The 55,466-nt window shown below is 63.7% G+C and carries 58 protein-coding genes and 2 pseudogenes (2 of these 60 only partly in view); 37 read left to right on the forward strand and 23 right to left on the reverse strand.

Features of this window, described 5'->3' with window-relative positions; all coding sequences use genetic code 11:
- A protein-coding gene (locus AABA84_RS31455) for a nuclear transport factor 2 family protein (RefSeq protein ID WP_212250919.1) crosses the window boundary here: on the forward strand, positions 1 to 105 show its end. 282 nt of this gene lie to the left of the window's left edge; the window shows 105 of its 387 coding nt (coding positions 283-387); its start codon lies off the left edge, out of view; its stop codon occupies positions 103 to 105.
- Here the strand turns inward: AABA84_RS31455 and AABA84_RS31460 are convergent.
- Positions 68 to 829, reverse strand: coding sequence for a hypothetical protein (locus tag AABA84_RS31460; protein WP_212250920.1), 762 nt, complete (start codon positions 827 to 829; stop codon positions 68 to 70). The genes AABA84_RS31455 and AABA84_RS31460 overlap by 38 nt on opposite strands.
- Before the next feature lie 86 nt (positions 830 to 915).
- Here AABA84_RS31460 and AABA84_RS31465 point away from each other — a divergent pair, with 86 nt between their 5' ends.
- The 15 genes and pseudogenes from AABA84_RS31465 (at position 916) to AABA84_RS31535 (ending at position 10,572) form a co-directional block, all read left to right on the forward strand.
- Positions 916 to 1,149: a DUF2171 domain-containing protein gene (locus AABA84_RS31465; protein ID WP_212250921.1), complete on the forward strand. Its 234-nt coding sequence runs from the start codon at positions 916 to 918 to the stop codon at positions 1,147 to 1,149.
- A 96-nt stretch (positions 1,150 to 1,245) separates the two neighbouring features.
- Positions 1,246 to 2,157: pseudogene (locus tag AABA84_RS31470) on the forward strand (ComEC/Rec2 family competence protein); the annotation flags it as partial.
- Positions 2,158 to 2,318: 161 nt separating this feature from the next.
- The gene (locus AABA84_RS31475; RefSeq protein ID WP_338314057.1) at positions 2,319 to 3,524 is read left to right on the forward strand and encodes a tyrosine-type recombinase/integrase; all 1,206 of its coding nucleotides are present in this window, start codon (positions 2,319 to 2,321) and stop codon (positions 3,522 to 3,524) included.
- Positions 3,524 to 3,841 (forward strand): hypothetical protein, encoded by a 318-nt coding sequence (locus tag AABA84_RS31480; RefSeq protein ID WP_338314058.1) that lies wholly within the window; start codon positions 3,524 to 3,526, stop codon positions 3,839 to 3,841. Before AABA84_RS31475 ends, AABA84_RS31480 begins: the two co-directional genes overlap by 1 nt.
- Positions 3,842 to 3,912: 71 nt before the next feature.
- Positions 3,913 to 4,104: a helix-turn-helix transcriptional regulator gene (locus AABA84_RS31485; RefSeq protein WP_140479925.1), complete on the forward strand. Its 192-nt coding sequence runs from the start codon at positions 3,913 to 3,915 to the stop codon at positions 4,102 to 4,104.
- A 2-nt stretch (positions 4,105 to 4,106) separates the two neighbouring features.
- Complete coding sequence (locus AABA84_RS31490) at positions 4,107 to 4,382, forward strand: transcriptional coactivator p15/PC4 family protein (protein ID WP_338314105.1); 276 nt, start codon at positions 4,107 to 4,109, stop codon at positions 4,380 to 4,382.
- Positions 4,379 to 4,825, forward strand: coding sequence for a hypothetical protein (locus AABA84_RS31495; protein WP_338314059.1), 447 nt, complete (start codon positions 4,379 to 4,381; stop codon positions 4,823 to 4,825). The genes AABA84_RS31490 and AABA84_RS31495 overlap by 4 nt, the downstream gene beginning before the upstream one ends.
- Entirely contained in the window at positions 4,825 to 6,060 is a 1,236-nt protein-coding gene (locus AABA84_RS31500; protein ID WP_338314060.1) for an AAA family ATPase, read from the forward strand. The genes AABA84_RS31495 and AABA84_RS31500 overlap by 1 nt, the downstream gene beginning before the upstream one ends.
- A gap of 711 nt (positions 6,061 to 6,771) precedes the next feature.
- Positions 6,772 to 7,401: a hypothetical protein gene (locus AABA84_RS31505; RefSeq protein WP_338314061.1), complete on the forward strand. Its 630-nt coding sequence runs from the start codon at positions 6,772 to 6,774 to the stop codon at positions 7,399 to 7,401.
- Entirely contained in the window at positions 7,364 to 7,528 is a 165-nt protein-coding gene (locus tag AABA84_RS31510; protein WP_338314062.1) for a hypothetical protein, read from the forward strand. The genes AABA84_RS31505 and AABA84_RS31510 overlap by 38 nt, the downstream gene beginning before the upstream one ends.
- An 11-nt stretch (positions 7,529 to 7,539) precedes the next feature.
- On the forward strand, positions 7,540 to 8,277 hold the full coding sequence (locus tag AABA84_RS31515) for a hypothetical protein (RefSeq protein WP_338314063.1): 738 nt from the start codon (positions 7,540 to 7,542) through the stop codon (positions 8,275 to 8,277).
- Positions 8,274 to 8,750: a hypothetical protein gene (locus AABA84_RS31520; RefSeq protein ID WP_338314064.1), complete on the forward strand. Its 477-nt coding sequence runs from the start codon at positions 8,274 to 8,276 to the stop codon at positions 8,748 to 8,750. The genes AABA84_RS31515 and AABA84_RS31520 overlap by 4 nt, the downstream gene beginning before the upstream one ends.
- Before the next feature lie 2 nt (positions 8,751 to 8,752).
- Entirely contained in the window at positions 8,753 to 8,947 is a 195-nt protein-coding gene (locus tag AABA84_RS31525) for a hypothetical protein (RefSeq protein WP_338314065.1), read from the forward strand.
- Between the two features lie 15 nt (positions 8,948 to 8,962).
- On the forward strand, positions 8,963 to 9,184 hold the full coding sequence (locus AABA84_RS31530) for a hypothetical protein (protein ID WP_338314066.1): 222 nt from the start codon (positions 8,963 to 8,965) through the stop codon (positions 9,182 to 9,184).
- A 134-nt stretch (positions 9,185 to 9,318) separates the two neighbouring features.
- Positions 9,319 to 10,572, forward strand: a complete 1,254-nt coding sequence (locus AABA84_RS31535) for a hypothetical protein (protein WP_338314067.1) — start codon at positions 9,319 to 9,321, stop codon at positions 10,570 to 10,572.
- Positions 10,573 to 10,830: 258 nt separating this feature from the next.
- On the opposite strand, the gene AABA84_RS31540 is transcribed toward AABA84_RS31535, so the two are convergent.
- Complete coding sequence (locus AABA84_RS31540; protein WP_338314068.1) at positions 10,831 to 11,559, reverse strand: DUF3800 domain-containing protein; 729 nt, start codon at positions 11,557 to 11,559, stop codon at positions 10,831 to 10,833.
- A 5-nt stretch (positions 11,560 to 11,564) separates the two neighbouring features.
- On the opposite strand from AABA84_RS31540, the gene AABA84_RS31545 reads away from it, so the two are divergent.
- Together AABA84_RS31545 and AABA84_RS31550 are read left to right on the forward strand one after the other, a co-directional pair.
- A complete protein-coding gene (locus AABA84_RS31545; protein ID WP_338314069.1) occupies positions 11,565 to 12,854 on the forward strand; it encodes a hypothetical protein in 1,290 nt (429 codons plus the stop codon).
- Positions 12,855 to 13,633: 779 nt separating this feature from the next.
- Positions 13,634 to 14,164, forward strand: a complete 531-nt coding sequence (locus AABA84_RS31550; protein WP_338314070.1) for a hypothetical protein — start codon at positions 13,634 to 13,636, stop codon at positions 14,162 to 14,164.
- A gap of 205 nt (positions 14,165 to 14,369) precedes the next feature.
- On the opposite strand, the gene AABA84_RS31555 is transcribed toward AABA84_RS31550, so the two are convergent.
- The gene (locus AABA84_RS31555) at positions 14,370 to 14,615 is read right to left on the reverse strand and encodes a hypothetical protein (protein ID WP_338314071.1); all 246 of its coding nucleotides are present in this window, start codon (positions 14,613 to 14,615) and stop codon (positions 14,370 to 14,372) included.
- A gap of 196 nt (positions 14,616 to 14,811) precedes the next feature.
- Here AABA84_RS31555 and AABA84_RS31560 point away from each other — a divergent pair, with 196 nt between their 5' ends.
- A complete protein-coding gene (locus tag AABA84_RS31560) occupies positions 14,812 to 15,039 on the forward strand; it encodes a hypothetical protein (protein WP_338314072.1) in 228 nt (75 codons plus the stop codon).
- A gap of 31 nt (positions 15,040 to 15,070) precedes the next feature.
- The gene (locus tag AABA84_RS31565; protein ID WP_338314073.1) at positions 15,071 to 16,639 is read left to right on the forward strand and encodes a recombinase family protein; all 1,569 of its coding nucleotides are present in this window, start codon (positions 15,071 to 15,073) and stop codon (positions 16,637 to 16,639) included.
- A 49-nt stretch (positions 16,640 to 16,688) separates the two neighbouring features.
- On the opposite strand, the gene AABA84_RS31570 is transcribed toward AABA84_RS31565, so the two are convergent.
- Positions 16,689 to 17,390: a methyltransferase gene (locus AABA84_RS31570; protein WP_338314074.1), complete on the reverse strand. Its 702-nt coding sequence runs from the start codon at positions 17,388 to 17,390 to the stop codon at positions 16,689 to 16,691.
- A gap of 864 nt (positions 17,391 to 18,254) precedes the next feature.
- Positions 18,255 to 18,578: a hypothetical protein gene (locus AABA84_RS31575; RefSeq protein ID WP_338314075.1), complete on the reverse strand. Its 324-nt coding sequence runs from the start codon at positions 18,576 to 18,578 to the stop codon at positions 18,255 to 18,257.
- Positions 18,579 to 19,019: 441 nt separating this feature from the next.
- On the opposite strand from AABA84_RS31575, the pseudogene AABA84_RS31580 reads away from it, so the two are divergent.
- A pseudogene (locus tag AABA84_RS31580) lies at positions 19,020 to 20,393 on the forward strand (ComEC/Rec2 family competence protein); the annotation flags it as partial.
- 9 nt (positions 20,394 to 20,402) lie between these two features.
- On the opposite strand, the gene AABA84_RS31585 reads toward AABA84_RS31580, so the two are convergent.
- The 7 genes from AABA84_RS31585 to AABA84_RS31615 all read right to left on the reverse strand — a co-directional run bounded on the left by AABA84_RS31585 (position 20,403) and on the right by AABA84_RS31615 (position 27,056).
- On the reverse strand, positions 20,403 to 21,344 hold the full coding sequence (locus AABA84_RS31585; RefSeq protein WP_338314076.1) for a GAF domain-containing protein: 942 nt from the start codon (positions 21,342 to 21,344) through the stop codon (positions 20,403 to 20,405).
- A 222-nt stretch (positions 21,345 to 21,566) separates the two neighbouring features.
- Positions 21,567 to 22,001: a hypothetical protein gene (locus AABA84_RS31590; protein ID WP_212250925.1), complete on the reverse strand. Its 435-nt coding sequence runs from the start codon at positions 21,999 to 22,001 to the stop codon at positions 21,567 to 21,569.
- Between the two features lie 592 nt (positions 22,002 to 22,593).
- On the reverse strand, positions 22,594 to 23,295 hold the full coding sequence (gene lexA, locus AABA84_RS31595) for a transcriptional repressor LexA (protein WP_091965799.1): 702 nt from the start codon (positions 23,293 to 23,295) through the stop codon (positions 22,594 to 22,596).
- 176 nt (positions 23,296 to 23,471) lie between these two features.
- Positions 23,472 to 24,683, reverse strand: coding sequence for a molybdopterin molybdotransferase MoeA (locus AABA84_RS31600; protein WP_212250927.1), 1,212 nt, complete (start codon positions 24,681 to 24,683; stop codon positions 23,472 to 23,474).
- A 227-nt stretch (positions 24,684 to 24,910) separates the two neighbouring features.
- Positions 24,911 to 25,117, reverse strand: a complete 207-nt coding sequence (locus AABA84_RS31605) for a hypothetical protein (RefSeq protein WP_212250929.1) — start codon at positions 25,115 to 25,117, stop codon at positions 24,911 to 24,913.
- A 168-nt stretch (positions 25,118 to 25,285) separates the two neighbouring features.
- A complete protein-coding gene (locus AABA84_RS31610; RefSeq protein ID WP_338314077.1) occupies positions 25,286 to 25,909 on the reverse strand; it encodes an HAD-IA family hydrolase in 624 nt (207 codons plus the stop codon).
- Between the two features lie 13 nt (positions 25,910 to 25,922).
- Positions 25,923 to 27,056, reverse strand: a complete 1,134-nt coding sequence (locus tag AABA84_RS31615; protein WP_338314078.1) for an alpha-hydroxy acid oxidase — start codon at positions 27,054 to 27,056, stop codon at positions 25,923 to 25,925.
- A gap of 330 nt (positions 27,057 to 27,386) precedes the next feature.
- Between AABA84_RS31615 and AABA84_RS31620 the strand changes: the two genes are divergently transcribed.
- A complete protein-coding gene (locus AABA84_RS31620; protein WP_212250933.1) occupies positions 27,387 to 28,724 on the forward strand; it encodes a S41 family peptidase in 1,338 nt (445 codons plus the stop codon).
- A 99-nt stretch (positions 28,725 to 28,823) separates the two neighbouring features.
- On the opposite strand, the gene AABA84_RS31625 is transcribed toward AABA84_RS31620, so the two are convergent.
- Positions 28,824 to 29,078: a hypothetical protein gene (locus tag AABA84_RS31625; protein WP_212250934.1), complete on the reverse strand. Its 255-nt coding sequence runs from the start codon at positions 29,076 to 29,078 to the stop codon at positions 28,824 to 28,826.
- Positions 29,079 to 29,540: 462 nt separating this feature from the next.
- On the opposite strand from AABA84_RS31625, the gene AABA84_RS31630 reads away from it, so the two are divergent.
- The 7 genes from AABA84_RS31630 to AABA84_RS31660 all read left to right on the forward strand — a co-directional run bounded on the left by AABA84_RS31630 (position 29,541) and on the right by AABA84_RS31660 (position 36,696).
- Entirely contained in the window at positions 29,541 to 30,770 is a 1,230-nt protein-coding gene (locus AABA84_RS31630) for an OpgC domain-containing protein (RefSeq protein ID WP_246550705.1), read from the forward strand.
- A complete protein-coding gene (locus AABA84_RS31635; protein WP_338314079.1) occupies positions 30,767 to 31,630 on the forward strand; it encodes a Spy/CpxP family protein refolding chaperone in 864 nt (287 codons plus the stop codon). Before AABA84_RS31630 ends, AABA84_RS31635 begins: the two co-directional genes overlap by 4 nt.
- A 23-nt stretch (positions 31,631 to 31,653) precedes the next feature.
- Positions 31,654 to 33,603 carry an FAD-binding oxidoreductase gene (locus tag AABA84_RS31640; protein WP_338314080.1) on the forward strand — a complete coding sequence of 650 codons (1,950 nt, stop codon included), beginning with the start codon at positions 31,654 to 31,656 and terminating at the stop codon, positions 33,601 to 33,603.
- Between the two features lies 1 nt (position 33,604).
- Positions 33,605 to 34,312: an iron reductase gene (locus tag AABA84_RS31645; protein WP_338314081.1), complete on the forward strand. Its 708-nt coding sequence runs from the start codon at positions 33,605 to 33,607 to the stop codon at positions 34,310 to 34,312.
- A complete protein-coding gene (locus AABA84_RS31650) occupies positions 34,309 to 35,088 on the forward strand; it encodes a cytochrome c3 family protein (RefSeq protein WP_338314082.1) in 780 nt (259 codons plus the stop codon). Before AABA84_RS31645 ends, AABA84_RS31650 begins: the two co-directional genes overlap by 4 nt.
- Before the next feature lie 166 nt (positions 35,089 to 35,254).
- Positions 35,255 to 35,728, forward strand: coding sequence for a hypothetical protein (locus AABA84_RS31655; RefSeq protein ID WP_338314083.1), 474 nt, complete (start codon positions 35,255 to 35,257; stop codon positions 35,726 to 35,728).
- A 356-nt stretch (positions 35,729 to 36,084) separates the two neighbouring features.
- Positions 36,085 to 36,696 carry an RNA polymerase sigma factor gene (locus tag AABA84_RS31660; protein ID WP_338314084.1) on the forward strand — a complete coding sequence of 204 codons (612 nt, stop codon included), beginning with the start codon at positions 36,085 to 36,087 and terminating at the stop codon, positions 36,694 to 36,696.
- Here the strand turns inward: AABA84_RS31660 and AABA84_RS31665 are convergent.
- Complete coding sequence (locus AABA84_RS31665) at positions 36,693 to 39,425, reverse strand: bifunctional diguanylate cyclase/phosphodiesterase (protein ID WP_338314085.1); 2,733 nt, start codon at positions 39,423 to 39,425, stop codon at positions 36,693 to 36,695. The two genes, AABA84_RS31660 and AABA84_RS31665, sit on opposite strands and share 4 nt — an antisense overlap.
- A gap of 311 nt (positions 39,426 to 39,736) precedes the next feature.
- On the opposite strand from AABA84_RS31665, the gene AABA84_RS31670 reads away from it, so the two are divergent.
- Positions 39,737 to 39,901 (forward strand): Flp family type IVb pilin, encoded by a 165-nt coding sequence (locus AABA84_RS31670; RefSeq protein WP_212250941.1) that lies wholly within the window; start codon positions 39,737 to 39,739, stop codon positions 39,899 to 39,901.
- Here the strand turns inward: AABA84_RS31670 and AABA84_RS31675 are convergent.
- Positions 39,882 to 41,138: an MFS transporter gene (locus tag AABA84_RS31675; protein ID WP_212250943.1), complete on the reverse strand. Its 1,257-nt coding sequence runs from the start codon at positions 41,136 to 41,138 to the stop codon at positions 39,882 to 39,884. The two genes, AABA84_RS31670 and AABA84_RS31675, sit on opposite strands and share 20 nt — an antisense overlap.
- The gene (locus AABA84_RS31680) at positions 41,135 to 42,550 is read right to left on the reverse strand and encodes an amidase (protein ID WP_338314086.1); all 1,416 of its coding nucleotides are present in this window, start codon (positions 42,548 to 42,550) and stop codon (positions 41,135 to 41,137) included. Before AABA84_RS31680 ends, AABA84_RS31675 begins: the two co-directional genes overlap by 4 nt.
- A gap of 140 nt (positions 42,551 to 42,690) precedes the next feature.
- On the opposite strand from AABA84_RS31680, the gene AABA84_RS31685 reads away from it, so the two are divergent.
- Complete coding sequence (locus tag AABA84_RS31685) at positions 42,691 to 43,284, forward strand: CGNR zinc finger domain-containing protein (RefSeq protein WP_338314087.1); 594 nt, start codon at positions 42,691 to 42,693, stop codon at positions 43,282 to 43,284.
- Positions 43,285 to 43,298: 14 nt separating this feature from the next.
- Here the strand turns inward: AABA84_RS31685 and moaC are convergent, their stop codons facing one another.
- From moaC to AABA84_RS31705, 4 genes are read right to left on the reverse strand one after another with little or no spacing between them, the layout of a single operon-like run.
- Positions 43,299 to 43,814: a cyclic pyranopterin monophosphate synthase MoaC gene (moaC, locus tag AABA84_RS31690; protein WP_338314088.1), complete on the reverse strand. Its 516-nt coding sequence runs from the start codon at positions 43,812 to 43,814 to the stop codon at positions 43,299 to 43,301.
- A 1-nt stretch (position 43,815) separates the two neighbouring features.
- The gene (trpC, locus tag AABA84_RS31695) at positions 43,816 to 44,634 is read right to left on the reverse strand and encodes an indole-3-glycerol phosphate synthase TrpC (RefSeq protein ID WP_212250948.1); all 819 of its coding nucleotides are present in this window, start codon (positions 44,632 to 44,634) and stop codon (positions 43,816 to 43,818) included.
- Positions 44,635 to 44,641: 7 nt separating this feature from the next.
- Complete coding sequence (trpD, locus tag AABA84_RS31700; RefSeq protein WP_212250949.1) at positions 44,642 to 45,655, reverse strand: anthranilate phosphoribosyltransferase; 1,014 nt, start codon at positions 45,653 to 45,655, stop codon at positions 44,642 to 44,644.
- A 14-nt stretch (positions 45,656 to 45,669) separates the two neighbouring features.
- Positions 45,670 to 47,571, reverse strand: a complete 1,902-nt coding sequence (locus AABA84_RS31705) for a peptidylprolyl isomerase (RefSeq protein WP_212250950.1) — start codon at positions 47,569 to 47,571, stop codon at positions 45,670 to 45,672.
- 278 nt (positions 47,572 to 47,849) lie between these two features.
- Here AABA84_RS31705 and tpiA point away from each other — a divergent pair, with 278 nt between their 5' ends.
- The 3 genes from tpiA (at position 47,850) to AABA84_RS31720 (ending at position 50,927) form a co-directional block, all read left to right on the forward strand.
- The gene (gene tpiA, locus AABA84_RS31710; RefSeq protein WP_212250951.1) at positions 47,850 to 48,605 is read left to right on the forward strand and encodes a triose-phosphate isomerase; all 756 of its coding nucleotides are present in this window, start codon (positions 47,850 to 47,852) and stop codon (positions 48,603 to 48,605) included.
- A 137-nt stretch (positions 48,606 to 48,742) separates the two neighbouring features.
- Positions 48,743 to 49,129 (forward strand): preprotein translocase subunit SecG, encoded by a 387-nt coding sequence (secG, locus tag AABA84_RS31715; protein ID WP_018320274.1) that lies wholly within the window; start codon positions 48,743 to 48,745, stop codon positions 49,127 to 49,129.
- A 166-nt stretch (positions 49,130 to 49,295) separates the two neighbouring features.
- A complete protein-coding gene (locus AABA84_RS31720) occupies positions 49,296 to 50,927 on the forward strand; it encodes a CTP synthase (protein WP_212250952.1) in 1,632 nt (543 codons plus the stop codon).
- Between the two features lie 4 nt (positions 50,928 to 50,931).
- Here AABA84_RS31720 and AABA84_RS31725 read toward each other — a convergent pair whose 3' ends face one another.
- The 3 genes from AABA84_RS31725 to AABA84_RS31735 all read right to left on the reverse strand — a co-directional run bounded on the left by AABA84_RS31725 (position 50,932) and on the right by AABA84_RS31735 (position 53,765).
- A complete protein-coding gene (locus tag AABA84_RS31725; protein ID WP_212250954.1) occupies positions 50,932 to 51,594 on the reverse strand; it encodes a class I SAM-dependent methyltransferase in 663 nt (220 codons plus the stop codon).
- A gap of 106 nt (positions 51,595 to 51,700) precedes the next feature.
- A complete protein-coding gene (locus AABA84_RS31730) occupies positions 51,701 to 53,077 on the reverse strand; it encodes a sensor histidine kinase (RefSeq protein WP_338308008.1) in 1,377 nt (458 codons plus the stop codon).
- Positions 53,078 to 53,087: 10 nt separating this feature from the next.
- On the reverse strand, positions 53,088 to 53,765 hold the full coding sequence (locus tag AABA84_RS31735; protein WP_338314089.1) for a response regulator transcription factor: 678 nt from the start codon (positions 53,763 to 53,765) through the stop codon (positions 53,088 to 53,090).
- Positions 53,766 to 53,962: 197 nt separating this feature from the next.
- Between AABA84_RS31735 and AABA84_RS31740 the strand changes: the two genes are divergently transcribed.
- From AABA84_RS31740 to AABA84_RS31750, 3 genes are all read left to right on the forward strand, one after another.
- Positions 53,963 to 54,289, forward strand: coding sequence for an NIPSNAP family protein (locus tag AABA84_RS31740; RefSeq protein WP_028141584.1), 327 nt, complete (start codon positions 53,963 to 53,965; stop codon positions 54,287 to 54,289).
- Between the two features lie 127 nt (positions 54,290 to 54,416).
- The gene (gene kdsA, locus AABA84_RS31745) at positions 54,417 to 55,265 is read left to right on the forward strand and encodes a 3-deoxy-8-phosphooctulonate synthase (protein WP_212250962.1); all 849 of its coding nucleotides are present in this window, start codon (positions 54,417 to 54,419) and stop codon (positions 55,263 to 55,265) included.
- Positions 55,265 to 55,466, forward strand: the beginning of a protein-coding gene (locus AABA84_RS31750) for an MFS transporter (protein WP_338314090.1). 1,007 nt of this gene lie beyond the right edge of the window; only the first 202 of its 1,209 coding nucleotides appear in the window; it begins with the start codon at positions 55,265 to 55,267; its stop codon lies beyond the right edge, outside the window. Before kdsA ends, AABA84_RS31750 begins: the two co-directional genes overlap by 1 nt.

The raw sequence follows: 55,466 nt of genomic DNA on the forward strand, positions 1-55,466 counted from the left end.
GAACGCCCCGATCTCGTCGTTAAGATGAGCTGGGTGATCATCCCTGAGGATGGCGACTGGAAGATCGTCAATCACCACGCTTCGGCGAAGGCGCCGCTGATCTAGCAGGCTGTCCGGTAGAGGGGGCGGCGTTGTTTCCGGATGTAGCCGGATTCGGTGTCATATACCGCGTTATGGCCTTTGGAAAAGTAACGTGCAGGCGTTCCGCGAGGTTGGTCCTGGCCTCGTTACTCAAGGGCTCCACTTTGGTCCGGGCATTAAATGTGCGCCTTCCAAAGAGTGGTGTCGGGACGAAGTTATAGTCGATGAAGAAGGACCCGATATTGACGATCTCGTTGCTTCCAATCCGAAATCGGGCAAAATCCCCCTTGAGTTCGATACCGGCGCTTGGCTGTGTGCAACCCACTTTTTGCAAGGTGTATGTCCCGGGGGCCAGCACAGCTACCGCTCCATATGACGCGCCGCTAAGAATACGACCGAACAGCCTCGGCGTTTTCTCGACCTCGAACGTATTACTTTCGCCCTTGTCGGAAACCACCGTGACCCAGATGTCCTGACACATCGGCACGCGTGAACTCTCTTCGATCAGGCGTGCGTGCATGAAGACGAGAGAAGTGCCTGGAGTTCGCTCTTGAGCCCTCTTCAGTCTATCCGAGAGTCTCTCTTCGGTCTGTGTGTCAGCACGCGCGATCGTAACACTCACAAATGAAAGAATGAGACTGAGGAAAATGTAACGCTTCGTCATATGGTCATGAGGATCAAGATGGAGGGGAAATGCGCGGACTTTTGTTGCAATTTTTAGTTGCGCATGAAGTGCATCCTGCGTCAAGCATGCAACTGGAATTAGGCCGAGCTGCCGCTTATGAACGAAAGATCGTCTCCCGCGTTGTGGAAGCTCCATTGAAGGAGTTCACCATGCAAGACATCGCAGAGCATATGGAAGTCATCGGCGCCGACGGCGTCCATGTGGGCACCGTCGACAAGGTCGAGGGCAACCGCATCAAGCTGACCAAGAAGGACAGCGGCGAGGGCAGCCACAAGGGCCATCATCATTTCATCGACAAGGGGCTCGTCGCCGGTGTCGAGGGAAACAAGGTTCGGCTGTCGGCCAAGGCGGATGTCGCTGTGACCATGGAAGAGGAAAAGTAGGGGGAGGCTCCCTTCGTTCTCGATTTGTGCCGCTATTCGCGCGGCCGCACGTTCCGGTAGCCTTGGCGGCAATCGCGTCGCGTAGGGTGCAGGGATATGGCGGAGCCGGGCCGGCCAGCACGGTCCCAGGGGATAGCCGGGACGTGGCCGGTCGGTCGCGCTGCGCCAGCCGGCGGCTTCGCGCCGGCGGGCTTTGGAGCCTGGCCGGCCATCGTCGAGACGCTGCGCGAATGGGCCCGCGCCGAAGCCGGCGCCGGGCGACTGTTGCCGTGGGTGCCTGTCGCCTTTGGCGGTGGCATCGCACTCTATTTTGCCGCCGATCATGAGCCGGTGCTGTGGGTCGTTGCCGCGACGGCGATCGCGCTCACGTTTGGCGCGATCCTGTTGCGGCGGAGCCGGCTGTTTGCGCCGGCGATCATGATCGCGGCGGTCGCTTCCGGCTTTGCCGTGGCGACCTGGAAGACGGCGCGCATCGCCCACCCCGTGCTGGCAAAACCGCTCTATTCGGTGTCGCTGTCGGGTTTCGTCGAGGCCCGCGACATCCGCGAGCGCACCGATCGTTTCGTGCTGCGCGTCACGGCGATGGAAGCGCAGCGCAGCGAGGTCAAGCTCGAGCGCGTCCGCCTGTCGGTGCGCAAGGGCACTGCGCCCGAGGTCGGCAGCTTCGTTCAAATGAAGGCCCGGCTGATGCCGCCGCTCTCGCCGGTGCGCCCCGGCAGCTATGACTTTTCGCGCGACATGTTCTTTCAGGGCATCGGCGCCTCCGGCTTCGTGATGGGCACGATCACGGCTTCAATCCCGCCCGATGCCGGCGGCCTGCGGCTGCGCTATGCGGCCTTCATGCAAGGCCTGCGCGATGCGATCGACGCCCGCATCCGCGCCACGCTCGAAGGTGACAACCGTGCGATCGCCACAGCGCTGCTCACCGGGCGGCGCGATGCGATTACGACGCCCGTCAATGACGCGATGTTCATCTCGGGGCTCGGCCATGTGTTGTCGATCTCCGGCTAACAGATAGCCTCACCGGTCAGAAGCGTTCACGACGCTTCAAAATCCACAGTTTTCAACGGCTTAGGCCAAGAAGCACGTGGCGGCTTCCTTCACACGCGGTCACTATTGGTCATCGGTTTGCGTCCCCCGTGCTTCCCAAAAAGGATGGACTGCTTCCCATGCTCAAGATTGCCGACGATCGCATCCGCTTTACCGACACCTACGTCCGGCGCCTCAGCCTGCCGGCCGGCAAGGCCGACCACATTGCATGGGACCCGGACCTGCCGGGCTTTGGCGTGCGTCTCAGGACCGGCAAGGCGTCCTACGTGGTGCAATACCGCGTCGGGATTGAGCAGCGCCGCAAGAGCCTTGGGGACGTTCGAAAGGTCACCCTGGAGGACGCCCGCGGCATCGCCCGGAAGCGTTTCGCGCAGATCGAGCTCGGCATCGACCCTGACGCGGAGGAGGAGAAGCGGCGGGTCGACCAAGCCGCCGATGCCCAGACCTTCGAAAAAGCTGTGGAACTGTACCTGGAAGCGCAGAAGCCGCGAGTGAGGCCGAACACCTACATCGCCGAGGAGCGCTACCTGCGGCGGCACTGCCAGCCCATCCAACGGAAGCCGGTCAGCAAGGTCAGCTTCGAGGAGGTCGCCATCCTTCTGCGCGCCCTGGTTCGGGACCACGGGCCGACGTCAGCCGCACGGGCGCGCGGCGCGCTCCTTGCATTTTTCTCGTGGTGCATGCGCCAAGGGCTGGCTAAGGCCAACCCGGTGATTGGGACGGAGAACCCGATCCGCGGCAAGGAGCCTCGAGATCGCGTTTTGAACGACGACGAGATCCGCATCATCTGGCGCAATTGTCTGGACGACGATTTCGGGAAGATCGTCCGGCTTCTATTGCTGACCGCCTGTCGTCGTGACGAAATCGGCGGCCTGCGGTGGGATGAACTAGATCTCGCCGACTGCAAGCTTGTGCTGCCAAGGGAGAGAACCAAAGCAAAGCGGGCGCACGAACTCCCGTTGGTGCCGACCGCGCTTGAGATCGTCCAGTCGATCGCACGGCGTAACAGCCGCGATACGCTATTCGGAGGCGGCGCAAACGGCTTCAACGCGTGGTCCTACAACACGCTCGCACTCAGCGGGCGCATCACCGCGGCCGAAGGCAGGGCTTTGGCGCCTTGGCGGCTGCACGATCTCCGCCGGACCGTCCGCACCCGCATGGGGAAGCTCGGCGTCCTCCCGCATGTGGCCGAGCTGGTGCTGAACCATGCCGGTCACAAGTCCGGAATCGGCGGCGTCTATGACCATCACGATTACGGCCCAGAGATCGCGGAAGCGCTTCAGAAGTGGGAGGCGCACCTGCTGGAAATCGTGGGCGCCGCGTGATGGGCAGGCCGCCTTCAAAGCTGGTCACTACACCGCCAAAGGCTGCGCAGGCGAAGCCGGGAGGGAAGAAGGCATCGATCCGATCAGATTACTTTACGCGCGCGGAACTAGTTGCCCTCGAGCAGTCCTGGCATCTCGGCAATCCGGACGCGGGGAGGGAGGCGTTTTACCGCTGGTATGCCGAACACTACTTTGGCCTTTCACCAGAAAAGATCGAACGCGCCGAGCTGGAGAGGGTTAGGCAGCTTTTTCGTGACGCGAAAGTCAGGGCTCGAGAGGCGGGCTGGCTTGACGACGAGGATAAGACCGAGGGCTGAGTTATTTTACGGTGAACGCCGGGCTTCTGACGAATACCCCTGACGCATCGAAGCACTCAGGGAGGTTCATCGTGGACGACGATCGCGTAATGTCTTTCGAAGAGTGGTGCCTGCTTAATGGTTTTTCTCGCAGCACCGGACAGCGCCTTGTTGCCAGCGGCAAGGGACCGGCATTCATTCGTTTGTCGACCCGCCGGGTAGGGGTGACAGTGGCAGAGAACCGCCGCTGGCAGGCTTCGCGTCGTATCGAGACGGCGGCTTGATCATGGTGAAGCGCCCCGAGCTCGCCGAACCGGTCGAGATCTTCAAGGGTTGGATTAACCGCAGGCACGACGCGCTCATCGTGAATTTGCAGACCTTCAACGGTACCAATCTCGTCGACCTCCGCAAATATGTGATGCACCGCGACGGATGCTTGAAGCCTTCCGCGAAGGGCATCGCCGTGAGCGTGCGGCGGCTCCGCGAATTGCACAACGCAATTGGCAAGGCCGTGGTGAGAGCGGAGGAACTGGGCCTCATCGATAAGGATGGCGTCGAGTGAGTGCCGCTGAAGAATTTGCAAGATGCTGCGCCTCGCAGCGGTGGTTCGTCGACGAGGGCTGGGTCGAGAAGCAGGTCGCGGTGGACATTCTGCAAATCTTTGCGGAAGCCGCCGGCTACCTTGACGATCTGGGACAGGACGAAGTGCAGCGGCGGATGGGCGAGGCCTTTGCGCCGATCGAGGACCTGCCGTCCGACTATGCATCGCAATTGTTGATGCAGTGGGAGCTTGCCGATCCGCGCGACCGCTGGCGCTGGACGGGCGAAATGCCGCCAGTGCTGCAGGTCACAGCCATCGAGAAGCCGCAGCGCCGTACATCCCAGGCAACTGTCGATGCCTTCCGCTACGTGGCGAGCCTGGGCGATGCTGACCGGCTGGCCGGATGGCTCCGCAATCACCCTGATGACGCCGCGTCGCTGCTCGAGACGGTGGAGGCCGCATAATGCTCACCGCCGCAAATCGGGCGATGGCCCTCCAGGTTTTCGAGGACCTTGGCTTCAGGGGTGAAGCCGCATCACACGACGAGGCGCCACCCGTAGATTCCTTCGAAGCTTTCGGTGATGGTGAGCCGACGGGGCCGGAGGTGACGTCGGTTGACGCGCGCAGGCCTGCCTACCCTGGGGTCGCACCGGCGTCGCTGGCACTTGTCAGTCCGTCGGCGTGGCGCGGCGTCGCGCTGCTGCGCATGCGCTGGCTCGCCACAAGCCGGATCCCTGCGAGTGACGCCACGATCCTCTCGGGCGACGGCGGCGGCGGCAAGACCACGGTGGCGCTGCAACTTGCCGTTTCCGTCGCCTGTGGCCTCGGTGACTGGCTCGGCACCACCGTAGAGGCTGGGCCCGTGATCTTTTTCAGCGCCGAAGAGCCGGACCACGAAATGCGTCGGCGGCTGGTCCGCGTCGCCGAGAAGCGCGGCCTCAATCCGGACGAGATCGAGGGGCTGCACTTCCACTTCGCCAGCCCGGAAAACTGCCTGCTAGCTGTGTCACGGCCCGACGGGGTCATGGTCCCCACGCCACTGTTCGAGGCGCTAGCGACTGCTGCAGGACAAATCCGGCCGGTTTTGATCGTGGTCGACAGCATCGCCGCGACATTCGGCGGCAATCAAAACGACCGCGTCAGCGCTCGCACCTTTGTCAGCCTCTTTCGGCGGCTGGCCCAGAACTGCGCTTGCTCGGTACTGCTCCTCGACCATCCCAGCTTGTCCGGCATCACCAGCGGCACCGGCCGCGGCGGCAGCATGGATTGGCAGAACGCGACCCGGGCGCGCCTGCATCTCGAGACTGTGCAGACAGACGGCGGCAGCACCGGCCGCGTGCTCGAGGTGAAGAAATCGAACTACGGGCCCACCGGCGAGAAGGTGAAGCTGCAGTGGGAGGATGGTTGCTTCGTCATGGAGGGCACGGCCAGCGCCCCGCACCAGGCCGCGGCGCACGCCAGCGCCGAGCAGCGCTACCTTGAATGCCTGGACGCCATCACCGCGCAGGGCCGCCACGTCTGCCACGCTCCAGGCCGCGGCTACGCGCCCAAGACATTCGCAGAGATGCCCCAGGCTGGCGGGATGACGTGGCGCGCATTCCAGGCCGCACAGGAACGCCTCTTTGCGACCGGCGCTATCGAGAACGTCGCCTATGGTCCGAAGTCTAAGGGCACCAAATGCATCGCGAGGAAGGCCTGACCATGCCTGCGATCCCCCTGCGATCCGTTCGGAACACCCTGCGATCCCCCTGCGATCCCCATACCGATCAACCTTCTATCCGCCTGCGATCCGCTGCGATCCCCCTGCTTCTTTCTCCCCTTATACCCCGGGCGGATCGCAGCCCCGCCTTGGGCCGGTGGGCCCGTCGGTCCGGCGACCCGAAAAAGGGAAGGGACGCAAGAAGGGGAAAAGCAGCTCGTTGTTGGCACGCGTGCCGTAACGCCAAGGTTGGCGCCGGCCGGCGGTGCATTAGGCACCAGCCTGGTCGACGGCATAACCGGTTACGGTCGTGCTCGCGACCGGCTGGGGCGCTTCCCATGCGCTTCCCGATATCGCGGTATGCATCGCAGTTGTTCGCCAACGCATTGATTGCGCTGTCCGACCGCAATTGCCGTCCGATTTGTCCCAATCATGTGGCGTCGATCGGGAAGGGGTTTTCGCGCGCGCTCTCTCATGAACTTCAGCACTCTTGGAAGCTGACGCGCGCGCGAGAGAGCCGGCGGATCGCCTGTCAGATGCCATGGTTTGGCCTGGTGAATTCCAGGATCGAGGGGGGTAGGGGGGAAATCCCGCGCGCGCTCCATAATCGACGTGTCATCCCAATTTCGCGGCGGCCTCCGAAAATTGGCGGCGTCCTCTCCGAAACCTTTCGTCGACAGATGCGCCGATTGCAGACGGGGAGTGTTCGCGGTGAGTGAGCATCTGGACCTTCTCGAAGAGATCGAGGAACAGACCACGCTCTCGACCAACGTCGGCAGCCGGGAGAGAAAGCGCTGGCGCGCTGGGTGCCTCAGTCTTTCCCCGCAGTTTGAGCGTGCGAAGGTCGCCCGTGCGGCGCGTGTTGATCTGGCATCAGAGCAACCTCCGGCGCCGGCCACCGAGTCTGAGGCGGCCCGAGAGCCTCCTAACGGCTCTGCTGCGGTGCCCCGGATCATCACCACCCGCGAAGAGCTCGTCGACATGCTGCGCCGGCGACGCGACGAGCTCGGCCTGACACATCAGACAATCGACGGCATAGCCGGCTTGCAGGATGGCTACACCAGCAAGCTGCTCGCGCCAAAGCCCATCAAGAACCTGGGCCCCATGTCGCTGGAAGCGATGCTCGGCGCGCTGGCCTTGGGCATCGCACGGATCGAGTTTGTGGAGGATCCCGAGTTGGCGGCGCGAATGCGCTCGCGCTGGACCAGGCGCGCCCGTCCCAAGTTTCGGACAAAGCGGACACTCGGTGCGTTGCTGGCCGAACGTCCTCAGGAGATGGTGACGTCCACAACGGAGAATACCAATGTCGAAACCCCATCTGAGCTTCCGGCCGAAGGCTGAGCTTGCGGACGCAATCCGCGCCGCTGCAACGGAGGAGCGCCGGCCGGTATCGCAGTTTCTGGCGAACCTGATCGAAGACGCGCTCGCTGCCAAGCAACCGAACCAGCACCGCAACGAAGCAGCGTGAGGATCATCAGCATGTTTCGCAGGAAGTCCGGCGAGCAAGCCGCAGAGAACCCGTTGCCGCAAGTCGAAGCGTCGGCCCGGCGCGCGCCAGCCGTCCAGGAGAAACTGGATTGCGCCTTGGGCGCGTTGAATGAGCTCGAGCAGGAGGTCGCCGAGTTCGCGCTCGATGCTGCCGAGCGCAAGCTAGGCGCGGCGGACAAGCTGGCCGGCCACCGATCCAGGATCGAGGCAGCCAGAACAGCTGTGGCCGAGCTGCAAGCGGCATTGCGACTGGCGCTGCGACAGGACGCCGAGGCTGAGCTCGCCGAGCACGCGGCGGTGCGCGACCGGCAGTTGCGAGAATTTGCAGCAACGGCGGAGGAGTGGACCCGCGTCGGCGTGGAGCTATCCGGCCTAATCGAGAAGGCGGCTAAGCTGCGCGTCGAGCTCGGCACCCTGGCCGAGGAACTGCAACACAAATTCCCGACCGGCATCGTTCCGCACCCGATCGACTTCAAGTCGGTGGACATCATGGTCGGCGGCATCGCGAACCCGGTGGCGATCGATGCACTCCTGGCCGGCGAGATGTTCAAGCACGGTCTGCCGAACGCCTTTCTGCCTGGCGCACGACCACCCCACGCATCGCTGGCATACGACCGGCCCAGCATCGAAGCCGCGCCCGTCGTCTTTCGGCGGGCCGGCGCGTACTTCGTCGGGCTCCTGCGCGATCGGTTTGACGCGATCAAATCACACACTTCGGAGGCCGCATGACTGACCAAGCCCAAGCGCCGGTCACCGCGGCGGATGCGCGCGCGCAGATCGATGCACTCACCACCAACGCGGAGTTCGGCTCAAAGCTGCTTTCCGGCGACGTCGCAGCGACGCAGCAGTGGAACGATCTGCACAGCGTCCTGGGGAAGGGCGGTGACGAGATCGAGAACGCCATGAACGGCGTGGTCCTCGGTGCCGACTCGATCCCCGACGGTCAATCAAAGCTGCTCGCCGAAGGCGCATCATGGATGCGGAGCCTGGGCCTCTCGGATGACGTAGTCCGCGAGGCGCTGGAAGGCGCCGGCGTCAGCAAGGAGGAATACCGGATGGTCACCGACTGGCGCAATCGCCAGATTAACGATCCGGCGTTTGCGAAGCGTTTTCTGGCGAACGAGGCTGAGGCAGTCCGCCTGATGATGACAGCATCCGTGGTGATCGCGGGCGGCATCAAGGGCGAAGCAAAGGGATTTTGAAGATGATCAAATATCAGATCGACGTCGTCGACCCCAAGAGCAACGAAGAGCGGCAGGTCACCGTGTCTGTTACGCCTCTGCAGAGCGCGCGTGCGAAGCGCAGCAGTGACTGGATGCGCGCAATCCAGGATATCGCGCGACCGCTGATCCCGGCCGGCTTTCTGCCGATCGGCAATCGCGTCCGGGCTCTTCACTGAACAGGAGCAACGGTCATGGCTGATCATTTTGTGGCGATGAATCGCGGCGTTCAAGGAACAAAGCAGACCGACTTCACCACCGGAACGACGTCGAGCGCCGCGTCTGGGATCGAGTTGCGAATTCTCGATGGCGCGGGCTGGACGAAGAAGGAGGCAGCTTTGGCGTTGAAGGCGTTCGAGCGCTTCGTTGAGACGGCGCCCTGGGTCGCGGCCGCGGGCGTCGACGTGAAGCTTTAGAGCTCCAAGGGGCCGGATGCCCCGTTCATCCGCGGCGGCCGGGACGCGGGGAGATCCCCGGCCACAGATTGTGTTTCGCGTAAAGAGGCGGCCACCCATGAGAGGCGCCAAACATCGAGCGGGGTCTAAAACGCATGAACGGCATCAAGGCATCACTGATCGTTACGCTTGCCCTCGCTTCGCTATCTTTCGCGCAGGCGCAGCAATACAACGCCGTCGGCGACAACACCGTAATCGGGCGCATCGGGACCGGCAGTGGCTCGGGCCCCTCGCAATCAATCACGTTCGATCAGCTCTCCGCACAGCTTGCGTTAAAGGGCTCCGTATCCGCGCCCCTCGCGCGCGTCGCCACCGCTGCGGTGGCGGTGGGTGGAAGCTGCGCGTCGAACGGCGACTTCACAGCCACCACCACCGGCGGGGCGGGAACGCAAGCGACAATCTCGCTTCACGCCACCGGCGGGCAGATCACATCGGTCAACTCGATCGTCTCTCCGGGTGGATGGTATCAAAATCCGTCCTCGCCGAACGCGGTGACAATCGCGGGCTGCAACGGTGTCACGCTGAATTTGACGTTCACCGGCGCCACTGCCGGCGACGCCATCGTCATCGGTGCCGCACAAGGCACGCTCGCGGATGCTGGTGCGCCGCCGGCCTTGACTACCACCTCGATCAATACCGCGTCACCGCTTTCCGGCGGCGGCACGCTTGCCAGTTCGCGCACCATTGGCCTTGCCGCCGGCACGCTCGACACCGTCCTAGGCTATTGGGGTTCGACCACCGCGTCGGCGACGGCCATCAACAACTGCACGAATTCGCTGACCTACTCGACGTCGACGCATACCTTCGGCTGCAACACCGGCGCCGGCACCGGCAACGTCGTCGTCTCGGGCACGCCGTCGGCAAACCAGATCGCGCAGTGGACGAGCTCGACGCAGATCCAGGGCGTTGGTTTCGGCACTCTCCAGCTCACAAGTGCTCACCAAAGTGCGACCCCTGCAAACCCGGGCGGCACGGCCAACACAACCGGCGTGATGATGGGCCTCGGAGCAACGTGCAAGGTGACGCCGGCAACAACTGGCCGCATCAGGTTCACAATCATCGGCAACGTCACGAACAACAACATCAGCAAAAACACGACGGTACTTGGCCGCTATGGAACGGGATCGGCTCCAAGCAACGCCGCCGCGCTGACAGGGACAGTATTCGATAGTGGCAGGACCTATTCGACCGCGGCGGCGGGAAGCCCGCTTATGTTATTCGCCGTAGAGGGTATCATCAGCGGCCTCACTCTCAGCACGCAGGTTTGGTACGACGCATCGGTCGCGACCAACGACTCCGGCACGACATCGTCGATATCGAGCATCCAGTGCTTGGCCGCTGAGTTTTAAGCCCGCCACGCCAGAGGACTTGGCCCGGCAACAAGTTCCAATGCCGGTGATCGCCGGGCGAATCATCGTGATCGATTTGCTGATCGTTAACGCCCGAGGAACATTGGTGAAAAAAATAGTTTTCCCACTAATTCACAGGGCGCCCGGGAATCACTATGTTCTTGTCAACTCCTTAGCCTGACGCCACCGCCTAGGCGGTGGCACCCACCCAAAGGTGGGGATTGGCTCGCTGATCTAGAGGCTAGGGACCACCTTCCTTCATTTTCGTAGCTTACGCGGCCAGACTGAGAATTTGGCAACGCGCGCAGTTCCGTTCGCGATATTGCCAATGCCGGCGCGTGCCATGATGTACTTGCCCAGTTCCACCTTTGCGGGATTGGCATCCTCCGCCCTGTCGTGACCGTTCAGTTGGTAAGCAATCGCGCCGATGAGGATGTCGACGAGCTGGAGCGGCATGGTCCTTTTGGAGTCCCGAAATTGACAGCGACGAACGAACCAGTCTCTCGGATCGCCGCGTTTCCGCGCACCATGACATAGGATTTGCCGCAACTCTTCAGGCGTACTCTTGGTATCTCGATAATCGGGATAGAGGTGGAAGTAGGCCTTCGAATACAATTGGCCCACCTTGTTCGCGAGCTGATACAGCTCCTTGTTGAAGCCAATCTCGTTGTCGCCGTCGTTGAACTTTTTGTGGTTCTGCTGCGTCGTGTCCACAAACAGCGAGTGAAAGTGCCACCGCTCCTGATTGTCGAAAAACACATCGGTTATTCGCTTGTAGGCGGCCAGCTTGGCCTGCGACACTTTGGTCCACTTGGCCTCGCCTTGGGGTAACTCCGGTAACCTGGCTTTATTAATAGCCTCGATCAGATCAGGAGTGTCGAGCATCGGAATGACGATTGCGCCGAGCACCAGATAGCGGTGCTTGTTCTGGCTGCTTTCATCAGCGTAGATCTCAACGATGTCATCTGCTTTCGCCGGAATACGCATGGCCGATGCCGCTCGAGGTTGATCCTTTGAAAATAGGAAGTGATGCACCGAGAATCAGGCTGATCACGTTTGCCATAAAGGACACCCGGGTGCCGACGCGACGCAACGCGCATCGTAGGCACTCTGCGAGTTACGAACAGGCCCGCCTGTTCTGTGTGCAGGCCATCCTTTGGTCATTGACCCGCCGCGACTCAGGAGCCGCTTTTACTGGCGCAATCACGCGCTCGATGGAGCTGTGTATGCCTGCCTCCGCATTGATGAACTGCGCCGCGTGTCCACACCAGACCGATTGTCGGGAAATCGGATCCTGTCTCGACGAAATTAACGCCGCACAGCTGGCGGCACGGAGAAGCTGTCCGTATCCGACGCTGATGACGTCCTCTCAGGTTGCGGAGTGCATGGAGGCGCTTCGGAACGGGCTGACGCTGCGGCGTATCACTGGCGGCGGAAAGTTTGGCAAGATGATCGTGTCTTTGACAAAGTTCAAAGCTCACTGCGCTGCCTATCCGGCGTGGGGAGCCGAGGCGATGAAGCTAGCGCGGGCGAATGCAAAGGCGGCAGACTTCGGTAAGGGTCACAAGCGAAATTTGACTCATTGCAAGCAAGGTCACCCTCTCTCCGGCGACAACCTCTACATCGCGCCCGGTCGGCGAGAGCGAAAATGCATGACCTGCACGAAGCTACGTTACTCTACTCCTCGGCCGCCGACTGCAGGGCAAATTGAGCGCGCCACGGAGCTGCTCAATGGTGGCAGCTCGCTCAACCTGGTATGCACGGGCAAGATTGCCGGCAAGTTAGTTCAGGAGCCTCTGTTTAGTTACCGCAAGCTCAGGTTCTACCGTGCGCAACATCCCGCGTTTGATCTTTTGGTAAAGTCGGCGACGGCCGGCAGCAACAGCAGAGCCCAGCTTCGCCGTTGGGCTATAGACCCTACCGGTGGTAGACGCATCATTACCCCACGAAAACTTCTAACGCGGGAGCCTGCGCTTACAGGTGTCATTGCGGGGCCGTCTCACGAGGTGTTCACAGTGGTCGATCGCGCCGTCCCGCGAAATCTCGACTTCGAGACCCGTAAGGAGGTGATGAGCGAGATGATGCTTTCAATTCTAGAGGGCAAACTCACGCTCGACGATGCGCCGCTTCGGTGGCGAGAATTTCTACGGATCACGAACCGCATGTTCCCGACCCAGTACGCAAAGTTCGGCAACAGCCTGCTCTTGTCACTGGACGAAGCCATGTTCGACGACGGCGGCGGCAGAAGGGGCGACAGCGTGACCCACAACCTGTGGACTTAGGCACGCGCGATGCTTTCGGCCCCAGCCCTGGGGGAATCCCCAGGGCAACCGCCGCGCGCCGAAGCTTTCCCGAAAGGGGATGGAACTTTCCACGTGGGCCTAGTGCAACACGCGGGCGGCCTCGGCAAGTCGGACCCTTTCTCTAAGCTCATCGAGCTCCTCGATCGCGTCCAGCAACCTCACCATCTCGCGCGCGATATGTGTCAAACTGGCCTTTGGCTGCTTTGAAATCCGAAGTCGCTGTGCCATCGGTGCACGCCTCCATGCTGGGGAACGTCCGACTGGCAAGCAGCGTGCCACCCCATTGGGGGTGGATTTTTTGAGCAAATCAGCTGATGGTGTCCGTGGGTGTGACAACCCGGACCTGGAATATGGGCGACCCTTGGCGGGGTGAGCCCTAGATGCGCGTAGGAGACCTTGGCGGGTTTCCTCAGGCGCTCATCGGTAGCGCTTGGCGGCGCTCCAACTCTGGCTTTATGGCCGGGGACGGGGTGCTATGTCCAGAGGGGCAACCCTTAAAAGCGCTCTGAGCAGTCTTCCAGGCTGTTTGTCACCCCCCGGCTGCCGGCCCGACGCCGGTGACGGCTGTGACAAGCCAAATCCTGGAAGCAACCACCCATGACCATCGATAGACCCATGTTTCCGCCACGAGCGGAGTCTGTGGATTCGTTTTCAGCCCGCCCGGCTGTCCGACACCGGGGACGAGCAAGGCCGTTCAGCGACTTCGCCCGACTCAGGGAAGAGGCATCGGCCCAGATCTGGCAGCAGGGAGCGATGGCATGAGCAACATCCTCACGTTCCCATCGCGCGCCTCGTCTTACGCGCCGAACAATCCCTTGCCGACCGAAAATGTGGTCGAACTGATGATGCCAGGCGATGCGCGCCGACTGCGTCGGCTTCAATCGGAGCCGACCACCGAGACGGCCAGGAATGCAAAGCTGCGTCTGCAGCGCCGTGAGGCGTGGTGGAAGGCTGAGCGGAAGGTCGAGTACTGGAAAGCCTGCATGAAGATGCATACCGCCATCAGCAGCGTGCAGCGTGCCGGCCTGCCTGAGGGGGACAACCACCAAAAGACCGAGAACTCACATTGGCATCCGATCGCGGCGAACTATCGAAAGGCAATCGCCGAGCTGTTCCTAACTCCCGCTCATCGGCTCACGGATATCACGTGGAAGCAGAAAGCGCTGGCGGCGGAAGAGCACAAGTATACCGACCTGTCGCGTGACCGGATCGAGGCCGCCATTGCTCAGGATATCGATTTTCTAGCGGCTCATCCGACGCGCCGCAAGCGCGAGGAGCAATCCGCATGAAGCGCCGGCGCAGGATCCATCGAAAGCGCGATCGGCAGCAGCTGATGACGCATCTCCGACGGCTTAAGCGGTAGAGGAAGGGCGCGGGGCTTCGGCCCCGCGTCCTTCAAATTAGCGCGAAATTTCCCTCGTTGCGAGCTCGCTTCCAAAGCCTGTAGCCATACAGCCACCAGATCAGAGTAAGCAGGGTCGCCATCGCAGGCAATCAGTACCGCGGCCGGTGCGTACCGACCGATCCGGTGTACGGGTTCACGTTGCCGGTTGCGGTGAAGTTGTCCCGCTGAGTGCTGTTCGGATTGGTGGCGACATATGGCTGGACGTAAGTGCCGGTGCTCGTGGTGTAGCCCGAAGACCGGTGCGTGCTCGGATTTGAGCCCGTGCCGGTCTGGTATTGCGCGTGAGCAGCGGTTGCTGCAAGTGCGAACGCAAAAGCGAAAGCAATGGTCTTCATTTCGATCTCTCCCCAAAATGTCTTTTTGAAACAGAGCATGCAACCATGGCGTGGATCGCGGGTCCAGTCCTACCAATGGACGAGCGGCATTGTCGTACCGTCGCGAGCAGAACTTTTGATATACCGAATTCCGCTTGCTCCGTCGGGCAAAACAGGAGTTTATAGGGCGCTGGCTCAAACCTACAGGACCAGCGCAATGGCCGACGAAATCGAGACTTCCGATCTGTCCAAGATCGCCAAGCTGAACGGGGACTTCAAAAAGAACTACGGTCCTCTGCTTGGTGCCTTCTTGTATCTGCGTTCGATTAGTGCCGCACGCGGTCGGTCCTGGCTTTGGTCTGGCGCGGCTTCGATCGTGATTTCACTCATGGTCGGTTGGATCGCGAAGCATGGTCCTTCTTGGTTTTCGGGCTGGTTAGGATAGGCTGCAGGGCGCCAAAGGTCGGGGGCGTTCCATGGGAACCGCGCTCACTGTCCAGCATGCCAGGATGCCGCGACGACGCGAGAACGAACCGCGGGCGGCGCAATACATCCGAATGTCCACAGACCGACAACAATACTCGATCGCTAATCAAATGGCCTTGATCGCGAGCTACGCGGCCGAGCATCGGCTGGAGATCGTGCGCACGTATATCGACGAGGGCATCAGCGGACTGAGGATCAACAACCGCAAGGGACTTATCGATCTACTCAATGACGTGCAATTGGGAGCCGCGGACTTCGCCAACATCCTCGTGCGGGACGTTAGCCGCTGGGGCCGATTTCAAGACACGGATGAAAGCGCCTACTATGAGTTCATCTGCAAGTTGGCTGGCGTGAAGGTGATCTATTGCGCTGAAGTCTTCGAGAACGACGGAAGCCCGATGTCAGGCCTCTGGAAAAGCATGAAGCGCCTGATGGCTGCCGAGGACAGCCGCGACAAGTCGGCAAAAGTCTTTGCGGGACATTGCCGGATCGTCGGACTTGGCTATCGAGTGGGTGGACGGCCCGGCTTTGCACTGCGCAGAGAATTGATCGACGCAGCGGGCAATTCGAGGGGCTTTCTCCAGCCTGGCGAGCAGAAGGCATTGCACACCGATAGAGTGTTGCTAAGGGCTGGATCTACCGATGAAATAGCAATCGTGCGGTGGATATTCGAAAGCTTTGTTAGCGGGAAAGGGGAAACCGACATTGCCCGCGAGCTGAATGCTGGGGGCGCAGTCAACCATTGCGGCGTCCCTTGGAATCTCCAGATGATCGGCCGTATCCTTCGCAACGAAAACTACATTGGCAATACCGTCTATTACCGGACGTCGAGCTACCTGCGACAACGTCGCGTTATCAACGGCAAAGCCAAGTGGATCCGCAAGGAGGGCTCTCTTGACCCAGTTGTAGCGCGCGATGTGTTCTACGACGCTCAGCGGATTATCGAGCGTCGGGCACGACAAAATCTCTCGTCCGATCTATTGCTCAAGAAGTTGCGCGTCCTGCAGCTCCGGCTGGGCACCTTGTCTGCCGATGCGATCAACCGAGCGAAGGGGATACCCTGCGCGTCTATATATGAACGTCGGTTTGGCAGTCTCCGCAAAGCATATGAGCTGATTGGTTTCACCCCGCCAGGCGACTATAGCTACATCGATACGCGGGGCGAGCGACTAAGCCTGATTCAGCAACTCGCCGTCGGGATTGGCGCTAAGGTGCATGAGGTGGGTGCCCAGCTCATTGCGGAACGAACGGGAGGCTGCTTAGCCCTGAATAATGGATCCTTCATATCATTTCGCGTCATTCGATGTTGGCTGCACCCACAGCGGCACTGTCGGGTTTGGACGATACGGCGTAGCGCCAAGCAGCATCCAGGTGTTGCCGTTGTAATCAGACTGGATGAACAGAATAAAGAGCCTCTCGACTACATTCTGACGTCGAGAGACCGCATGCCCGAGCGACCGCTAATAATGACCGAGGCGGTGGTGAGGAAACGCTATCGGAGTAGGTTTAGGAGCTCGACCGACTTGATCCACGCGTTGAAGCGTAAACTTAGCCGCTAGGTCGAGCGGGCCAGCTAGTATGTGGCCAACTAGGACCTATTCACCTCGCCTAAGAAGCCCAAGCCGAAACTTCGGCTCCCTTTTTGGCGATGCCGATGAAGTAAAAGACGCTCTCGCGTGTGAGCTCCTTGTGGTCACCGTGAGTGAACACGATTTTAAGGCCTGCCGCATCAATCATCTCGCGGAAAGTGTCGACCGTCGAGCCGCGATTGTTCTCCTGAAGAACGATCACGCCATCGTCGGCGAGGTGGGGATGTATCGTGTTGAAGAACTCCCGGTGGATTGCCCAATCGGGGTCGTGCGCGCGGATGTCGCCTTCATACTGATCAATGAAGTGGGGTGGATTGCTCACCACCAAGTTCCAGCGCTCGCTCTTTGGAATACTCCGCAGATTGTTGGACTCGTAAACTGATACGCGATTCTCAAGGTGGTTGAGCTTTACCGTATTTTTGCAGCAGTCCACCGCAGCGGGATTGATATCGGCCAGGCACAGCGTTTCGCACAAGCCGTGGCCAAGCATTGAGAAACCGATAAATGCCGGCCCCGCGCACCACTCGAAGAGGCGAGGTTGCTTAGGCATTCCGCGGGAGAGCAGAAACGGGATGAAGGCCTGCCCGAAATCGATGCCGCCTCCATCGAGCTCGCTTTTATACTCGACAGTGATCCCCCCCAGAACGACGCGCTTTGCAGGCCTCATTCGACGTAGTACCGGCCGCAAAAAGCCATGCTCGATCGTATGCAATACGCCCATCGCAAACACCCGCGAAAGAGGCCCAAAACATGCGGCCCGCTTTTGCCGGCTTGCCGCGCGAGTTGATTGAGAAGAGACTTCGCGTTCTAGGTGTACATTTCTGAATGTTTCTGATTGTGTCAACCGGAATCCGACCAAGCACCGGGACGACAATGAGTTTAATCCAGAGGCTACGAAGGCGACTGCTTCCGCCTCGCGGCGCAATCGAAGGCTACGAAAGCGACGAGCTGGTCGACACCATCTATCAAAAAACCGTCGCTTATCAGTCTGAGGCCAGTTGGCCCTTGGTCGAGGGTTTAACTGCCGTACTCGATTTTGGAGGGGGCGCCGGCGTTCACTACAAACCCGCCAACCGGCAATCACCAGACATCCGATGGGCAGTGGTTGAGACGCCTGCCATGGTGAGACGTGCGAAGGAGCTCGCGACAGACAAGTTGAGGTTTTTCGATCGTATCGAGGAGGCAGCCGACTGGCTCGGAAACGTTGACCTGGTCCATTCCGACGGGGCGATCCAGTACGTGCCCGACGCTTTCGGGACCATTCAGGCTCTCTGCGCCATTAGGCCGGCCAAGTTGGTCTGGCATCGCGTTCCGATCAGCGACGGAGACGCAAGGCGAGAAGTCCAGACATCTTACCTGAGTGACAATGGACCTGGACGGTTGTCCTCATCCGCGGAAAAGCTCGTGAGATACGAGAGGACATGGCTCTCCGAGCGGGTCTTCATCGAAGCTCATCGAGGCTACCGGATAGCCCAACGCGGACCTGATCCGGGCGAGCGGGGAACGCAAGAATTTGCGTTTCTACCAGATTAGGCTCTCTTTCGGAGAGATCGCCCCATCGTCATCATCGCAATGCGCTAGTCGGTCAGTTGCAGATAAGTGATGGGGGGCCGCCGTATCCACTGGTGGTGATACAGTTAGGGGCGCGATTGGCCCGGTTGGCCGCGCTTACTGCGGCATCGGCCTGCCGTCTCGACCCTTCGAGCTGGGCGCGGCAATTGACGTAAGCGTCCGATCCCTTCTGGGCGCCGTAGGACAGGCACTGCTGATCGTCCTTGGCATTGGCAGCCGCCAAGCGCTCTTCCTCTCCCAAGCAGCCCGTCAGCAGCAGCAGGAACACGAAAGAAGCCCTTTTCATCCCCAGCAATCCCCAGCCAGTTTTATTGAGGTTTATTGCTGACACAACCAAGACTTGTCAAACTTGACGATATCGGCCGTCGCCCCGAAATGAAATCGAGCGCCGCGATTGCGGCAGGCTTGGCGATCGGGTGACGTGTGTAGGTGTGTGGGCGGCGGGAAGGGCGAGACATGCCGCCATCGAAAGGCAGCGCGACGAGAGCCCGCCAGAGGGCCTTGACGAGACCACCGGCGCCGGAGTCTGATCCGCCCCCATGGGGCAGGACCGGCGCATCATCGACGAACTCAGAGCGTTCGAGCGGCTTTGCCTGGAGCTCGCCGCCGACGCGGCCATGCCCGAGGAGCGGGCAGGGCTGGAGTTCATGGCCAACTGCTACCGCGCCGAAGCCAGTTGCCTCGAAGGCCGCTTCCCATCTACTTCCCAGTCTAGAATTCTGGGAAGCAACACTGCTTTAAGGCGCTGCATTACCTATATAAAATCTTTTCTTGACCGATCTCCGGCTATCACATGGCGGTCGTCGCCGGAGTCGTCTTCTTCGCGGTGCGCGCACTGCTGGCCTTGATCCCGGGGCTGGCGGCCGGCTTTGCCGTCAAGAAATGGTCGGCGGCCGCAGCGCTGGTGGCGGCTGCGTTCTATCTGCTCTTGTCTGGCGCAGAGGTCGCGACGCAACGTTCGTTCTTCATGACGGCGGTGGTGCTGATCGCCGTGATGGTCGATCGCCGCGCCATCACCTTCCGTACGCTCGCGGTGGCGGCGCTGATCGTGCTCGCGGTCGCGCCGGAAGCGCTTGTGCATCCGAGTTTCCAGATGTCCTTTGCCGCGACGCTGGGTCTCGTCGCACTGGTACAGATCGGCATGCCGAACCTGTTTGCCTCACCCGATCATTCGGCGACCGCGCGCGTCGCGATGTGGGGCGGCCGCGAGATCGCGATGCTGTTCCTGGCCTCGTTGATCGCGGGGCTTGCGACCACGCCCTACGCCGCCTTCCACTTCCACCGCGTCACGCCCTACGGCGTGCTCGCCAATCTCGGCGCGATGCCGGTGGTCTCGGCGCTGGTGATGCCGGCGGGGCTGCTGGGCCTGCTCGCGGCACCGTTCGGGGTCGACGGCGTGTTCTGGTGGCTGATGGGGATCGGGATCGACTGGATGGTCGCGGTCTCGCGCTGGGTGGCGGCATTGCCGGGTGCGGTCGGCCGTATCCCGGCGTTCGGCATCGCGCCGCTGATCGCAGCGAGCCTGGGGATCATCGTGATGGGCCTGTTGCGCACGCCGTTGCGCTGGTGCGGTGCCATGGTGCTGCTGGTTTCCATCGGCTGGGGGCTGTCGGTGCGGCAGCCCGATATCCTGATTGCCGGGGATGGCGCGAGCGTCGCGGTGCGGGGCGGGGACGGGCGTTTGCATCTGATCAGGGCGGGCAAGGACAATTTCCTGCTCAAGGAGTGGTTGGCTGCCGACGCCGATCCGCGCGATGCCGGCAGTAACGCGCTGGCGAGCGGCATATCGTGCGACGAGTCGGGCTGCGTGACGCCGCTCGCGGACGGACGGCTGGTCGCGCTGGCCTCGCGCATCGACGCGTTGGCGGACGATTGCAGCCGGGCCGCGCTGGTGGTGACGTCAAGGCCCGCGCCGCCCGATTGTGCGGCGATGGTGGTGGATCGGCAGCGGCTCGTTCGCCAGGGCGCGCTGGCCCTGACGCAGCGTGGCGACGGCTTTTCGGTTCAGGCGGTGAGGGCGAGGGGCACCAACCGCCCGTGGTTGCCGGCCGGTGCCGCCGAAGGTGATTTCGACGGCAGCCTTGCGCCGAAGGCGGCTCCCCGCAACCGCGACGCAACGCCATCGGAGACCGACTTGCAGGCCGACGATTGACGCGGTCGATTACAGATACCAGGCCAGCACGGCTTCGAGCCTTGCGTTGCCGATGACCGGCAGGGCCACCATCCGGTTCAGCCCGGCTGCGCAGGCCTCGGATCCGGCGATCGAGCCGTCATGGGTGAGATCGTCGTTGAGCGCCGGCATGCCAGTGGCCCAGGCGCCGCCGATGCTGCCTTCGCCTCGGGCGATGAGTTTGGTCGCATAGAGCGCGGCAAGGTCGGTCTGCGCGCTGCAATCGCCGGCGCGAAAGACCAGCGCCGAGCGGCTCTCGTTCGGAACCCAGATCTCGAAGCGTCGCGCAATCGGCGTTGCCTGCGCGGAGAGGAATGTCAGAACCCAGGTTTGGTCGGTGCCGGTTCGGTAGGGCACGCCGACCCCCAGATTGATCCCGACCTTGGCGGCGTCCTCCCAGCGCAGGAAGCTCTTGGCGTCGTGCAGGTCCTTGATGATCAGCGGCAGGCCCGCCTTCCAGGTGCGTCCGGGCAGGCCGAAGCCGCGAGGAAACCTGGTGTGGCGGGAGTTGAATTCGAACATGTCCGCTGCGCCGTAATAGCCGTCGACGAGGCCCATCTCGTGGGAGAGATCAGGATCGTTGTGCCAGAGTTCGATCGCGCCGACATGCGCCTCGTCGTCGCCGCAGAACAGCACCATCACGGCTTGCAGGAATTCGCCTGCAAACACCGGCACCGCCACGCCGCAGGTGAGGCCGGCCGCGACGGCCTGCTCGGTCCGCTTGAAATAGGAGTTGGCGAATTTCGTGAGGATGACGGGATGGCCGGAGGCCCAGGCCTTGCCTGGAAGCCCCTCGTCATATCCGAAGTGCAGCTCTTCGCTGACGGCCTTGAACGCGGACAGCCCTTCGTCGTAGAGGCCACCGCCGAATTCCAGCCGCATGCGCGTCCGGTCAGGCACCCAGAGTTCAACGACGCGAATGAAGGTTTTCATCGAGCGTGTCCGCCGCCTCAAACCACGACAGCATCGGTCATTTGGCTGCGGAGCGGAGGTTCAAAATTCAGGCAGGACGGCCCAAACTTCGTGCGGCGACGAGGTGCGGCGGCGGCGGCGCTCACCGATCGAATTTCGTTAAACAAAAACCCACCGGGCTCGCCGGCATCGGCCGGCGACGGCATTTCAATCCTGGCCCCGGACCCGCCGGGCCGGAGGGCGTCAGCCGATCGGCAGTCGCGTGACCGTCGGGCGACTGTCGGCGATGATCTGCGGCTTGTGCTCGCGCTCGCCGATCGGCAGGGTCACCGGCAGTTGCAGCACGGTTGCGCGCTGGCCCTCGACGAGCTGCGTCACCAGCACGGATTTGCCGTCCGGGAATTCGATCGCATCATGATGGCGATCGGGAATGTGCGGATCGATCTTGCCGAACTTGCCGACGCGGGAGTTGACGGTGCGCGTCCAGATCCAGCGGTTGTCGTAACGGACGTTGTCGGCGAAGGCGAGCTCCGTTCCCGGCAGCAGGCAGACCGCGACCGAGAGATCGGCTTCGGAGGCGAAGCCGCGCGTCGAGGTGCCGCGGAATGTTGTCGTGACGATCGTCTCGCCGACTTCTGCGGGGCGCGTCGCGACGGCATGCAGGCTATAGTCACACATCGGGTGCTCCTCATTGCAGAGATAGCGACCCGCACCTCTTTTGGAGGCGCAGGCCTCTGTCAGAGTTGAAACACGCAACGCTCTGCTTCGTTGTAGGCAAATCTGCGGCTGGGATCCGCGAGCCCCGATCACATTATCTTTTCCATCTTTTCCGAATTCGATAGGAACAAAGCCGGCCTCCGTGCATTTGGGAGGCGCGCATCAAACGACCGGCGAGAGACCCGCCTGTATCGCCAACTCGGCTGCGATGGCTACGCGACTGCATTGCGGTCGTCGCGCGCTCGCGGCCGTGTCCTGGCCGACATGGCGATGCGATTTCGCGACAACGGCTTGCGATGCTGAGGAGCCATCAGCGTTGCTGCGGCTGCGCTCAAACGATCTGGCGCATTGGGCTGTCCCCCTCGAACTCGAAAGGCCGCGAAGCGATGTTGCTTCGCAGCGGCCTGCCGAGGATGTCGCGAAAGGAGGAGGGGGCCGGATAATCTGTGCAGAACCAGAAAGACTATCCAGCCGGAGCGGACCATCATCCGCTCCAATCTCTGATCGGCGACGCCGATCGAAGGCGCGCGCGAGGCGCCGAGTACTTCCGGTATCAGTACTTGCGGTAAAGCCCGATCAGCTTGCCCTGAATCTTCACGCGGTTCGGCGGCAGGATGCGCACCTCGTAAGCGGCATTGGCGGGCTCCAGCGCGATCGAGGCGCCGCGGCGACGGAAGCGCTTGAGCGTGGCTTCCTCGTCGTCGATCAGCGCCACAACGATATCGCCGGTATCGGCGCTCTCGTTGCGCTGGATCAGCGCCATGTCGCCGTCGAGGATGCCGGCCTCGACCATGGAATCGCCGCGCACTTCGAGCGCGTAATGCTCGCCGGAGCCGAGCATGTCGGGCGGCACGCTGATGGTGTGGCTGCGGGTCTGCAATGCCTCGATCGGGGTGCCGGCCGCGATGCGGCCCATCACCGGCACCGCCACGGGCCGCTCGCCCTCGTCTGCGGACGGGCTGGAGCTCGCGCGTACCTTGCCGAGATTGCCTTCGATGACGCTTGGCGTGAAGCCGCGTCGGTTGCCGGCGGCAGCCTGGAGCTCGGGCAGCTTGATCACTTCGATGGCCCGGGCGCGGTTGGGCAGGCGGCGGATGAAGCCGCGCTCCTCGAGCGCGGTGATCAGGCGATGGATGCCCGATTTCGAGCGCAGGTCGAGCGCATCCTTCATCTCGTCGAAGGACGGCGGCACGCCGCTTTCCTTCAAGCGTTCGCTGATGAACCGCAGAAGCTCGTATTGTTTGCGCGTTAACATCTCGACCAAAGTCCCCCGGTTGATGTCGTTCGATTCCGAGACGATGAATTCAGCGATAAGCCGCTGCATGCTCGAAACAAATCATGAACGGACACTATATGTTCGATATGTGTTCCGCAACTGCTTAATTTACCGTGAACAGAACGAAACTCACGGAATGCGTGTGGCCGCGCAGTTCAGACGGGGAGCCTTAGCATCTCGCAGGGGCTGCCGGCCTCGGCCTTCGGCGCAAACGGTGCGCGCACGAGAAGTACCTGTGCTGCAGCAAGATTCGCAAGCAGAGAGGAGTCTTGATGGCTGACGGGAAGGGCGACGAGGGTGCCGTCGTCGCGCAGCTCCAGGCGCGCGCGCAGATAGTCTTCGCGCTGGTCGTTGGCGCCGAGATCGCGGCCCAGTACGGCGCGCTCGCGATGATGATGAACAACCGAACGGCCCGACAGCGCCCGAATCAGCGGCACCATGAACAGGAACGCGCACACGTAGGACGATACGGGATTGCCGGGCAGGCCGATGACGCCCATCGCCCCTAGCCGTCCGTGCATCATCGGCTTGCCGGGCCGCATCGCGATCTTCCAGAACGCCATCGCGATGCCTTCGTCCTTGAGCGCCTGCTGGACCAGATCGTGGTCGCCGACCGATGCGCCCCCGGTCGTGATCAGGATGTCGGCGCCGCTTTCGCGCGCGCGGCGGATGCCGGCGGTGGTGGCCTCCAGCGTATCGGCGGCAACACCGAGGTCGATGGTCTCGGCGCCCTCGCTGCGGGCGAGCGCGTGCAGGGCGTAGCCGTTGGAATAGACGATCTGGCCGTGCCCGGGCGTGGTGCCCGGCATCACCAGTTCGTCGCCAGTGGCAAGGATCGCGACCCTCGGGCGGCGGCAAACGGCGAGATGCGGGTGATTCATGCCGGCGGCGAGGGCGAGATCGCGCTCTGTCAGACGGGTTCCCTTGCGCAGGAGGACGTCACCCTCGCGGAAATCGACGCCGGCGGGGCGGATGTGGCGACCCACGATCGCGGCTTCCTTGATCGTTATTTGCTTGCCTTCGGCGATCGTGTCCTCCTGGATCACGACTGCATCCGCGCCGTCGGGAACGACACCGCCAGTGAAGATCCGCACCGCTTCGCCGGCGCCGACCCTTCCCGTGAACGGACGGCCCGCGGCGACCTCACCGATCATCGTCAGCCTGGAATCGATGGTCGCCGCGTCGGCCGCGCGCACGGCATAGCCGTCCATCGCCGACATCGCCTGGGGCGGTTGGGTGCGCCGCGCAGCGACGTCCTGCGCGAGCACGCGATGGTAGGCTTCGTCGAGTGAAACCATCTCTGCAGGCAGCGGCTCTGCACCCGCCAGCACCGCAGCAAGGGCGTCGGAAACCGGCATCAAGGCCACGGCGAAACTCCTGCTCGGCACGTTCGGACGAAATGTTCCGACAGTCTTCTAGCCGAGCGCGGGGGCAGAGGCAAAATTGCGGAGCGGGCGCGATTTATCCTGCCGCTTCCAGCCCAGTATGGAAGGCAGATTCAGGCTCGGTGTGGCATGATCCAGAGAACGAGACAGATGGGCAGAAGGGGGGCCATGGCGAGGACGAGAATGACGAGCGCCACGGCCAGCATCGCTCAACTCCCGGTCGGCCGGTCCGGCCCGTCGTCCAGCGCGACGTCGGGAGCCTTCGGGCCTTGATCCCTGTCGGGCAGCGGATCGGCCTGGGATTTCAGGTCGGCGGCCTTGCTGATCAGCTTGGCGGAAAGGTCAGAATCCGAGGTGGTTCTCGCGAACTCTAACAGGAGAGAGGCTTGCTTGGTGAGATAGGTTTTGCCCAGCACGTCGATAAGTCCGTTGTAGAAGTCCCAGCGGACTCAAGAGTCCGGAAGGGGCCATTCCGTTCCCGGAACTCCGTACAAAAATGCACAAAGCGTTCTGGTTCCTATTTCGGGCAAAATTGGTTCCAGAAGACTTGCCCTCCGTTGGCGCCTCCCGCTCAGCGGAAATCGTCAGATGCCCAATGCCTTCAAGGCGTTTCCGACGTCGCGTGGCGACGTCACATGCACTGCCGTCAGTCCGCATGCCCGCGCGCCTTCGATGTTCTCGGCGAGATCGTCGAAGAACACGATACGCTCCGCGGGCACGCCGATCGCGGTGACAACGTGGTCGAAGGCTTCCGCGTCCGGTTTGCGCAGGCCGATGCTGGACGACAGATACAGCGCGCGGAAATGGCCGAGCAGTTCGCCATATTCCTTCGAGAAATAGTCGACATGCGGCCGGTTGGTGTTGGAGAAGGCGTAGAGCGGCATCTGCTTCGCCGCACGCGGCAGCAGCTCGGCGATGTCAGGCATCTCGCCGGCGAAGATCGCGTTCCAGCCTTCCAGGAACTGCGCGTCCGAAATGCCGATGCCGAGCGATGCACGCAGCGAGGCGAAATAATCCTCGTCGCTGATCTTGCCGACCTCGTGCAGCCGATAGGCCTCGTCACGCACATAGCGCGCGACGATGGATTCGGGCTGGCAGCCGGCATGGTCCGCCCAGCAGGCGATCGCCTTGGAGAAGTCGATGTCGAGCACCACGCGCCCGAGATCGAACAGCAGCGCATCCGCGCTGCCGGGAGAGAGCGAAGTCATTGCGTCCTTTTCATCAGTATCGATACGGATCGTGGTCGAACAGCGGGAATGCACTGAACACGCTCGGCGCGTTGGTGGCGGTCGCCGGATGCAGGCAGGATTTGTCGACCTCGGCGAATGACGTGGCGCCCAAAAGGCCGAGGCAGCGCAGCACCTCATCCTCCAGCAGCTCCAGCATCCGCGCGACGCCGGCCTCGCCAGCCGCCGCCAGCGCCCAGCATTGCAGCCGGCCGATGCCGACCATGTCCGCGCCCGCTGCGATCGCCTTGACGATGTCGGTGCCGCGACAGATGCCGCCGTCGACCATGATCTTGGCGCGACCCTTCACGGCCTCGACGATCTCGGGCAACACATGCATGGCGCCGCGGCCATGGTCGAGCTGGCGGCCGCCATGGTTGGAGACGTAGATCCATTCGACACCGTGATCGACCGCGATCTGGGCGTCCTCGGCGGTGGCGATGCCCTTCAGGATCAGCGGAATCCGGAACTTGTTCTTGATCATCTTCACGGTCCGCCACTCCAGGCCCTTCTGGAAATCGCCGCCGGTGGCACGCAGGCGGCTCTCGCGGACGTAGCGCTTGGCGATGTCACGTTCACGACGGCTGTAATGGGCGGTGTCGACAGTCAGGCAGAAGCCGGCATAGGCGCTCTTCTCGGCCCGGCTGACGACATCGGCCACAAAGGCGTCGTCGCCGCGGACATAGAGCTGATAGAGCCGGAGCGCATCGGGCGCGGCTTCCGCAGTCTGCTCCAGGCCGGGCTCGGACACCGAGCTCAGCATGTGCGCCGCACCGAAGGTGCCGGCAGCGCGCGCGACGCTCGCCGCGCCATCCGGATCGAAGATCTCGAGTGCGCCGACCGGGGCGAGCACCACCGGCAGGCGCATCCTGCGGCCGAACTGCTGGACCGAGCCGTCGACCTTGCGGACGTCGCGTAGCACTCGCGGGCGGAAGGCGATCTCGTCCAGCGCCATGCGGTTGCGGCGCATCGTGGTTTCGGTCTCGGCGGCGCCGACGATGTAGTCCCAGGCGTTCTGGTTGAGGTTGGCCCGCGCTTTCCGGATGAATTCGTGCAGGTTCTGGAACTGCTCGTTGCTGGCGCCAAGCTCGACGTTCCGTTCCGGCCGGATGCGGGGTGCCTCGTTCATTGTTATCCTCCCGAGAATTTGAAGCCTTGTGTCATCGCCTAGCCCGTCCAGCGCTCCAAAACCATCCTAAAATGGCATGGCTGCGAGGCTGGACCGGCGCACCGATTCCCCCTTGGGACGGGCCAGTCCTGCAACGTTGCCAAAAGTTTAGGCCCGAACGAAGCGATTTTTGCGGTGTACCGGTCGGCGGTGCATCCCGGCCTTGAAGAAACCAGAATGGTATTGTGAGAAACGGACTGGATCGCCAATTGCATGGCGCTTCCCAAAGTCTCGAGAGACGAGCTCAAGCAAGCTCAAGCGAACCGCCAAGCAAAAAAGGCCAGGCCATCCATGCGGAAATCCCTGCTGTTCCCTCTGGGCGCGTTCACTGGAGCGTGTCTGACCCTTCTGGTAGCCAGCCCGCACGGCGGTGTATGGGCAGCACGAGCGGCAGCGAGCGCGGATGACGCCTATTCCCAGCTCAACCTGTTCGGCACGGTGTTCGAGCGCGTCAAGGCGAGCTATGTCGAAAAGCCGGACAATGCCAAGCTGATCGAAGGGGCGATCACGGGCATGGTGACCTCGCTCGACCCGCACTCGCGCTACATGAACGCGAAGGCCTGGACCGAGATGCAGGAGACCACCTCCGGCGAGTTCGGCGGCCTCGGCATCGAGGTCACGATGGAAGACGGCCTCGTCAAGGTCGTCTCGCCGATCGACGATACGCCCGCCTCGAAGGCCGGCCTGATGTCCGGCGACCTCATTAGCAAGATCGACGGCGAAGCCGTGCAGGGCATGACGCTCGAGCAGGCCGTCAACAAGATGAAGGGCCCGGTCGATACCCAGACCAAGCTCACCATCGTGCGCAAGGGCGCCGACGTCCCGCTCGACGTCGCGATCAAGCGCGAGATCATTCACGTGCGTCCCGTGCGCTTCCATGTCGAGAACGGTGACATCGGCTATGTCCGCATCACCTCGTTCAACGAGCAGACCACCGACGGCCTGAAGAAGGCGATCGCCTCGATCACCAAGGATGTCCCTCAGGAGAAGCTCGTCGGTTACGTGGTCGACCTGCGCAACAATCCGGGCGGATTGCTCGACCAGGCCGTGTCGGTGTCGAGCGCCTTCCTTCAGCGCGGCGAGGTCGTCTCGACCCGCGGCCGCAATCCGGAAGAGACCCAGCGCTTCACCGCGCATGGCGGCGACCTCATCAAGGGCAAGCCGCTGGTGGTTCTGGTCAATGGCGGCTCGGCCTCGGCTTCCGAGATCGTGGCCGGCGCGCTGCACGATCACAAGCGTGCGACCATCATCGGCACGCGCTCGTTCGGCAAGGGTTCAGTGCAGACCGTCATTCCGCTCGGTGCCGGCAATGGCGCGCTGGCGCTGACCACGGCGCGCTACTACACGCCGTCCGGCCGCTCGATCCAGGCCCAGGGCATCGCCCCCGACATTGAGATCCTGCAGGACGTGCCGCCGGAGCTGAAGGGCCGCATGGACACCATGGCGGAGTCCCAGATGCGCGGACATCTCTCAGCCGGCGAGGGTGGCGAGCAGACCGGATCGCAGTCCTACGTTCCGCCGAAGGAGGAGGACGACAAGGCTCTGCATGCGGCGTACGACTTCCTGCACGGCGTGACCGCCAACGCGGTTGCGGCCAAGCCCGCGTCGAAGGCTTCGGTGCCGAACTAGATCGTACGACCTCCAGTCATCGATCGCCCGGGAGTGGATGTCCGCTCCCGGGCGATTTTGTTTTGGGCGTTCGCGAGCGGCGGGATCACTGCGCGATCGTCATTGCTGCTTCTTCGGACCCGTGTGATGCGGGACTTCGCTCTTCGGTCCGCCGCCGTAATGGTGGCTGCCGCCAGATCCGCCGGTCGTCCCGCCGTCGCTCTCTTTCTTGCCCATATGGTGAGGGACCTCGGTCTTCGGTCCGCCCGAGTAGTGATGGCCGTTCTTCTCATCGGTCGTGCTCGTCTGCGCCATGGCGGGCAACGCAACGAACGACATGATCGCGGCGGCGACGATCAGCTTGCGGTGACTCATTCTGGTTTCTCCTGTTGATCTCGTCGAGTTGGTGTCAATCAAGTCCCGGTGGCTCGATCGAGCAGCAACCAAACCCGGAGCTTGATTGTGTAGGTTGAGCAAGATCAAATGTCGACGCGCGCGCTCGCGTGCGTCGTTGCGCGGATCGTCGTGTTGCCGCAGGCGACGAGAAACGTCGATCTTCTTACAGAGAAAAATTCTCGCCGCTGCGAGAAATCGCAGGTCGCGCGCAAAGCCCTCGAGCATCCCGAGAGATGTCGTGGCCGATGACTCTTCCGGTGGAAGACGACGGGCGCCTCGATTCATTACGCGATTGAATCACAAAAAGATTTGGCTGGTGCGCCGATCGGGTTTGATGTCCGTCAAACCTGCGTCGATGACGCAACCTAGCGTGCCGCGCGAATGAGCGGCGACACGGTTGCGATCCGACAAAAGTTGACCGCAGAGATGGAGAACGCACCGTTGACTGACGAGACCATTCACGCCCCCGGTCGGCCCTTGCAAGTTGCGTTTCTCTTGCATCGCCGGTTATGGGAAACGATCACGATCAGGTCGGTGCTGCTCAAGCCACGGCGCGACGTGCGACTGGATCTGTTTCGGGGTCTGGCGAACTGGTTGATCTTTCTCGGGCACATTCCGGATTCTGCGCTCGCCTGGTTCACGACGCGAAACTACGGCTTCAGCGATGGCGCCGATCTGTTCGTGCTGATCTCCGGCTACACCGCGACGTTCGTATTCGGCTCGATGATGATGGAGCGTGGCTTCGTCATCGGCGCAACCCGGCTGCTGCGGCGGGTGTGGCAGCTCTATGTCGCTCACCTGCTGTTGTTCCTGGTCTATCTCACGGCCGTGCACTACATCGCGCACAGCTTTGACGATCTTCATCTGATGGATCAGTTCAACGTCGCGCCGCTCATGAACTTTCCCGTCGAGACGCTCTCGCAGGGCCTGATACTCAAGTTCAAGCCGCTCAATCTCGACGTTCTGCCGCTCTACATCGTGCTGATGGCCGCGTTTCCCGTCGTGCTCTGGTTCATGCTGCGATGGCGCAATGCAGTGATGATCGGCTCGCTCGGTCTTTATCTGGCCGCCCGACATTACGAATTGAATCTGCCGTCCTATCCGGCCGGAGTCTGGTATTTCAATCCGTTCGCCTGGCAACTGCTTTTCGTATTCGGAGCCTGGCTGGCGTTGGGAGGGGCGGCGGCAAGCCGCTGGCTGCTGTCGTCCCGCACGCTGCTCGTCCTCAGTAGCGGCTTCCTGATCCTTGCGCTCGCGATGACGCTGGCGGAACGAATTCCGGGACTGCGGGACTACATTCCCGAGGGGCTCGCCGCCGTCTTCATTCCAAACGACAAGACCAATCTGGGGCCTTATCGCGTCATCCATCTGGCGAGCCTGGTGTTCATCGTCGTCTCGCTCATTCCGATCGACTGGCCGGGGCTGAAGTCGCCTTTGCTGCAGCCGTTGATCAGATGCGGCCAGCAATCCCTGCCGGTGTTCTGCGTCGGTCTCTTCCTTTCGTTCATTGCGCATTTCCTGCTCGATTTCGGATCGGAGGGAATTCTGGCTCAGATCCTCGTTGGCGCCGCGGGTCTCTGGATCATGACGGGCGTCGCCTACTACCGGACCTGGTCGAAAGGCGTGGACAGAAGTCGATCGTCCGAGCAGCGCGGGGAGGCAGGCGAATGACGACTTCCAAGTTGGTCGCAGCGGCCTTTGACACCTCCGTGCGTAAGAGTTGCCGGCGCTTCGCGTCTATATGGCCTGACCCGCCCACGCTGTCCTCATCGCAGATCTCGATGAGGAGAGAACCATCCGAATCAAACCCCTGGAGAAAGACCATGAATCCTTCGAGAAAATTCGCCTTGAGCGCAGCCGCCTTTGCCGTCCTTGCCCTGGGGCCGGTTGGGCTGTCGTCCGCAATCGCCGCTGGCCATACGCAGTCCGCGATGATGGATGACGACAAGATGTCGAAGATGCCGGCGCCGTCGGATTCCAGCGACAAGATGAACATGGGCCAGCCAGCGGGGCAGCCGCAGAACATGAGCGGCGGTCGGATGAACGACGACAAGATGAAGATGGCGCCGCAAAGCCAGATGCGGGACTGCCAGGGCGCCGGCTGTCAGGAGAGTTCCGGCATGATGCAGATGATGCAAATGATGGAGAAGATGATGCGCGGCCAGATGGGTTCGTCCGGCAGCAGCGGTGCGATGAGCGGCCCGGTCGATGTGACAGAGCGGATCGAGGGGCGGATCGCCTTCCTGAAGGCCGAGCTGCAGATCAGCGACAAGCAGGCCGCCGACTGGAACAGTGTCGCCGACGCCTTGCGTTCGAGCCGGCAGCACCTGCTGGAAGCGCGCAAGGTGCTCGCGATGGATGACAGGTCGGGAAGCGCCGATCGTCTGGAGCACTACGAACGGCATTTGTCCGAGCGTCTGGAGGCCATCAAATCGGCCCGCCTGGCCTTCACGCGGCTCTACGCGTCGTTGAACGAGAGCCAGAAACAGACGGCAGACACGATCCTGCTGCCTCTGATTGCATCGTTCTGAGCTCTGGAATCGAGAGCGAGATCATGTTCGGTCTGCCCCTTCGATGTCGAGCCGGCTTGTCTGCGCTCGTCGTCCTGACGAGCCAGCTTGTGGCGAATGCGGCGCTCGCTTCGGACTTCGGCCTCGGCCGCGCGCATCCGGCGGGGCAGGTCGCTCAGCGTTGGGAGCTGGCGCAGGCAGAGGACGACCACGCTGCACATCATCCCGCAGCGTCCGGCTCCGCAGGCGGTGCGGCCGATGTGCCGCCCAGCGGCACAGCGCCGGGGATGATGGGTGGAATGGACGGCATGATGGGCCGGCCGCGCAAGGAGTTCTACCCGGCATTGATGGACATGCCGGCGCTGTCCGCCGAGCAGCGGAGCAGGCTGGAGGTTCAGGCGCGCGAGCGGATCAGCGCAGAGGCCGATCGCCTGGCGACCGCCGAGATGGATCTGCGGCACGCTATCGCCGGAGGCGATAGCGTCGCGGCGGATCAGGCGTCGCGGCGGCTTCGCGAGTCCCTGAACGCGGTTCAGAGCGGCGTGGTCGCGCTGCGTTCGTTGCACGAGGGCAAGCCGCCGCTGCAGATCGCGCAGGCGTGGTTCAAGTCGCAGATGAACCTGCTGCCCCAACGCGGTGCCATGGCTGCGGATGACGGCACGCAGGGAATCTCCTGGTTTCACGTCACGACCATGGCGCTGCTGGTGCTGTTCTCGCTCACGCTGATTGCCGTCTATGTCGCGCGCATGCGCCGGGCGAACGCGCTGGTCGATCGGCTGACGCGCGCTGCGGCCGTTCCGGCTGTTGCCGCGGCCGTCCCATCCGCGACGGCCGTCAGCTCGCCGGACGAGAAGGCCGTGGTGACACCTGCGCAACAGACAAATCGCGACACTGCACGAGTCGAACCGGGCCGCTCCTGGAAGGGCGGACTGAAGATCTGCGCGATCTATCAGGAGACGCCGAACGTGAAGACCTTCCGTCTGCAAGCACCGGACGGTGGCGCGATTCCTTTTGCGTTCCTGCCGGGACAGTTCCTGACCTACGCCATCGAGATCGACGGAAAGACCGTCAGGCGCTCCTACACGATCGCGTCGTCCGCGGCCCAGACCGCCTATGTCGAGACCACGATCAAGCGCGAAGACGGCGGGCTTCTGTCGGACTACATGCATGGCCAGCTGAAGGCTGGAAACCTCATCGAGGTTGCGGGCCCCTCCGGCGCCTTCACGTTCACCGGCACGGAAGCCGACAGCGTCGTCCTGATCGGTGGCGGGGTCGGCATCACGCCACTGATGGCGGCGATCCGGTATCTCTCGGACATCGCGTGGCCCGGCCAGATCTACCTTGTCTATGGCGCGCAGACGACCGAGCAATTCATCTTCCGGGACGAGCTGGAATATCTTCAGCGCAGGATGAACAATCTGCACGTCGCGGCCACGATGGTGCGGGCCGCGGGCACGTCGTGGATGGGAAGCGAGGGGCAAATCACGGCCGAGTTCCTGACGCAGGCTGTGCCTGATCTCACCAGACGACGCGTTCATTTGTGCGGTCCGCCCGGCATGATGGACGCGCTCAGGAAGACGTTGATCGGGCTTGGCGTGCCGCGCGAGCAGATCAAGACGGAGGCCTTTGGGCCGGCCCGCGGCGCCGTTCCACCTCCCGGCAAAGTCGCGGCCGAAGCGCAAATGCCGGCGACTGAGGCGAGCAATCGAAGGGCTGCAACAGTCGGTCCTGCAACGGCGACCATTCGCTTTGCGACATCCGATAGGGTTGTGGCGCTGCCTCCGGACAAGAGCGTCCTGGAGGTGGCCGAAGGTGCGGGGGTTTCGATCGATTATTCCTGTCGGGTCGGGGTCTGCGGCGTCTGCAAGACACATCTGTTGCAAGGAAACGTCACGATGGAAGTCCAGGACGCCCTGACCGTGGACGACAAGGGGAACGGTCTGATCCTGGCCTGCCAGGCGAGATCGGTCGGAGATCTGGTCGTCGAGGCCTGACATGATGGATCGGAGAGGGCGCCTGATCGCCGACGTCGCTCTGGCGGCCCTGTTGTTGCTGGTGCCGGCGTTCCTGCTGCACTCCGATATCAGGTTCGCAGGAAGCCTCGCCGGCTTTGTCCTCGGGGCCGGTGCGGCCGTGCTGATGATTCTTCTTCTCGTCTATCCGATGACGAAATACAGCATGAGTATGAAGGCTCTGGTCACGCGATGCGTGTCGATGCCGACGCTCCTGGCGTTTCACGCCTATGCAGGAATCGTCGCGGCATTTCTCGCGCTTCTGCACACGGGCCACAAATTTCAAAGTCCGCTCGGGATCGCACTGGTGACCAGCATGCTGGTCGTAGTCGTCACCGGATTTGTCGGGCGCTACTACCTGCCGCAGACCGCGATGGAGCTCCGTCAGCAGCAGTCGCATCTGGCGACCTTGAGGTCGGCCTATGAGCACATAGCGTCGGCTATGTCGTTGCCCGATCGGGTGGTGCGTGACGGGGCCGCCGTGCCTGCATCGGCGTTGCAGAATGTGCCCGTGCTGCAGCTCGTCGATGGCATTTCCGACCTCGAATCGGCGATCGGATCGAGCGAAGCAATCAAGAGAATCTTCCTGCAGTGGATCGGGCTGCATGTCATGGCGGCGATCGTCATGTATGCGTTGCTCGCGGTGCATGTGGCGGCCGAGGTCTACTACGGGCTGCGGTGGCTCGCGTGACGGTCAGGGGCGTGCTCTACGCCGTGATCGCGTCACTGGCCGTCGCGAGCGCGGCGGTCGTGTCGATCGCTCTCTATCGGGGCAGCTCCGAGGTCGTTCCGGGGTGGACGAGGTTTGTGACGCCAGGGCCTCTTTCCGAGAAGCATGCATTTCTGACCGACAGATGCGAGAGCTGCCACACGCCGGTCAGAGGCGTCGATCCGGTGGCCTGTATCTCCTGTCATGCGCCTTCCGCCGGGGATCTCGCCAAGCAATCGACGGCGTTTCACGCCGCGGCGGGCAGCCAATGTTCGGGCTGCCATCTTGAGCACATCGGCGAGCTGCGGCCGATCAGGATGGACCACGCCTCACTGCTTCAGGTCGCGAGGCCTACCCCCGGCGGGGCATGGTTCGACCGGGCCGCTTCCGATCAACTGACGGCGGACCTGAAGACGTTTCTGGGCCTGCCAAAGTCCGACCGGCGGGAAAGGGCGGAGCTCGATTGCGCCGGCTGCCACAGCAACCGGGAGCCGCACCGCGAATTGTTTGGACGGGACTGCGCGGAGTGTCATGGGCTCGCGTCCTGGAAAATCGCAGGCTTCCTGCACCCCTCGCCAACGTCGAGGGACTGCGCCCAATGCCATCAGGCGCCGCCGAGCCACTATATGGGCCACTTCGTCATGATGGATCAGATGATCACGGGGCAGGAGCACGCATCGGTCAATCAATGCTTTCTGTGTCACAGAACCGACTCGTTCAACGACATCAAGGGCGTCGGCTGGATGAAGCATCATTGACCGGTTCGAGCGTGCGACGGAGATGGGTGCTACACATTACAGAATTCGGCAAAAAAATATGAGGCTCATTTCGCGATGAATCGCGCGGCCGGATAGGGGCGCCGAACCTTGAAATCCTGCGCAGAGCACGACGCTCATCGTCGCTCTTGCATTGACGATGCCGTGCGTGTCGTTTTCTGTTGGCCGTTCCTGCAACCAGAGCTATATGTTCCGGGTCGAGGCAGTGGGTGCACAGATGATTGGCTTGAGAAAGCCAAGGCGAAGGTGGTGGGGATGGCTTGTCGCCATCGCATATCTGCTTGCCTCGATGACACCGTCGCTTGCGATCTCGACCGCTCTGGATGCATCGATTCAATGCGAGCATCCGGCCGATCAGCCCGCGCATGAGCACGCGCACGATGAAGGTGCCACTGTGCATTCGCATGACGTTGCGATGGCCGGGGATTGCGACGACGATCAGGGCCGGCCTGGCGACCGGCATGCCACCTGCTGCGGCTCGGTGCTGTGCTTCAGCGCCGTGTCGCCTCAAGCTCCCGCGATTGCGGAGTTCGTCGTGCCGCATGCGCGCTGTGAAGCGCAGCCTGATGTGATCGGCGACGCGGGCGCGTTCCGCCGTCACTACCGGCCCCCCATCGCCTGAGATAGCTCCCGAAGATCGAACTGCGTCGCTCCAGGTTTGAGCGCGGATCGGCACGTCTGCGAGGGGCACCATGCCCCGGCGGATGACGGCGATGCGTACCCAGACTTCGCACACCGCGATGCGACAGGACCGGTCTCGGTCGTTGCTCGCGCGCGCTGGGTGTTGAGCGGAAGAACGCCGACGTCGCGATCATCGGCTTGCGGAAGGCGAGGTGACCGCGTGAGCGACGTTCGAGCGGTGATCTTCGCGACTCTTGTTCGGGGGCTGCCGCATCCGCGGATCGCAGCCGTGTCCGATTTGACGCGCTCCCGCTCCAACGAAGCAATCTACCGAATGTCGCGCAAGGACGATGCGTCATGAAATCGCCGAACGAGAGTCTTCCAGAGCGGACAGCCGGTTCCCCGGATGCGCAGGACGCGGTCGTTCGTGCCGCCCTCGTCGGCAGTTACGATCGCCTCCGCAGCTATCTGCAGCGACGCTTTGGCGGGAAGGCGGAGGCGGAGGAGGTGCTCCAGGCGTTCATGTTGCGCGCGCTGGAGCGGTCCAGCGACATTCGTGATTCGGATTCGGTCCGAGGCTGGTTGAGCAGGGTCCTGGCGACCACCATCGCCGATTTTCACCGTCAGATGTCAAAGAGCAGAACGCGGGAGATGCCGTTCCCGCATGAGCTCAACGAGCGTCTCGCAGCCGATCCGGATGCCGCGGCGAACGCCGCGGTCTGCGAGTGCCTTCATACCCATCTATCCCTGCTGAAGCCGGAGCATGCCGAAGTGATCAGAAGGTTGGACCTCGGCGGTGAGCCGCGGGAGCTGGTCGCAGCCGATCTGGGCGTGACCGTCAACAACCTGACCGTTCGCCTTCATCGCGCGCGACACGCCCTGAAGGAGCGTCTCGAGCAGACATGCGTTGTATGTCTCGAGGATAGCTTCTGGGAATGCCGCTGTGCCGACAACCGAGGTCCGTCCTAACCGGCCTCGCGGCGGCGGGCTTTCACGCCGCCGCGCTGGGCGAGCCGGCTGCGATGCAGCGCGAACAGCTCCAGCACCTTGTCGGCGGGTTTTGCCGCGCTGAACAGATAGCCCTGCATCTCGGAGCAGCCGAGCGCGCGGAGCAGACGCTGCTGCTCTTCGGTCTCGACGCCTTCGGCCGTGGTGGTCATGCGGCGCGCGGCCGCCAGATTGACGACGGCCTGCACGATGCTGGCGGAGCCGTCGGGACCGGCGATGTCGTCAACGAAACAGCGGTCGATCTTGATCTTGTCGAACGGGAAGCGGTGCAGATAGCTCAGCGAGGAGTAGCCGGTGCCGAAATCGTCGAGCGCAATGCGCACGCCGATGGCGCGGAGCTGGTGCAGGATCGCCAGCGCCGTGTCGTCGTCGCGGATCAGCACCGCCTCGGTGATCTCGAGCTCGAGCCGGCTCGCCGGCAGGTTGGAGGCGGCGAGCGCCGCCATGATCTTCAGCGCCAGCGTGCCGCTCTTGAACTGCACCGGCGAGACGTTGACGGCGAGGCGGATGTCGTCGGGCCAGTTCGCGGCGTCGCGGCATGCGGTCGCCAGCACCCATTCGCCGATCTCGTTGATCAGGCCGGTATCCTCGGCGATCGGGATGAACTCCGCCGGCGAGACCATGCCGCGCGCGGGATGACGCCAGCGCACCAAGGCCTCGCAGCCGGTGATGCGATCATCCTTCAGGCTGAGGCAGGGCTGGTAATAGACCTCGAGACCGCCATCGCGTTCCCCTTGGGCGATGGCGTGGCGCAGATCGATCTCGAGCTGCCGGCGCTCGCGGACCTTGGCATCCATCTCCGGTTCGAAGAAGCGATAGGTGCGGCGCCCGGCGGACTTGGCGGCGTACATCGCCATGTCCGCGTTCTTGAGGAGCTGGTCGAGCGCCGTGCCGTGTTCCGGCGCGAGCGCAATGCCGATGCTGGCGTCGGTGGTGAGATGGTGGCCCATGCAGTCGAACGGCGCGCGGATGGCCGCGAAGACCCGTGCGACGAGCTCGTTGACCTGGTCGAGCGACGTCACCGCGCTCTGCACGATGGCGAATTCGTCGCCGCCGAGCCGCGCCACGAAATCCGCCGGGCCGGCACAGCGGCGCAGGCTTGCGGCAATCGATTTCAACAGCTCGTCGCCGACGAGATGACCGAGCGCGTCGTTGACGCCCTTGAACTCGTCGATGTCGATGTAGTGCACCGCGATCTGTTCGTCGTCGCCGACGGCTGCCACCTCTTCGCGCAGATGCTCGTGGAACATGGTGCGGTTGGGCAGGTCGGTCAGCGCGTCGTAATGGGCAAGGTGGGTGATGCGCTCCTCGATGCGGCGGCGCTCGGTGATGTCCTCATGGGTCGCCACCCAGCCGCCGTCCGCGAGCGGCTCGTTGAGGATGTGGATCGAGCGGCCGTCGGAGGTATCGACCACCATGGAGTTGCGCGCATGGATGCCCTTGAGCACGCGCACGACATAGTCGTCGACGTCGCCAGTGAACGAGCCGGTCGCCTTGCGATGGGCGATGATGTCGTGGAAGCTCGAGCCGGGCTTCACGATCCTGGCCGACAATCCGTACATTTCGATGTAGCGCTGGTTGCAGACCACCAGCCGCTGCTCGGCGTCGAACAGCAAGAGGCCCTGCGTCATGTTGTTGACGGCGCGGTCGAGCCGCAGCTTCTCCAGCGTCAGGCGCTCGCGCGACGCCCGGTGCTGCTCGAGCAGCTTGCGCACGACCGCGATCAGCACGCCTGCGATGGCGAGCGCGGAGGCGGCCGCGACCGAGATCAGCATGCCGATCTGCTCGCGCCAGTCCGTCAGGGCGGAGGCGCGCGTCGTGCTGGCCATCATCAGGATCGGGAAATGGGGCAGCGCGCGCGAGGAGATCAGCCGATCTTCTCCGTCGACGGGGCTCGTGAAGCGGCCGGCGAATTGATCGAGCCCGAAGACCCTCTGCTGTTCGAATGAACCTGTTCTGAAATTCCGCCCCATCAATTCGCTGGAATGGGGATAACGGGCGAGCAGCGTGCCGTCGCGATGCAGCATCGAGATCGTCGCGCCTTCGCCGAGCGCGACAGAGGCGAAGAACGTCTCGAAATTGGCGGGCTCGATGCCGCGCCCGACGACACCCAGGAACTCGCCGTTCGGCCCGACGAGCCTGCGCACGATCAGGACGGTCCAGGCGCCGGAAATACGGCTGTGCAACGGCTCGATCAGGACATCAGGCGAATGGGGATCGTATTTGAAGGTGCGAAAATAGGCGCGATCGGCAACGTTCACTTTCGGAGCCGGCCATGCCGTCGACGAATTGATCAGATTGCCTTCGGCATCGATGATGTTGACGCCGCCGATGTAGGGCAGCGCCTCGATCTTCGAGCGCAACATCCGGTGGACGTCCTCGCCGGAGAGTCGCTTGCGATAGTCTCCAACGGTCCTGATTCCGGTCGTGCGGACGTGGTCGACGAAGTCCTTCTGGATGATCGCGAAATCCTGCAATTGCTGATCGAAATGATGGGCGAGCAGCAGCACGGTGTTTTCCAGCTCGCGGCTGGAGTTGCGCAGCGCCCGCTCGCGGAAATTCTGGGCCATCAGGACAGAGCCTATGGCGATGGCCGCGATCAGCAGAGCGCCGCCCACCACCAGCCAGCGGATCGGTCCGCTGCGCACGAAGGCGTGGTCAAAGAGGCGACTGCCGAATCTCGTCATCATGCTGGATCATTGCCGTGCACACGTCAGGATCAATTCTTGGCCCCGAAAACATCCGTTGGTTTACGGGAACGGTGTGGAGGCGAAGTTAGGAAGCGCGGTTAACGCCGTGTGAACGCTCGCGCACAAATGCAATCGAGGTCCAGCAATGTCGGGGGCAGGAATTGCCGAAAGCTTTCGAGGGGGCCGGTCAATTCCTGCCGGCCACGCCACAATCAACCAAGGCCTAACCATCTAACGTGTTGGGGATCCTCGCGTCGGGATTGGCACGCGATTTGCGAGATCCCTGCTGACGACACAGAGAGGACGCAACGATGAAGAACACCCTGAAGGACTTCCTTGCCGACGAGCGTGGGGCAACCGCGATCGAGTACGGCCTGATCGCGGCCGGCATCGCGCTGGCCATCATCACCGTCGTGAACGGCATGGGCTCCAAGCTCAACAGCAAATTCACCGCGATCAGCTCTTCACTGCGCTGATCGCATGGGCTCCGCTGCGCGCCGGGATCGCCGCCACGATCAGCGCCGCGACGATGTTCGCGGCGGCACCGAGCAGGATCGGCAACGCGTAGCTGTGGTTGACGTCATAGGCGAAGCCGGCCGCGCTCGGGCCCACCAGCGTGCCGAATGCCACGCTGGTGTAGAGAATGCCGATGATGCCGCTGACATTGCGGCCGCCGAAATGATCCATGACCACGGAGGGGAGCACCGCGACCCAGCCGCCGTAGAACACGCCGTAGACGAAGGCGAAAGCGGCGAGGGGCCAGACATCCGCGGCGACGGCCCAGATTACCATCGCGAACGCCATTCCGATCAGGACCAGGACCAGCGAACGGTCACGGCCCAACCGGTCGGCGAGCGCGCCGAGAAAGAAGCGGCCAGCGGTGCTGCCGGCCCCGATCACGCCGAGCAGCAGAACGGCGGAGGACGCCGCGACCCCGTGGTCGCGCGCGTAAGGCACGAGATGGACGAACGGAACGAAGGCGCCGAACGAGCAGACCAGGCAGGATACGTAGAGGGCGACAAACCGCGTCGACCGGACTGCCTCGCGCACCGAAGCGCCGCCGGCGTTGCTTGCGCCCGCGGCCTCGCGAGGCGGATCGCCGTCGGGGCCAAGGCCGCGGCCCTTCGGATCGTTCTCGATGAGCAGCGCCGCACCGCCGCCCAGCGCCAGCGCGATCGCGCCCAGCACCAGATAGGCCTCGCGCCAGCCCACCGAGGCGATCAGCAATGAGGCGAGCGGCGGCATCGCCAGCGTGCCGAGCCCGATGCCGCTCACCGCGAGCCCTGAGGCAAAGCCGCGGCGCCTGACGAACCAGCGTTGCACCGCGCCGATCGCGGGAACATAGGCGCAGCCGACGCCGAGACCGACGCCGAGCCCGTAGGCGAGATAGACCTCGACAAGGGAGCGTGCAGCGCTCGCGGCCGCAAGTCCGACCGCGACCAGGATCATGCCGGCGACGGCCAGCGGACGCGAGCCAAACCGGTCGGCGAGCGGACCGCTGACGAGGCCGAGCGCGAAGTACAGAAAGCCCGCGATCGAAAACACCAGCGAGATCGAGCCGCGCGAGGCGCCGAAATCGCGCTGGAGCGGCTCCAGAAACGCGCTGAACGTGTAGGCGGAACCAAAGCCGACGAACATGACGGCAAATGCCGCCGCGACGACGAACCAGCCATGGAAGATGTTTCGCCGAGCGAGTGTGGATTGAATCGTCAATGCGGCCTCCGCGCGGTGAGGGAAGGATGACGACGATGCCACGATGTGGCCCGCTGGAACGCCGCGCCGGCGCGCACCAGCATGGCCTCGTCGAGATGAGCGGCGACGAGCTGGAACGCGATCGGCAGTCCGTCTGCCGATGCGCCACCTGGCAGCGTGATCGTGGGATGACCGGTCATGTCGAACGGGCAGGTGTAGCGCTGCAGATTCGCGATCAGATCCGGCTGCTCGCCGAGCGTCTGGATCATGGCAAGTGTCACCGGCGGGAACGGGTGCACCGGGATCAGCAGCAGGTCGATGGTCTCGAACAGCGCAGTCACCCGGCCGCGCAGCGCCAGCCGTCGCAGCAGGATCTTCTGATAGTCGAGAGCAGAGAGAGCGCGGCCGGTCTCGATCACGGAGGCGAGGATCGGACCATACTCATCCTTGCGGGCGGGATAGGTCGCCTCGTGCGCGACCGCAGCTTCCACCGCGCAGTTCGGCGTCCAATCGGCGATTGCCTGTGTGACGTCGGGAAATCGGACATTGACGGTGTCGGCGCCAAGCGCGCGAAAAGCATCGATGGCGTCCGCCAGCATGCGCTGGGTCGCAACGTCCACGTCGTCGCTGTTCCAGACCGGATCGACGCCGATCCGCAAGCCCCGCACGTCCTGTGCGGCGGCAGCCAGATAGTCGGGCACCGGATCGACCAGCGACGTCGGGTCGTTCGGATCGTGTCCGGCGATGACGCCGAGCAGCGCGCCGGCGTCGACCGCGCTGCGGCCGATCGGTCCGACATGGTCGAGCGTCGCGGCAAGCTCGAACGCGCCGTGGCGGCTGACGCGGCCCCAGCTCGGCTTCAGCCCGGTCAGGCCGTTGGCAGCGCAGGGCCAGCGGATCGAGCCGCCGGTGTCGGATCCGAGCGAGCCGAAGCAAAGTCCGGCAGCCGTCGCGACCGCCGATCCGCTGGACGAAATACCCGGCCAGTAGCTCGCATTCCACGGATTCTTCGGCGGTTTCACCAGCGGATGGTGATCGGCATAGGCGCCCTCGGTGAGTTGCACCTTGCCGAGGATCACGGCGCCCGCGTTCCTGAGCCGGTGGACGACGGTTGCGTCTTCGCGGGGACGAAAGTCGCGATGAAGCGTGGTGCCGGCCGCCGTCGGAACGCCCTCGGTCCAGAACAGGTCCTTGAGCGCAATCGGCACGCCATGCAGGGGGCCCCGATACCGGCCCTGCGCGATGTCGGCGTCCGCGGCTTCCGCCTCGGCCATGGCCGTTTCCGCCATCACGTGAACGTAGCTGCCGAGATCGCGGTCGATGCAATCGATCCGGTCAAGTTGCGCGCGCGTCACCTCCAGCGCCGAGATTTCGCGCGCCTTGAGGCGGGCCGCGAGCGTGGTGAGTTCGAGATAGTGCAGGGCGTCGGCCACGGCTCGATTCTCCATTCCGATGATTGCAGAGGCGCTCGACCCCCGAAGGATCGATCGACACCAGTATAGATAAGATACAGGTGTCGCTTGCTGTCAACCAGTAAATCTGTTTTACTGGTGTTCAAATCTTTGGTGTTCCGATGTCGAGAGAGTCGCGCAAATTCCAGGTTCCCGACGCGCTGGCGAACGTCTACGATTTCGCCAACACGCTCGATGTCCGCCATTTCACGCATTTCGGCGTGGAGCATCCGGAGAGCGATGCGCTCGGCGGGCCGAAGGAACTGGCGGACTGGATGCGGGAACGCGGCCTGGGTGCCGGGGGCGGGCGTGTCACGCCCGCGATGTTCGAGACGGCGCTAAGACTGCGCGAGGCCTTGCGTGCCTATCTGAAGTGTGAGCCGAGCGAGCGGCTCCGGAACAAGAGCGTTCTCGGCACTCTCAATGAGGCGCTCGCGCCGTTTCCGTTGCGGGTGGAGGCGCACGCAGGGCGTGGCGCAACGCTGTCGGCAACGCGCGAAGATGCGCTCGCCGGCCTGTCGGCCATCGCGATCGAGCTTCATGACGCGACCCTGGTGGGAACGCTGGACCGGCTCAAGACGTGCGCGTCGGAGGAATGCCGCCGCGTGTTTTTCGACCGCTCAAAGCCGTCGACGCGGCGGTGGTGCATGTCGACGCTATGTGGCAACCGGATGAAGACGCGCGCTTATCGCGAGCGGCAGCGCGAGGCGAAATAGAGCGGATTGCGCAGTCAGGCGCGGTAATGGCCGGACTTGCCGCCGAGCTTCTCGACCAGATGAATGCCCTCGATGCGCACGCCGCGCTCGACCGCCTTGATCATGTCGTAGATGGTGAGGCAGGCGACCGAAACGGCCGTGAGGGCCTCCATCTCGACCCCGGTCGGACCCGTGACCTTCACGCTGGCGCGGACGAGGCAGCCCGGCAGCTTCACGTCGGGCTCGATGTCGAGCGTCACTTTCGACAAGGCCAGCGGATGGCAGAGCGGGATCAGCTCCGAGGTGCGCTTGGCGGCCATGATGCCGGCGATCCGGGCCGTGCCGAGCACGTCGCCCTTCTTGGCGTTGCCGGACACGATCAGGTCGAGCGTCGCCTTGGTCATGACGACGCGGCCTTCGGCGACCGCGAGGCGCTCGGTCGCGGGCTTGTCCGAGACGTCGACCATCCGCGCCTCGCCGGAGGCGTCGATATGGGTGAGGGCCGGGGGGGCTTTCTTGGACGGCATCGCCTTGGCAGGTTTGCGCGCCATATCAGCGCGTGCCCGTGGCGCGCGCGGTCTCGCGCGCGAGCAGCGTGCGCGTCGCGGCGGTGACGTCGGCCTGCCGCATCAGGCTCTCGCCGACCAGGAAGGTCGACATGCCGACGCGCTCGAGCCGGGCGAGATCGGCGGGCGTGAAGATGCCGCTCTCGCCGACCATCAGCCGGTCCTTAGGGATCAGCGGCGCCAGCATTTCGCTGGTCGCGAGCGTGGTCTCGAAGGTGCGAAGATTGCGGTTGTTGACCCCGATCATCGGCGAGCGGAGCCTGAGCGCGCGGTCGAGCTCGGCGCGGTCGTGGATCTCGATCAGCACGTCCATGCCGTAAGCGATCGCGGCGTCCTCGAGGTCCTTTGCCGTGGCATCGTCGAGCGCGGCCATGATGATCAGGATGCAGTCGGCGCCATGCGCGCGCGCTTCGGCCACCTGGTAGGTGTCGAACATGAAATCCTTGCGCAGCACCGGCAGTGCCGCCGCTGCACGCGCCGCCACCATGAAGTCGAGATGGCCCTGGAACGAGGGCGTGTCGGTCAGCACCGACAGGCAGGCTGCGCCGCCGGCTTCATAGGCCTTGGCGAGCAGGGGCGGATCGAAATCGGCGCGGATCAGTCCCTTCGACGGCGAGGCCTTTTTCACCTCCGCGATCAGCGCGTAGTCGCCATTGGCGTGCTTGGCCTTGATCGCGCGCAGGAAGCCGCGCGGTGCGGCTTGCGCCTTGGCCTTCGCCTCGACCGTCGACAGCGGCTCGGCGCGCTTGGCGGCTGCGATCTCTTCGCGCTTGTAGGCTTCGATTTTGGTCAGGATGTCCGACATGTCAGGCTTAGCCGTTCGAGATCGCGATCAGGTGCTTCAGCTTCGCGTTGGCCGCGCCGCTGTCGATCGACTTCGTGCCGATCGCGACGCCCTCCTTGAGGTCCTTGGCGCGGCCGGCCACGACCAATGCGGCGGCGGCGTTCATCAGCGCGACGTCGCGGTAGGCGCTCGGCTTGCCGTCGAGCACGCTCTGCAGGGCGATTGCATTGGCGTCGGCGTCACCGCCTTTGAGCGCGCCGGCCTCGCAGCGCGGCAGGCCGGCATCCTCCGGCGTCACCTCGAAATTGCGGATTTCGCCATTGTGGAGCGCGGAGACGAAGGTCGGGCCGGTGAGGGTGATCTCGTCGAGACCATCGGAGCCGTGCACCACCCAGGCGGATTCGGAGCCGAGGTTCTTCAGCACCTGCGCCAGCGGCTGCACCCATTGCCGCGAGAACACGCCGACCATCTGCCGCTTCACGCCGGCCGGGTTGGACAGGGGGCCGAGCAGATTGAAGATCGTGCGTGTTGCAAGCTCAACCCGGGTCGGGCCGACGTTCTTCATGGCCGGGTGATGGGCGGGAGCGAACATGAAGCCGATGCCGCATTCGCGCACGCAGTGGCCGACCTGATCGGGCCTGAGGTCGATCTTCACCCCGAGCGAGGCCAGCACGTCGGCGGCGCCCGAGCGCGACGACAGCGCGCGGTTGCCGTGCTTGGCCACCGGCACGCCGGCGCCCGAGACGATGAAGGAGGCGCAGGTCGAGACATTGACCGAGCCGGAGCCGTCGCCGCCGGTGCCGACGATGTCGACGGCCTCGGGCGGTGCAGTCACGGTCAGCATCTTGGAGCGCATCGCCGTAACAGCGCCGGTGATCTCGTCCACGGTTTCGCCGCGCACCCGCAGCGCCATCAACAGTCCGCCCATCTGCGAGGGCGTGGCCTCGCCACTCATCATGGCGTCGAAGGCGGAAGCCGCTTCCTCACGCGACAGGCTGGCGCCGGTCGCTACTTTTCCAATGATCGATTTTAGGTCGTCCATCGCGTGCTTTCAACTTATTGCTGGTTCGCGCCGGTCACCTGCGCGAAGGCGGCCTGATTAATGGTGGTCCCGATGTCGGTTTCAAGCTTGTTGACGTAGGAAGCGACCTGCTCCTCGGTCTGGGCACGGTCGAGGCTCTCCTTCAGCTTCTTGACCGCGTCGGAGGCGGCGTCGACCGTGGGATCGACGATCTCGGTGACGCGGAACACGATCACCTCGGTACCCCCCGTCACCGGCGTCTGTCCGACGCCGTCCTTGGCGGTGCGGAAGGCAGCCGCCACGACGGCTGCGGGCACGCTGGCGGGCGTGTCGTCGCGCTTGAAGCCGGTTGCAGTTTCGACCTTGGCCCAGATCGCTGCGGCTTCATCGGCGAGCTTGCCGCCGGATTCGAGCTTCTGAACCATCTCGGTCGCCTTGGCCTTCAGCTTGGTGGCGATCTGGTCCTGGCGCCAGCGCGCCTCGACCTGGTCGCGGACCTCGTCCAGATTGCGGTCGCGCGAAGGCGTGATGGCGAGCACGTCGTACCAGACGTAGCCGCCCTTGAACGAGATCGAGTCGTTGTCGACGCCGACATCGGTGTTGAAGGCCTGCGACACCACGTCGAGGCCCTGCGGAATGTTGGCGACCGGCTGGCCGTTCGGGGCGCGGCCGGAACGATCGACCGCATCGATGGTCACGGCGGTGAGGCCGAGCTTCTGCGCCGCGTCGATCACGCTGGAGCCGCCGCCGCGCTCATCTTCCATCTTGTCGCGGAGATCGGCGACCTTGACGCGCGCGCGCTCGGTGGCGATCTCGCGCTTGATGTCGCCGGCAAGGCTGGCGTAGTCCGCCTCTTTGCCCGGCTCGATCTTGTCGACCTTGACGATCGCGACGCCAAGCCCGCCCTGGATCGGCTGGCTGATCTCGCCGGCGGGAAGCGCGAAGGCGGCATCGCCGACGGCGGCAGCGAGCGAAGACTTGGTCACGAGGCCGAGGTCGACGTCGGAGGCGCTCAGCCCGCGCTCCTTGCCGAGATCCTCGAACGACATTCCGCCGACGAGGCGCTCGCGTGCGGCCTGCGCGTCGGTCACGTTGGGAAACACGATCTGCTGGATCTGGCGCTTCTCCGGCGTGCCGAGCCGGTCCTTGCGCTGCTCGAACACCTTCTTGGCGTCCTCGTCGGAGACCTCGCTCCACTTGCCGATTTCTTCCGGCGAGACCACGACGAAGGCGATCTTGCGGTATTCGGGCGCGCGGAACTGGACCTTGTGGTCCTCGAAATAGGCGGAGAGCGCCTCGGGCGAGGGCGCGTCGATCTGGCCGGCCTGGGCGGCGTCGAGCCTGACGAATTCAATGGCGCGCTGCTCGTTCTGGAAGCGCGTCAGCACGTCGATCATGGCTTTCGGCGGCTCGAGGCCGGCGCCGATCGTGCCGGTGATCTGCCGGCGCAGCGACACCTTGCGCTGCTCGGCGACGTAGCGCTGCTCGGTATAGCCGAAATTGCGGATCACGGCCTGGAATCGGTTCGCATCGAAGCTGCCGCCGACGCCCTTGAAGTTGGGGTCGTTCATGATGACCTGGCGGATCTGGTCGTCGGACTGGCCGAGCCCGAGCCGGCGCGCCTCTTCGTCGAGGGCAGCTTCCGCGATGGTCTGCTGCAGCACCTGGCGGTCGAGGCCGAAGGCACGGGCCTGGTCGGGCGTCAGCGGACGGCCGAACTGGCGGCTGATCTGTTGCAGGCGGTCCGTGTAGATCTGGCGGAACTCGTTCAGCGAAATCTCGGTGCTGCCGACCTTGGCCACCGTGGACTGCCCGAAGCCCTTGAAGATGTCGGCGATGCCCCAAATGCCGAAACTGACGATCAACACGCCCATCACCACGGCCATAATGGTCTTGCCGAGCCAGTTTGATGAGGCCTTGCGCATTCCTCGAAGCATTTGGTCCAACTTGTTTGAGCAGGAGGGGAACGGGAGCGCGTCTTAATGCAGATTCCGCAAAAGCGCGTCACCAAATTGATCAATCATCATAAAGTGGCGGCTTTCCCCCCGCAACCTCGGGTCCGGCGACCGTTTGCGGCTGCGGTTAAAAGCCTCAAAGCGTTTTCGAGCGAAGTGGACCCCGGTTCGCGTCAGGAAAACGCGTCAAAACAAGAATCTGGAACTGCGGCAGGTCCTCTGCTAGCGCATGCACAAACCTCATTTTGCTGGAAATTGACATGACCGACGCCATCCGCCCCTTGATCGCCGGCAATTGGAAAATGAACGGCCTGAAGGCCCAGGCTGCCGAGTTCGACGCCATGCTCGACGGCGCGGCCGAGGTGATCGGCAAGGCCGATCTGCTGGTCTGCCCGCCTGCGACCCTGATTGCGGCCTTCGCCGACAAGGCGCGCGGCAAGAAGGTCGCGGTGGGCGCCCAGGATTGCCACCCCAAGGCCTCCGGCGCCCATACCGGCGATATCGCCGCCGAAATGCTGGCTGACGCCGGGGCAAGCGCCATCATCGTCGGCCATTCCGAGCGCCGCGCCGACCACGGCGAGGGCGATGCCCTGGTTCGGCAGAAGGCCGAGGCCGCCTGGCGTGCCGGTGCGACGGCGATCGTCTGCATCGGCGAGACCCAAGCCCAGCGCGATGCCGGCCAGACCCTGGACATCCTGCGCGGGCAGCTCGCCGGCTCGCTGCCTGAGGGCTCGACGGCCGCGAATCTCGTCGTGGCCTATGAGCCGGTCTGGGCGATCGGCACCGGGCTCACCCCCACGGCCCAGGATGTCGAGCAGATTCATGGGTTTATCCGGGAGCTCCTGACCTCCCGGTTCAAGACCGATGGTGCGAAGATGCGCATCCTCTACGGCGGCTCGGTCAAGCCCTCGAATGCGGCCGAGCTGATGGCGGTCAAGAACGTCAACGGGGCCCTGGTCGGCGGCGCCAGCCTGAAAGCGGCCGATTTCCTTGCGATTGCGAAGGGCTGCCCCTAGCTAATTCAAACCGTTAGTCCCGGCTGATCGGGGGTGGCATTGGCCCCTCCGATCGTGTAACACCGCGCAACTTCAGGAAACCCGCGAAGCGCGATTGGCCGCCGTCAGGCGCCGCCCGCTTGTGACGGAAGGATACTATGCAGACCGTTGTCATCGTCATCCACCTCATGATCGTCGCCGTCATGATCGGCGCCGTCCTGCTCCAGAAGTCGGAAGGCGGCGGCCTCGGCATGGGCGGCGGCGCAGGTTTCATGTCGAGCCGCGGCACCGCGAACCTCTTGACGCGGACCACCGCGATCCTCGCCGCTGGCTTCTTCCTCACCAGCATGTTCCTGTCCTGGCATGCGGGCTACAGCCGTGCGCCGTCGTCGATCATCGGCACGCCGGCCTCGCAGGGCCAGCCGGCCGGCGGATCGCCGATCGCGCCGCCGACCTCGGGCGGCATCCTGGATTCGCTGAAGAAGGCCGACGAGCAGCAGCAGGCGCCGGCTCCGAGCGGCCCGCAGGTGCCGCGCTCGCAATAAAGCAGGGGGGCCATGCAGGGCGGTGGCTACCGTCCTGCGTCAACAACCCCCATCAAGGCACTGTCACCACTCTTAGTTCTGGATCACCCACAGGCCCGCAAAATCTTTGGGGCGGAATACGAATCGCTTTGGCGAATCGAATTCGAGGGATTAGAGGTTAAGTCCCATGGCGCGGTACATATTCATCACCGGCGGCGTGGTTTCTTCGCTCGGCAAGGGTCTGGCTTCAGCGGCACTCGGTGCGCTGTTGCAAGCCCGGGGCTACAAGGTCCGCCTCCGCAAGCTCGACCCTTATCTCAACCTCGATCCCGGAACGATGTCGCCGTATCAGCACGGCGAAGTGTTCGTGACCGATGACGGCGCGGAGACCGATCTCGATCTCGGTCACTACGAGCGCTTCACCGGCCGGCCTGCGACCAAGCAGGACAACATCACCACGGGACGCATCTACCAGGACATCATCTCCAAGGAGCGCCGCGGCGATTATCTCGGTGCGACCATCCAGGTGGTTCCGCACGTCACCAACGCCATCAAGGAATTCGTCCTCTCCGGTAACGACGATTACGACTTCGTGCTGGTCGAGATCGGCGGCACCGTCGGCGACATCGAGGGCCTGCCGTTCTTCGAGGCGATCCGTCAGCTCAAGAACGAGCTGCCGCGCGATCACGCCATCTACATCCACCTCACGCTGCTGCCTTACATTCCGAGCGCCGGCGAACTGAAGACCAAGCCGACGCAGCACTCGGTCAAGGAGCTGCGCTCGATCGGCATCCAGCCGGACATCCTGCTTTGCCGCACCGACCGCGAGATTCCGAAGGAAGAGCGGCGCAAGCTGGGGCTGTTCTGTAACGTGCGTGAAAGCGCCGTGATCGAGGCGCGCGATGCCGACAGCATCTACGCCGTGCCCGAAGCCTATCACGCGGCGGGCCTCGACGACGAAGTGCTCGCCGCCTTCGGTATCGAAGCGCGCATCCCGCCGGTGCTCAAGAGCTGGCACCAGATCAATGAACGCATCCGCAATCCCGAGGGCGACGTCACCATCGCCATCGTCGGCAAATATACCGGCATGAAGGACGCGTATAAGTCGCTGATCGAGGCGCTCTCGCATGGCGGCATCGCCAACAAGGTCAAGGTCAACCTCGACTGGATCGAGAGCGAGATCTTCGAGAAGGAGGATCCGGCGCCGTTCCTCGAGCACGTCAACGGCATCCTGGTGCCCGGCGGCTTCGGCCAGCGTGGTGCGGAAGGCAAGATCAGGGCGGCGCAGTTCGCGCGCGAGCGCGACGTGCCGTATTTCGGCATCTGCTTCGGCATGCAGATGGCGGTGATCGAGGCCGCACGAAATCTCGTCGGCATCGAGGACGCCAATTCCACCGAGTTCGGCCCGACCAAGGAGCCCTTGGTCGGCCTGATGACGGAGTGGCTGCGCGGCAACGAGCTCGAGAAGCGCTCGCAGGCCGGCGATCTCGGCGGCACCATGCGGCTCGGCGCTTATCCCGCTGCGCTCAACCGCGGCAGCCGCGTCTCGCAGGTCTATGGCGGCGCGACCGAGATTTCCGAGCGCCACCGCCACCGCTACGAGGTCAACACCGCCTACAAGGATCGCCTCGAGCAGCACGGTCTGAAATTCTCGGGCCTGTCGCCCGACGGCGTGCTGCCTGAAATCGTCGAGTACGAGGACCATCCCTGGTTCATCGGCGTCCAGTTCCACCCCGAGCTGAAGTCGCGGCCGTTCGAGCCGCACCCGCTGTTCGCCTCGTTCATTCAGGCGGCGATGGTGCAGAGCCGGCTGGTGTGATGGCTCAGCGCGCGGCGGAGTAGTCGCTCGCGCGATGCATCGGCTCCAACGCGGCCCGCGCTGACGGTTCTGGCGCGAGCGATCCCGCCACCAGCTTCATCTGCGGCCGCCGCGTCAGCCTGTAGACGGCGGCAGGTGGCACGTTCAGCAAGGCGCGATCGACGAGTTTGGCGCGCAGGCCGAGCCGATCGAGCACGGGCCGCGGCACCGGGCAGCTCATGCCGTAGGTGAACTGGTAGAAGGCGCCGCCAGGGCGGACATAGCTGAACGCGCCGCCGATGATCGAGACGACCTTGCGCGTTGACATGTTGAGCAGCGGCAGGCCGCTCACGACGGCGCCGACGGGAGCGCCGTCATAGAGGCGCTCGGTCGCAAGCCGGCCTGCGTCCATCCACAGCACGCGCGACCCGGGAAAGCGCATCTGCAGCAGCTTCATGAAGTCGGAGCCGTATTCGATCAGCGTGAGGTCCTGCGGACGGACGCCGCGCTTGAGCAGCTTGTAGGTGAACGCGCCGGTGCCGGGACCGAGCTCGAGGATCGGACCCGTCGTTGCGCTGATCTCGCGCGTGATGAGATCGGCGAGCGCCGCACCCGACGGTGCGACCGCGCCAACCCGACGCGGGGACGACATCCAGGACAGGAAGAAGGAAAGAAAATCGTTGGGCATGCGCACTCCGGAATCTTGCTTTGCACCTCAATGAGGTGCGACGCATGCAGTGTCGCGGGAGCGCATTGCGACAGCATTGCGCTGACCTGTGCGAATGCGAATTGAATCAGCTCTGCCGCACTTCCGGCAGCGTCATCCGGAAACAGGCGCCGCCCTCCGGTCCGTCCGCGACCGAAACGTGGCCGCCATGCAGCTGCACGATCTCGCGCACCATGTTGAGGCCGAGGCCGGCACCGCGATCGAGCGGCGTCAGCCGGTAGAACGGCTCGAAGATCTGCTCGCGCTGATCGGCGGGAATGCCGGCGCCTTCGTCCGCGACCTCGATGCTCGCAGGCCTGCTGACGCGAATCCCGATCGTGCCGCGGCGCGGGCCGTGCTGGATTGCATTCTGCACGAGATTGGTCAGCGCGCGCTCCAGCGCCGCCGCATCGCCGATGGTCTCGATCGGTGTCGCCGGCGCGTCGAGGGCCAGCTCGTAGCCGGCGGCAATCGCCAGCGGCGCGAGATCGGCGGCGACGCTTTGCGCAACGGTGACGAGATTGACGCGCGTGAAGGGATGGCCGCAGCGGTCGATCCGCTGGATATCGAGCAATTGTTCGGCGAGCGTCGCCAGCCGCGCGGAATCCTCCAGCAGACGGGTCTTGTCCGGCCCAGGGGCCAGTGACTCCAGCCGCGTGTTCAGGATCGCGATCGGCGTCCGAAGCTCGTGCGCGGCGTCGGCGACGAAGCGCTTGTGGCGGGCATAGCCCTGGTCGAGCCGCGCCAGCGCGTCGTTGATCGCGCTCACGAGCGGCATGACCTCCAGCGGGATGCGCTCCACCGGCAGCCGCGCGCCGCGCTGATGGATGTCGATGCGCCGCGCCTCGTCCGCCGCGCTATCGAGCCCCCTGAACGCGCGCCGCACGATCATCGGCGTGGCGATGAAAGTCGCCGTTCCCATCAGCAGCAGGCCGGGCAGGGCGATGCCGAGGAACGCAAGGGATGTCATGTACAGCGCCCTGGCGCCGGTCAAACGTCCTTGTGTCGCCGTGATGACCTGCACGTTGCCCGCATCGGTGTCGACCCGCTTCAGCCGTGCCGCCGGCTTGTGCGGGTCGTCCTCGAACATCTGCCAGCCGAGCCGCGCCTGGCTGATCTGGTCGAGGCCGTTGCCGATCGCAGCGAATTCGGCCGGCACGGTGCCTTCGCTGAGCGAGTGACCTTGCCGGTCGCGCACCAGAAACCAGAGGTCAGGTGTTTCACTGCGCAACTGCTTCAGCTCTGCGGTCGGCTGTAAGGCCAATCCGCCTTGCGCCTCGCGTGTGAGCGCGTGCTGGACGACGTCGATGACGCGGTCCTCGTCGCGCTCGGCCAGCACGAAGCCGGAGGCACAGAGCCCGGCGAGGACGACCGCAACCAGCGCGACCAGGATCGCGGCCTGAAGCGAGAGCAGGCGCCAGCTCAACCGCGAGCGCAGGCAATAGGGATCGTCGTGCTTGCTCATATCAGCTTCTTCAGGCTGGCAGCTTCTTGAGAAGATAGCCGACGCCACGGATTCCGTGGATCTCGATGCCCGCGTCGGCTTCCGCGAGCTTTCGCCGGAGCCGCGACACGTGCGTGTCGAGCGCGTTCGACTGGATCTCGTCGTCGAAATTGTAGACCGCCTCTTCGAGCGCCGAGCGCAGCACGGTCCGGCCCATGCGGCGGACCAGGGCCTCGAGCACCAGCAGCTCCCGGCGCGGCAGCTCGAGCGGCACACCGTCGATGCTGGCCTCGCGATGACTGAGGTCGAAGGCGAGGCGGCCGGCGCGGATCACATCAGGGGAGAGGCCCGCCGGCCGCCGCAGCACCGCGCGCAGCCGCGCCAGCAGCTCCTCGACGGCAAACGGTTTGGCCAGATAGTCGTCGGCGCCGCGGTCGAGCCCGGCGACGCGGTCGGCGACCTCGCCGCGCGCCGTCAACACGATGATCGGCACGCCGTCGGCGCGCGCCCTCAGTTTCGGGATCAAGGCGAGACCGTCGCCATCGGGAAGCTGGCGATCGAGCAGGACGGCGGCGTGGACGTCGGCAGAGATGGCCTCCTCCGCCTCGGCGAGCGTAGGGGCATGGTCCACCACCATGTCGTAGCGCTTCAGCGCCGACGCCAGCGCGTCGGCCATTTCGGCCTCGTCCTCGACGAGCAAAATCCGCATGATCCGGCACCTCAACCTCACCCGTGTCATTCTAGCGGCCGTACCATTGCGGCAGCATTGCGGGAACCGGCCGCGACAGAATGGCCTTGAGCGGGCCCCAGCCATGCGCGGAACGCGACAGGGGCGGTCGGGCGGGGCTCAAGACACCGTCAGGACCAGTCGTTATAACCGCCCGACTTGGTCAGGGAGGAACAAGAATGATCTACGAAATGCGCATCTATCGTTGCGTGCCGGGCCGTCTGCCGGCGCTGCTCAAGCGATTCGAGACCGCGACGCTGAAGATCTGGGAGAAGCACGGCATCAAGCAGGCCGGATTCTTCACGACGCTGATCGGGGACTCCAATCAGGAGCTGACCTATTTCCTGGCCTGGGACTCGCTCGCCGAGCGCGAGAAGAAGTGGGGCGCGTTCATGACCGATCCGGATTGGATGAAAGCACGCGCCGAGAGCGAAGCGGACGGCCAGATCGTCGGCAATATCGTCAGCCAGCTCCTGACGCCGACTGCCTTCTCGGCGGTGAAGTAGGAACCTGCCGATGCAAGGGCGACGCCGGGGAGCCCCGGCGCAACCCTGATATTCGACCGGCCCTGGCCGAATAGGGTTGATCCGACCCTCATGGCGGCTATGGTCGCGCCGAAACGAGGGATTTGCCTTGAGCTCTTCGCATTCAGCGGCGCCGGTCGTCACCATTGGCACGGTCAAGTTCGGCAATGATCTGCCGATCTCGATCATTGCAGGACCCTGCCAGCTCGAAAGCCGCCAGCATGCGCTGGAGGTGGCCTCCGCGCTGAAGGAGATCGCGGCGCGGCTGAACATCGGCCTCGTCTACAAGACCTCGTTCGATAAGGCCAACCGCACCAGCGCGTCGGCGGCGCGCGGGTTGGGCCTCGCGCAGTCGCTGCCGATCTTCGCCGAGATCCGCTCCTCGCTCGGCCTGCCTGTCCTGACCGACGTGCACGATGCCGCGCAATGCGCCGAGGTGGCGCAGGCCGTGGACATCCTGCAGATTCCAGCTTTCCTCTGCCGGCAGACCGATCTGCTGCTGGCGGCGGCCGCAACCGGCAAGGTCGTCAACGTCAAGAAGGGGCAGTTCCTGGCGCCCTGGGACATGGCCAATGTCGTCACGAAGATTACCAGCGCGGATAATCCCAACGTGCTCGTCACCGAGCGCGGGGCGTCCTTCGGCTACAACACGCTGGTCTCCGACATGCGTGCGCTGCCGATCATGGCGCGCACCACCGGTGCGCCCGTGATCTTCGACGCCACCCATTCGGTGCAGCAGCCGGGCGGGAAGGGGACCTCGTCGGGCGGCGAGCGCGAATTCGTGCCGGTGCTCGCCCGCGCAGCTGTTGCCGTTGGGGTCGCCGGTGTCTTCATCGAGACCCATCCGGATCCTGATCGCGCGCCCTCCGATGGGCCCAACATGGTGCCGCTGCGCGAGTTCGAGGGGCTGATCGCAAGGCTGATGGCGTTCGACGCGCTGGCAAAGAACCCGCGCTGATGCAGCAAGGCGAGGCGCGGCCGCAAGATCACGGCTTGCCGACAGCGCTCTACGTCATATCAGGCGCAAGCTTCGCCGCAGCGCTTTCGGCACGCGCGCTCGATCCGGTGCTGCCGCATGTCGCCGAGGATTTCGGCGTCAGCATTGCCACCGCCGCAGGCTTTGCCGCGGTGTTCGCCTTCACCTTCTCGATCATCCAAC

Origin of the sequence: Bradyrhizobium sp. TM239 (assembly GCF_036247985.1) — a bacterium.
Classification (GTDB): Bacteria; Pseudomonadota; Alphaproteobacteria; order Rhizobiales; family Xanthobacteraceae; genus Bradyrhizobium; species Bradyrhizobium ottawaense.

Bases quoted from the DNA above. Each gene is read 5' to 3' on its own strand.
- AABA84_RS31465 (WP_212250921.1), top strand. From the start codon at position 916: ATGCAAGACATCGCAGAGCATATGGAAGTCATCGGCGCCGACGGCGTC.
- AABA84_RS31475 (WP_338314057.1), top strand. From the start codon at position 2,319: ATGCTCAAGATTGCCGACGATCGCATCCGCTTTACCGACACCTACGTC.
- AABA84_RS31480 (WP_338314058.1), top strand. From the start codon at position 3,524: ATGGGCAGGCCGCCTTCAAAGCTGGTCACTACACCGCCAAAGGCTGCG.
- AABA84_RS31490 (WP_338314105.1), top strand. From the start codon at position 4,107: ATGGTGAAGCGCCCCGAGCTCGCCGAACCGGTCGAGATCTTCAAGGGT.
- AABA84_RS31500 (WP_338314060.1), top strand. From the start codon at position 4,825: ATGCTCACCGCCGCAAATCGGGCGATGGCCCTCCAGGTTTTCGAGGAC.
- AABA84_RS31510 (WP_338314062.1), top strand. From the start codon at position 7,364: ATGTCGAAACCCCATCTGAGCTTCCGGCCGAAGGCTGAGCTTGCGGAC.
- AABA84_RS31515 (WP_338314063.1), top strand. From the start codon at position 7,540: ATGTTTCGCAGGAAGTCCGGCGAGCAAGCCGCAGAGAACCCGTTGCCG.
- AABA84_RS31520 (WP_338314064.1), top strand. From the start codon at position 8,274: ATGACTGACCAAGCCCAAGCGCCGGTCACCGCGGCGGATGCGCGCGCG.
- AABA84_RS31525 (WP_338314065.1), top strand. From the start codon at position 8,753: ATGATCAAATATCAGATCGACGTCGTCGACCCCAAGAGCAACGAAGAG.
- AABA84_RS31530 (WP_338314066.1), top strand. From the start codon at position 8,963: ATGGCTGATCATTTTGTGGCGATGAATCGCGGCGTTCAAGGAACAAAG.
- AABA84_RS31535 (WP_338314067.1), top strand. From the start codon at position 9,319: ATGAACGGCATCAAGGCATCACTGATCGTTACGCTTGCCCTCGCTTCG.
- AABA84_RS31540 (WP_338314068.1), bottom strand. From the start codon at position 11,559: ATGCGTATTCCGGCGAAAGCAGATGACATCGTTGAGATCTACGCTGAT.
- AABA84_RS31545 (WP_338314069.1), top strand. From the start codon at position 11,565: ATGCCGCTCGAGGTTGATCCTTTGAAAATAGGAAGTGATGCACCGAGA.
- AABA84_RS31550 (WP_338314070.1), top strand. From the start codon at position 13,634: ATGAGCAACATCCTCACGTTCCCATCGCGCGCCTCGTCTTACGCGCCG.
- AABA84_RS31555 (WP_338314071.1), bottom strand. From the start codon at position 14,615: ATGAAGACCATTGCTTTCGCTTTTGCGTTCGCACTTGCAGCAACCGCT.
- AABA84_RS31560 (WP_338314072.1), top strand. From the start codon at position 14,812: ATGGCCGACGAAATCGAGACTTCCGATCTGTCCAAGATCGCCAAGCTG.
- AABA84_RS31565 (WP_338314073.1), top strand. From the start codon at position 15,071: ATGGGAACCGCGCTCACTGTCCAGCATGCCAGGATGCCGCGACGACGC.
- AABA84_RS31570 (WP_338314074.1), bottom strand. From the start codon at position 17,390: ATGGGCGTATTGCATACGATCGAGCATGGCTTTTTGCGGCCGGTACTA.
- AABA84_RS31585 (WP_338314076.1), bottom strand. From the start codon at position 21,344: ATGAAAACCTTCATTCGCGTCGTTGAACTCTGGGTGCCTGACCGGACG.
- AABA84_RS31590 (WP_212250925.1), bottom strand. From the start codon at position 22,001: ATGTGTGACTATAGCCTGCATGCCGTCGCGACGCGCCCCGCAGAAGTC.
- lexA (WP_091965799.1), bottom strand. From the start codon at position 23,295: ATGTTAACGCGCAAACAATACGAGCTTCTGCGGTTCATCAGCGAACGC.
- AABA84_RS31610 (WP_338314077.1), bottom strand. From the start codon at position 25,909: ATGACTTCGCTCTCTCCCGGCAGCGCGGATGCGCTGCTGTTCGATCTC.
- AABA84_RS31615 (WP_338314078.1), bottom strand. From the start codon at position 27,056: ATGAACGAGGCACCCCGCATCCGGCCGGAACGGAACGTCGAGCTTGGC.
- AABA84_RS31620 (WP_212250933.1), top strand. From the start codon at position 27,387: ATGCGGAAATCCCTGCTGTTCCCTCTGGGCGCGTTCACTGGAGCGTGT.
- AABA84_RS31625 (WP_212250934.1), bottom strand. From the start codon at position 29,078: ATGAGTCACCGCAAGCTGATCGTCGCCGCCGCGATCATGTCGTTCGTT.
- AABA84_RS31635 (WP_338314079.1), top strand. From the start codon at position 30,767: ATGACGACTTCCAAGTTGGTCGCAGCGGCCTTTGACACCTCCGTGCGT.
- AABA84_RS31640 (WP_338314080.1), top strand. From the start codon at position 31,654: ATGTTCGGTCTGCCCCTTCGATGTCGAGCCGGCTTGTCTGCGCTCGTC.
- AABA84_RS31645 (WP_338314081.1), top strand. From the start codon at position 33,605: ATGATGGATCGGAGAGGGCGCCTGATCGCCGACGTCGCTCTGGCGGCC.
- AABA84_RS31660 (WP_338314084.1), top strand. From the start codon at position 36,085: ATGAAATCGCCGAACGAGAGTCTTCCAGAGCGGACAGCCGGTTCCCCG.
- AABA84_RS31665 (WP_338314085.1), bottom strand. From the start codon at position 39,425: ATGATGACGAGATTCGGCAGTCGCCTCTTTGACCACGCCTTCGTGCGC.
- AABA84_RS31670 (WP_212250941.1), top strand. From the start codon at position 39,737: ATGAAGAACACCCTGAAGGACTTCCTTGCCGACGAGCGTGGGGCAACC.
- AABA84_RS31685 (WP_338314087.1), top strand. From the start codon at position 42,691: ATGTCGAGAGAGTCGCGCAAATTCCAGGTTCCCGACGCGCTGGCGAAC.
- moaC (WP_338314088.1), bottom strand. From the start codon at position 43,814: ATGGCGCGCAAACCTGCCAAGGCGATGCCGTCCAAGAAAGCCCCCCCG.
- trpC (WP_212250948.1), bottom strand. From the start codon at position 44,634: ATGTCGGACATCCTGACCAAAATCGAAGCCTACAAGCGCGAAGAGATC.
- trpD (WP_212250949.1), bottom strand. From the start codon at position 45,655: ATGGACGACCTAAAATCGATCATTGGAAAAGTAGCGACCGGCGCCAGC.
- AABA84_RS31705 (WP_212250950.1), bottom strand. From the start codon at position 47,571: ATGCTTCGAGGAATGCGCAAGGCCTCATCAAACTGGCTCGGCAAGACC.
- tpiA (WP_212250951.1), top strand. From the start codon at position 47,850: ATGACCGACGCCATCCGCCCCTTGATCGCCGGCAATTGGAAAATGAAC.
- secG (WP_018320274.1), top strand. From the start codon at position 48,743: ATGCAGACCGTTGTCATCGTCATCCACCTCATGATCGTCGCCGTCATG.
- AABA84_RS31720 (WP_212250952.1), top strand. From the start codon at position 49,296: ATGGCGCGGTACATATTCATCACCGGCGGCGTGGTTTCTTCGCTCGGC.
- AABA84_RS31725 (WP_212250954.1), bottom strand. From the start codon at position 51,594: ATGCCCAACGATTTTCTTTCCTTCTTCCTGTCCTGGATGTCGTCCCCG.
- AABA84_RS31730 (WP_338308008.1), bottom strand. From the start codon at position 53,077: ATGAGCAAGCACGACGATCCCTATTGCCTGCGCTCGCGGTTGAGCTGG.
- AABA84_RS31735 (WP_338314089.1), bottom strand. From the start codon at position 53,765: ATGCGGATTTTGCTCGTCGAGGACGAGGCCGAAATGGCCGACGCGCTG.
- AABA84_RS31740 (WP_028141584.1), top strand. From the start codon at position 53,963: ATGATCTACGAAATGCGCATCTATCGTTGCGTGCCGGGCCGTCTGCCG.